Raw genomic sequence first — 57671 nt, 5'->3', positions numbered from 1 at the left:
AACACCCGTGACATGACCTTTGCTCTTGCACCGATCCTGGCCGAGAACTTCCGTGTAATCGTGTTCGACCGACCCGGTCTGGGCTATAGCGATAGCTTCAATCCGGACGGCGAAACCATTGAAGAACAAGCGTTAATCCTGCAAAAAGCCGCTGCCCAATTGGGTGCGGAAAAACCTATTGTTGCAGGGCAAAGCTATGGCGGATCGGTATCGCTGGCTTGGGCGGTCACCCGGCCCGACAACATTTCTGCCCTTGTTTTGATCGCACCGGCTGCAATCCCGTGGGAGACGCCGCTGGACGGTTTCAACAAGCTGGCGTCGACTGAGGCGGGCAATACGCTGGCCCTGCCCCTGATCACCGCGTTCGTTCCCGAATGGTATGTGGAACAGGCGCTGGACCGGGTCTTTGCCCCTCAGACAGCACCCGAAGGATATTCACAGCATTTCGGCCCCGGCCTGACGATGCGACGCGCCTCGATGCATGCGAATGCCAAGCAGCGGGCCAATCTGTTGGATGAAGTTCGCGCCCTGCAACCCCGCTATGGCGAAATTACCGTACCGACCGAAGTTGTTCACGGAACGGCTGACACCACTGTCAAATTTGCCTGGCATGCAGAACAACTGGTCGACCAAATCCCCGACGCGGAACTGATCGAGCTTCCGGGTATTGGTCACATGCCGCAGGTTGTGGCCGCCCCCGAGGTTGCCTCAGCAATCGACCGCGCCGCCGAGCGAGCGGGTTTGCGTTAAACCGCCAGCTAATCCATAGTAGGATATGGATTTTATGGCGAGGTAGCATATGGCCCGTTCGGACAAAGGTTCCATTGAAAAATACTTCCGTAGGGAAGCCCCGAAAGACGTGCAGTCAGCCATTGAAAACGCAAAGAAAGACGACATCCTGAACCCGACCTATCCTTACGAAGAACGCATGAAGCGTAAGGATTACGAGAAAGAGATGGATTTGCTGCAGATCGAGCTGGTCAAAATGCAATCCTGGATCAGGGAAACGGGCAACCGCATTGCGATCATTTTCGAAGGCCGCGATGCCGCCGGAAAAGGTGGTACGATCAAACGTTTTCGCGAGAACCTAAATCCACGCGGCGCCCGCAACGTGGCGCTCAGCAAACCCTCTGATACCGAACGCAGCCAATGGTACTTCCAACGTTACGTTCAACACCTGCCTGCGGCAGGCGAAATCGTGTTCTTTGACCGCAGCTGGTACAACCGCGGTGTGGTCGAAAACGTATTTGGCTTTTGCGAAACCGAAGAACGCGAACGTTTTTTCAGGCAAGTTCTGCCGCTTGAATCCGGACTTGTGAATGACGGGATCAAACTGTTCAAATTCTGGCTTAACGTTGGTCGTGCAGAACAGCTGAACCGCTTTCTGGCGCGTGAGACAGATCCGCTAAAGCAATGGAAACTCAGCCCAATCGACATTGCGGGACTTAGCAAATGGGACGAGTATACGCAGTCGATCTCGGAAACTCTGACCCGCAGTCACTCAGATCTTTGCCCTTGGACCATCGTTCGATCGGACGACAAAAAACGCGCTCGTATTGCAGCCATCCGAACTGTTTTGCACGCGTTGGACTATGATGAAAAAGACAAGAAGGCTATTGGCAAGATTGATCCATTGATTTGCGGCGGACCCGAGGTGTTGGACGCGTGATGACATTTTCGCGCTACAATGCTGCCAAGGGTTGGACGAACCGGCAGGCGTGGATTATGTCTTGGTTCCTCAGAACTTAAACAAAAAGGCTCGTGACACAGGCATGGCGAAACGCGGGTATCACCACGGCAATCTCAAGCAAGCCCTGATCGAGGCCGCCCTTTCGCTGATTGAAGAAAAGGGACCGACCGGCTTTACCCTGTCCGAGGCTGCAAAGACCGCAGGCGTGACACCTGCAGCGGTATACAGGCACTTTCAGGGGCGCGAAGATCTGATCGCCGAGGCCGCCCGTCAGGGCTTTGAAATGTTCGCCGACCTGATGCAGTACGCCTATGACACAGGCCAACCCTCGGCCTTGGCAGCGTTTGAGTCTACTGGTCGGGCCTATCTGGCTTTTGCCCGCAAGCACCCAGGGCACTACATCGCCATGTTCGAAAGTGGGATATCCGTAAACCGAACGCCTGAATTGGCGCTGGCCGCGAACCGGGCCAAGAGCGTGCTGGAAAAAGCAGCCGCAGATCTTTCGCAACACATCCCGCCAGAGAAACGGCCACCTGCGTCGATGTTCAGTGCCCATATCTGGGCCATGAGCCATGGCGTTGTTGAGCTTTATGCCCGAAACACAGGTGCCAGCTCTCCATTCCCGCCAGAGGATCTGTTGGAAAGTGGCATTGGAATATACTTGCGGGGTTTAGGTCTGGTTCCGCAGGACGATTGAGGTTCGAGCTAGAACCTGGGCCTTGGTGCCGGAACACTAAGGCCCGAGGTGACGTTAATCAGATCCATCTGCCCCATGCCCTTGATATCCACCGGCCCAATATCCGAGACCTGGAACTCGTCAATCAATGCGTATTTCATCTCTTCCGGGGCGACGATATTCATTGGGTTTGCAAAGACTTGCAGGCGTGAAGCAATGTTCACGGCCGGACCAAACACATCGTAGACGTATTTCTGAATACCCACGACCGAGCCGACTGCAGGCCCCATTCCCAGACCGATCCGGGCCTGCCACTTATGCGGATGGCTTTCGTTGCGCCGTTCGAGGTATCGCAAGAACCGGACCGCGCAATGGGCCACGGCTGTCGCATGATCCGGTGTTGCATCCGGCATACCCGAGACCGCCAGATAAGCGTCCCCTATAGTTTTGATCCGTTCGCACCCATATTGTTCGACGATCCGGTCGAAGGCCGTGAAAACGTCGTTCAACTCGCTGAGTGTCACGGTCGGGTCGGTCTTTGCCGCAAAATCCGTAAAGCCCACAAAATCCAGCATCACGACCGAGACCTGATCGTAGAGCTGCGGCGTAACGACACCAAAGGTCTTGAACTCTTCGTACGCGGCGCGTGGCATGAGGTTCAACAGCAGCCGTTCGACCCGCTCCTTCTCGCGTTCCAATTCGCGCGTATTACGTTCGACCATGGTCGAATAACTGTCGATCATACTCTCAAGCTCGCGAATGCGGGTGATGTTCTGAAATTCAACCACCAACACCTGTTCGGAAAGGCCGTTGGCCAAGGACACCGCGACCGCAAATATCAGCGTCCGGCGCTTGGGTTTGACCTGCAGCTCGGCCGAATAGCGGAGGCCGGATTGTTTAACGTCTTCAAGCTCTTTTGGATCAAGGTCGGGAAAATAATCCAACAGGGTCTGACCTTCGGCCGGTGCCCCAAACCACTCGGTAAATGGACCGTTATGAAACACGAAACCCAAATCCGAAGCCCGCACAACAGCGACGCCTACACCGATCGCGCGGAGCAGCTGTTCGTTTATGGCCAGAATACTCATGCGGCGTCGCGTGCCACGATGATGGCTCGTTTTGACTCGATGGCATCAAGGGCAATTTTTATATGCGCGTCTTCCATTCCATGCATCGACAGGGCTTCGCTGAAAAGCGCAGCCATCTCATCAAAATCGGCGTGAGAGATGTTCAGGTGACGATGAACCGCCTCGATCCTGTCGTCGCTAAAGGATGCAGGTCCACCAACCAGGGACGAAACGAACTTGGTCTGATGATCAATCAAACGGGGCATGTCTATGTCTTCGAAATGATCGCCGATCTGATCGGACTCCAACGCCATTTCGTAAAAGGTCATCACGATCCGCGAGATCGTTTTGAAACCACCGTATCTTTCGTAAATTGTCTGCCCCACGACACATAACCCAAACGTTATTCACCACTAACGTCACGAGATTATATCATATTGACAGTTTTGTTAACGCTTATGACGCGGATGCAACGCGGGATGTTCGTTTAGGTGGCGTTGGTGAGGCTTGAATTTACACGCTCAGATCGTCGGCGCAGGGGATGAACCCGACATATCCCCCCTGTTCCAGCAATCGCGTCTGCCCCCCCATGCGCCAATACAGCTTGCGCCGCGCCGCGACCAATTCCCGCCGAAGGCGGAACCAAAGCGGCCCCTTATCCAGCCCGCTGTTGGTTTTCTGGTCTTGGGATCGTTCACTGACCTTCACCTCTTCGACCGTGTGATCTTGCTGTTTCGACCAGATCATCTGCACCCCAACAGCCGGAAAGCACTGATACATCCGCCAATCCGACCGTGGGATGGAGACGAAATCATCCAGGTGATCCGAATACTTTTCGGACCAATTCAGCAGCTTCTGGCAGGCCCGCTGAGAAAGCACATAGGCGGCCGCACTCGGGGCCATTTCCAGCATGGGCCGGACGTCAACTCCCGCAATGCGCATCTCTGGCCCAAAACGAAGGGGCTTGGGGGAATAGTCCAGCTTGACCATGTCAAAGGCATCCGGGACCTCCAGCAAGGCGGCGATTATCGATCCTGCCTGAACAGACATTTCGACGTCATCTTCGAAAACGGCCACGGCATTAAGGTTTTGATCCACCGCAGCCTGCCAAACCGCGCGATGGCTTTCGAAACAGGCGATTTCGCTTTGCGTCAAACCCCAGCGACTGCCCGATCCGGGAACGTAGCCGTCGACATCCAGCACACCGGGTACCTGTGCATCTGTCGCACTGTAGCGCGTGGCACCTACCAAACCTGCATGATCGAACTGCGTTTCCATGAATGCGCGACGCCCTGGAACGCGATCCAGGTTGATAAAAAAGGCACCCGTCTCTGGTGGCAGTTCGTAACGTCCCACGGTGTTTCCTTTCAAGCAGTTACGCCAGATACACACTGGCAAGGCGGACAATCAAGTCCGCGCTTGAGCAATATGTATCCGGTTTCGCCTATCCTGATTTAGAAGTCCCGATTAAGCTGCGTTGGGAAAACAATAAACAGGATTCTTGCAATGACGTCTCATGGATATTCCGGCGGTCGCCTGAACCTGCCGTTTGTGGGCATATCGACCTTTGGCAAAGCTCCGTACGTCGAGGATTGGGATCAAATCGATGCTGACGTCGCCGTCATGGGTGCGCCTTTTGATTTCGGAACTCAGTGGCGATCCGGCGCTCGGTTTGGACCGCGTGCGGTGCGCGAAGCGTCAACTCTGTTCAGCTTCGGCCATGCCGGCGCATATGACCACGAGGATGACGCCACTTACTTGGATGGCTCGGTCCGGATGGTCGATATCGGCGACGCGGATATCATCCACACCAAGACCGAAGAAAGCCACGCCAACATCCAGTTCGGTGTTGAAAAGATGCTGAATGCAGGCGCCCTGCCCGTCACCATCGGCGGCGATCACTCGGTCAACATTCCTTGCATCAACGCTTTCGAAAACGATTGCGAGAAAAACGGGCCTATCCACGTCGTTCAGATTGATGCGCACCTGGACTTCGTGGACGAACGGCATGGTGTGACCGCCGGACACGGCAACCCCATGCGGCGCGCAATTGAAAAGCCATACGTTTCGGGCATGACGCAACTGGGCATCCGGAACGTGTCGTCAACCGCCAAAGAAGGGTATGAGGACGCCCGCGCCCGTGGGTCTGACATCCTGTCCGTGCGACAGGTGCGCAAGCTTGGTACTGATGGCGTTCTGGCGCGCATCCCCGAGGGCGCACGGTACTATGTGACGATTGATATTGACGCGTTCTGCCCTTCTATCGCCTCTGGCACCGGAACGCCCAGCCACGGCGGTTTCCAGTACTATGATGTCCTAGAGATCATTCAGGGGCTTGCGAAACGCGGAGATGTGGTTGGAATTGACCTTGTCGAAGTAGCTCCGAACTACGACCCGACCGAAAGCACGCAGATATTGGCGGCTCAGGTTCTGCTGAACTTCATCGGGTTCATCTTTCACGAACGTGGCAAGAAGGGCTGATCGCCCTTCCTGCCAAATCAATTATGCACTGATCGTGTTGTGTTCAGGGCCATAGGGGAAGCCGGTAATGTTTTCGGCACCGGTTTCCTCGACCACCAGAATGTCATGCTCACGGTATCCGCCAGCGCCTTTCTGACCTTCAGGAATCCACAGCATCGGTTCGATCGAGACGACCATGCCGGGTTCCAGAACCGTGTCGATATCCTCGCGCAATTCCAGACCTGCCTCGCGCCCATAGTAATGGCTAAGGATACCGAAAGAGTGCCCGTACCCGAAGGACCGGTACTGCAGCAGACCCTCATCGGCAAAGAAACGGTTGATCTCTTCGCAGATCCCCGAGCAGGTCGCGCCGGGTTTAATCAGGCTCAGACCCAGCTCATGCGCGGCAACGTTGGCTTTCCAGATGCGCAGGCTATCGGCGTCGGGTTCGCCCAGAAACAGAGTGCGCTCCAGCGCTGTGTAATAACCTGAAATCATCGGGAAAGTGTTCAGGGATAGTATATCGCCCTTTTCTAACGCGCGCTTGGTGACCGGGTTATGTGCGCCATCCGTGTTCAAGCCTGACTGAAACCAAACCCATGTGTCGCGGTATTCGGCATCCGGATAGGCGCGGGCAATCTCGGCCTCCATCGCGTCACGCCCGGCCATGGCGATCTCAATCTCGGTCGCGCCTTCACGGATCGCGGCGTGGATAGCTGCGCCACCAACATCCGCAGTACGCGCGCCGCCTTTGATCAATACGATCTCTTCGGCTGATTTCACCATCCGTGCAGCCATCGTATCAGGCGCGATATCGACCAGTTCCGGCCCACCCAACATGTCCAGCGCAGTGTCGCGCATTGCCAGGGTCATGTGGTCACCCTCGATACCGATCCGGCGCGCGGAGCCGATCAGGCTGGCTACAGCGCGCCAGTAGTTGTTCCGCTTCCAATCGGTGTAGATCACGTTCTCTTCGACCGATCGGCGCCAGGGCTGCCCGGCGTCGATATTGGCCGATACCGTGGTGCAGGCATCCTGCGTTACAACACAGCCGTAAGGGCGACCAAACGAGCAATACAGGAATCCCGAGTAGTAAGCGATGTTCTGCATCGACGTCAGCAGAACTGCGGGAATGTCCCGTGCCGCCATGGTCGCGCGCAGGCTGGCAAGGCGGCGGTCGTATTCAGCCCGGCTGAATGGCAACGGCGCTTTGTCACCGTTGTGGCAGGTGAAAAACTCGGGGCGGTTGTTCAGATCTTTCATCTTTGACTCTCCTCAACGCCGGACTGGCATCGCCCGGCCACAAGTCCCGGCGTTCAGGACGAGCGGCCTCGGGATCCGAGAGCCATGCACCCCGCGTTGCGTCACGACGCCATCGTGACCGGGGTACATGGTGAAATCGCTAAATCAGCTTTTGAGTCGCGTCAAGCCGGGGTGAGACCCCGCAGGCGTTCAGACCGCCGCCGCAGCAGTTCGACCGTGGTCAGCAGCGCGATCGAGATCACCACAAGGATGGTCGCGACTGCCAGAATGGTCGGGCTGATCTGCTCACGCAGGCCGGTGAACATCTGCCACGGCAGTGTCTTCTGGCTGGCCGAACCGACAAACAGGACCACCACAACTTCGTCAAACGATGTGATAAAGGCGAACAGGCCACCCGAGATCACGCCCGGCAGGATCAGCGGCATCTGGATCTTGAAGAACGTCCGCACCGGACCCGCACCCATATTCGCAGCAGCCCGCGTCAGTGACTGGTCAAATCCGACCAGCGTTGCAGTCACCGTGATGATAACGAAGGGAATCCCCAGAACTGCGTGCGCCAGCACGACTTTCACATAGCCAACGAAGTTCTTGTTCATGCCCAGCGTACCTTCCAAAAAACGGCCGATGTCGCTGTAAAAAAAGAACATACCCGTGGCCGAGATGATCAGCGGAACGATCATTGGCGAGATCAGAATGCCCATGATGGCCCGACGCCCCGGAACATGCGACTGGCTAAGACCTATCGCCGCCAGAGTGCCCAGCGATACCGAAATGACGGTCGCAATTGGTGCGATGATCAGCGAGTTCTTGAAGCTACGCTGCCATTCATTGTTGGTGAAGAAATCGCGGTAATGCTTCAGCGAATACCCTTCAGGGTCCAGACGCAGCATTTCGGGCGTAAAGGTGAAAAAGTCCTGCGCATTGAAAGACAGCGGCAGAACCACAAGGATCGGTGTGATCAGGAACACGAAGATTGCCCCGCAGATCACCCGGAAAGTAAAATGCCACAACACCTGACCAGACGTCATGTAAGGCAGCAATTTTTGCCGATAGCGCCCCTCGTAGAGCCAGAAGATGAAGAAGGCAAAGAACCACCCCGCCAGCAGCCCGACGATCAAGCCTGTAATGCCTGCGAAGAAAAACCCAATTGCAGCAAGACCAAGTATCGTAATCCAGCGCGCAACGCGTTCGTTGTCCAGCACGTTGATATACAGCCATGCCAGCCCTGCCATCAAAGCAGCGCCGATCAGGATGCCCAGCAGAACGTTGTCCTGCCCGGCACCGACGAACATGCCCAGAAATCCTCCGGCGATTGCGACAGCCGGCAGAACCACCGACAACGGTTTGCGGGATATTGGTGTAAGTGCAGCCATATTCTTTATCCCAGCTTGACGTTATCAATGCCGACGATCTTGTCGTAGCACCAGTATAGTAGAAGAACGACCGCCAGCAGGATCGTCCCCAGCGCCGCAGCCAGTCCCCAGTTCAGAGAGGATGAGATGTGGTACGCAATCCGGTTCGAAATGAAGACACCTTTGGTGCCGCCAACGATCTCGGGCGTGATGTAGTAGCCGATCGCCAGAATGAACACTAGGATCGAACCCGCGCCGATACCCGGTATCGATTGCGGGAAGTAAATCCGCCAGAAGGTCGTCCAGTTGGTGGCGCCCATGGATTTGGCCGCACGGGTATAGTACGGCGGAATCGTCTGCATGACCGAATACATCGGCAGGATCATGAACGGCAGCAGGATATGCGTCATCGCAATGATCGTGCCGAATTGATTGTTGATGATCACCAGCCTCGCATCATCGGCAACAAAGCCCAGCCAGACCAGCGTTTCGTTGATCACACCCTGCTGCTGCAACATCACTTTCCAGGCGGAGGTGCGCACAAGCAGCGAGGTCCAGAACGGAAGCAGCACCAAAATCATCAGCATGTTTGAAGCCCGCATCGGCAGATTGGCCAGCAGGTAAGAAACTGGATAGGCCAGCAGAATACAGGACCCGGTAATGATCAGCGACATGAACAATGTCCGGCCGAACAGCTTGATGAGGATGCGCTTATCTTCGGGTTGCGCTTGCGCCCCTTCGGGTGTGCGCTGCATATCAACAGCGTTTAAAAAGTAACCATTGGTGATCGGCACCGCGTGCGTCTTGATCACGCGCCACGTGTCCACGTCCCCCCAACCATCGTGAATTTCGATCAACTTTTCCTTGAACGGGGCGTCAGCTTCCGGATCCAACCGCTTGATCTGGCGTCCAGATTTTCGGAACATCGACGACATACCCGTCTGTTCGTAATTCAGACGTGTCCCGAGTTTGGTATGTTCTTTCGCCTCAATTGCGGCAACCATGTCCTTGGTGAAGGCAGCGTAAAGCGCCTCGTCCGGTAGTTCTCCGCCTTCAGCATCCCAATTTTGCAACTCGACCACAGTCAGTGGGAGTGTTTGGGACACGATACCGTTCTCGACCGAGCGGAACAGCATCGACACGATCGGTATCACAAAGGACAGCAGCACAAATAGCAGCAAGGGCGCGATCAGAGCCAAAGCCCGAAGTTTTCGGCGGCGCAGTGATCGCGCCAAGGATTTCTTCAGCGGCGTGCCATCGGCAGCTAGCATCGGACCGGATTGAGTTGCGTCAGTCATCTGCGTCCCTTGGTCTTAGGTAAGTCGGGGCCAATGGCGGCCCCGACCGTTGTTTTCAAAACCGGCTTATTTCGCCAGCCAAGCCTGGAATTTCGCGTCGATGTCGTCGCGGTAGTCAGCCCAGAACTCGTAGTTGTACAGGAACGTGTTCTTGGCGTTTTCCGGATCGGTTGGCATATGCGGCGCCATGTCGATACCCAGATCGGCGTGCTGACCAACCAGCGGTGCCGAAGATGCACGTGCCGGACCGTACGAGATCCACTTGGCCTGATCCGCCAGACGCTGGGTGTCAGTTGCGAACATGATGTAGTCCAGAGCGCGCTGTTGACGCTCTTCGCTCAGGCCAGCAGGAATGATCCAGCCGTCCAGGTCGAACACTTGTGCGTCCCACAGCATGGCAACAGGCTGCTTCTGCTCTTCGATCACGCTGAACAGACGACCGTTGTAGGTCGAGCCCATGACGACTTCGCCGTCCGCCAACAACTGCGGCGTGTCTGCACCTGCGGACCACCAGACAACGCTGTCCTTGATAGTGTCCAGCTTTGCCAGAGCCTGATCCTGCCCTTCCGGTGTGGCCAGAACGTCATAGACGTCATCCTTGGCAACACCGTCACACAGCAGCGCCCATTCCATGTTGTTGATCGGGCGCTTTTCAAGCGACCGCTTGCCCGGATAGCCTTCAAGATCGAAAATGGCACAAATCTCGGTCGGAGGATTGTCACCGACCAAATCGGTGCGATAGCCGAACGTGGTCGAGTATACGATTTGCGGGATAAAGCAGTCGCTTACCAGCAGTTCGCCGAAATCCTCGGACGCGGGTGTGCCGTCAGGTGCCGGTGCCAGTTGACTGTCAAAGTCGATTTCCAGCGCCAGGCCTTCGTCGCACAGACGAATGGCATCCGCTGCCACAACGTCCACAACATCCCAGGTGATGTTGCCCGCTTCGTTCATTGCCCGCAGCTTGGCAACCGCTTCGTTCGAGCTGTCGTCGTTCAGAATGGTTACGCCGGTCTTTTCCGAATAGGGCTCGTGATAGGCTTTCAGCTGCGACTTGGAATATGCGCCGCCCCAAGAGACGATCGTCATCTCTTCGGCTGACGCGGCGCCGGCAACAGCCACAATCGCACCCGCCATAAGAGTGGTTTTAGTAACTTTCATCGTTAACTCCCTGTTTTTTCCCGTTTATATTGATCATTGCGGTTGGGCCACGGGGTAACCCTCCCATGCCTTTCCCCGCACAATATGGTGCCATGAGCGGGGCTATTCCTGATCAGGCGTCCAATGCCCGGCAGTCGCGCGCAAGCCAGCCGATTTCGACTTCCTGGCCCGGTGACAGCTTGATAGCGTCCGGGGCGTTTCGCGTCTTGATTATGAAGTCGTCATTCCCGGCAACCGACAGACGGAAGCGGAAGACATCGCCCATGTAAATGAACTCTTTCACCGTTGCCTTCAGTGTATGCGCATCGGCGTGCAGGCGATCCTTGTTGAATTCCACCCGCTCAGGCCGGATTGACACTTTGGTCCGATCACCTGCCGCGTGGACATTGACCGGCTTGGCGTCAATTTCAGATCCGTCATCCAGCGCCACAACACATTCGTCGCCGTTGATTGATTTAACAACGCCTTCCAATGTATTGTTTTCACCAATGAACTGGGCAACGAAACTGTTTTCAGGCTCTTCATACAGCAGATCCGGCGGCGCAAGCTGTTGAATGCGCCCATCGTCGAATACCGCAACGCGATCTGACATTGTCAGCGCCTCGGTCTGGTCGTGGGTCACGTAGACCGTCGTAATCCCAAGTTCATGGGCCAGACGCGTGATTTCAAACTGCATATGCTCACGCAGCTGTTTGTCGAGCGCGCCCAGAGGTTCATCCATCAGCACCAGCTCGGGCTCGAACACCAGCGCACGTGCAAGGGCAATCCGCTGCTGCTGACCCCCAGACAATTGCGCCGGTCGACGGCTGCCAAAGGCCCCCATCTGCACCATATCAAGCGCCCGGCGGACCTTTTCTTCTCTTGCGTCCTTGCCAATTTTCCGCACTTCCAGAGGGAACGACAGATTTTCTGCCACCGTCATATGCGGAAAAAGAGCGTAATTTTGGAATACCATGCCGATACCGCGCTTGTGCGGTGGGATATTATTGATCGGTCGCCCGTCCAACATAATCTCGCCATGGGTGGCTGTTTCAAACCCTGCCAGCATCATCAGACAAGTTGTCTTGCCGGAACCCGAGGGCCCAAGCATTGTAAGAAACTCACCTTTCGGCATGGAAAGGTTAAGGTCTTTTACAACAAGGATCTCGCCATCATAAGATTTTTGGACATGCTGAAACTCGACGAACGCTGCGTCATTAGACATTTACCGATTAGTCTCCCCTGTGCAGTCCTTGCCTGCCCGGTTCATCCGGATCTCAAAGACCTGTCGAGGCCATTTAAGGACATGCGGGGTGCGACACGCAACCAAAATATGACACGTGGGTAACGATTAAAAAGGAGGCAGCAGAGTTTTCAGGCAGAATTCAACTTACGCATGTGCCACGCAAGGCTTTGGTTGCTGGAAAGCACCGGTTTTTTAAGGCGTTCCTGCACAATCGGAATAACATCAAAAGTTCTAAGATTCGTGCAGCTTAGAAAAACAGCTTCAACTGAATCATCCTGCCCAAGACTCACTGCAGCCTCAATCAGAGACTTCCGTGAAATCCGCGCTACTTTGGCCTCTTCGGCTTCGCCGAATGTGCCAAAAACATCCATCGAAATGCCATTTTGCGCAAATGCACTGCGTAAGGGATCGTTCACTTCTTCGATATATGGCGACAAAAGTGCAAACTTTGCTACGCCAAGTTCGTGGGCGCAGGCCGAGGCCGCGCGCAATGGGTTTGTAACAATCGCCGCCTCGCAAGTTTTTTGAACCATTTGTTCAACCTGATCCGAGCCGATAACCGAGCTGGCAGAGGTGCAGCCATAACCAACAACACGATATGGTCGGGTCTTGGGCAACAAATCGGCAGCGGCAGGCAAGGCGGTTTCCATTTCCGCCAGAGTATCAGTCGTCACCTCTTTGCCGCTGGGAATTCTGGAGACGTAAATCGGACAGCTTCGATCAGAAAAATACGCGTTGAACTCCGGCTCAAGGGTCTCGTCTGTCTGCAAGACGATCAGGCCCATTGGGGGCGCTGCGGGATCATCTGCATCAACTGTATAAGGTAAACGCGTCATATCTCGGGCAACTCCATACCAGCGCGAGGGCTAAGAAAGCGGGGCTCTTCTTCGGTTATGACGATGTTTTCTTCGTGGACAAGGATCTTTCCACCTACGGCAATGCCCGGTTCAAGCGTCAGGACCATACCTGGTTCCAAAACTGTGTGGTCGGTTGGAATGAGGGATGGCCATTCTGTCAAAGACATCCCCAATCCATGCCCCAAGCGCCCTGCTCCTGTATCGGCATCGTGGCGCGACAGCACAGAGTTCATCGCCTGAAACAAGTCGGCCGCCGTAGCGCCCGGGCGCGCAATCTCGAACGACGCATCCGATGCTTCAATCAATGCACTATAGGCTGACTTAACCTGCGCGTTTGCGGGCCCTATCGACCAGTTGCGGTCGTAATCACTAAAATACCCATCCCAAACCAGGCCGGTGTCCAGCATCAGGACATCGCCTTGTTGCAGTTGCGTATCAGATGCCGGGGATATTACGTCGGTATACCCACCCTGTTCCGCACCGCCCGCGAGGTATGGAACCCAATCGGCCCCCTCGTCCAGGCAAAGCATTTGAAACCCGCGGAACACAGCATCCAGCGCCACGCCTTCTTTGGCGATTTCGGGCACCCTCCGAAAGGCGCGCCCGGCGATGGTGCAAGCCGTTTCGATCTTTGCAATCTCCGCTGATGATTTCACCATCCGCAGCGCGCGTACGATCCCTTCATCGCCGCAAAGGTCTCGCTGACCGACTGCCTGTTGCAAACGTCGAAGGTCTGCCAACGGCATCCTGACATGCGTTTCATGCCCATCTGGTAGACCGATCCTTGCGTCGTCGGGCGTCACCTCACGAAGTGTCTCAGCCAAAAGGCTAATGCCATCGTCGGCGAGATCCGGCGCGGCCCAGGTTCGGATATCGTCGAGCCATGTCTCGGCCATTAGCGCGGCCCCGATCGAAGGGATCACAGAAATCGGCTTTCCGCTAGCAGGTACAATAAGAAACCAGGGCCGTGTCGGGCTTTCCCAAAACCGCGTCAGGTAGCCGGTAAAATATCGGACCTCAGGCTCCGTCGTTAGCAACAGGGCCGACAGACCAGAGGCTTGCATCTTGTTTTGCGCGCGTTCCGTTCGTGCTGCGAACTCAGACGTGTCAAACCCCCTCATTCCGTGACCTCAGAGAAAAAGCGGATAACCTGCGCGTCCGCGTCAATTCTCAAGCAAGTGCCATTGATCAGCTTTTGGCCGCCGCGATGGGGGGTAGGTGAGATTCTCAATTTGGTGTCTTTCCCGTGATGCCCATTGACGTGATCGCATTCGTCAAGTTCTGTCAACAAAACTCGCCCAAGGCAGGAGCCTAAAATGCCCCATTCAGATCCGGCCTTCAGCCGCGCCGAGTATGACCGCAGATTGGCAAAGACCCGCGCCGCCATGGCAGCCGCCGGGTTGGATGCTTTGTTTGTCGAAGATCCTTCAAACATGGCATGGCTGACGGGCTATGAGGGCTGGTCGTTCTATGTGCATCAAGGGGTACTTGTGCTTCAGGATGCCGACCCGATCTGGTGGGGCCGAAATCAGGATGCCAACGGCGCGCGTAAAACTGTTTGGATGTCCAATGACCGGATCCACGGCTATGCGGACGAATACGTACAATCCACCGTGCGTCACCCCATGCAGGATCTGGCAGCGCTGATTGCGGATACTGGTATCGCGAAGGGGCGGATCGGTGTCGAGTTGGACAATTATTATTATTCAGCCAAAGCGCACCTGACTTTGCTGGCGGAGTTGCCCGACGCAGAGCTGGTCGACGCAAACACATTGGTGAACTGGCAGCGTGCCGTGAAATCCGATGAGGAAATTGCGCTAATGCGAAAAGCTGCCCGGATATCCGAGCATGTGACCGACGGCGTATTGGAGCGCATCGAACCGGGTATGCGCAAGAACGACCTCGTCGCGCAAATCTACCATGACGCAGTCACCGGAGTTGGCGAGGATTGGGGCGATTACGCAGCCATTGTGCCGCTGCTCCCGTCCGGCCCGGATGCCGCTGCACCGCACCTGACTTGGGATGGTGAACCATTCAAATCCGGAGAGTGTACATTTTTCGAACTGTCAGGCTGCTATCGCCGTTACCACGCGCCCTTCTGCCGCTCGGTCTTTTTGGGTAAGCCACCCGACTATTTGCTTCGTGCTGAAGCCGCGCTGGTAGAAGGGCTTGAAGCGGGACTAGAGGCCGCGCGTGCCGGAAATCAGGCGCGTGACATTGCTTTGGCACTGGCCACCCCGCTGGAACGGGCCGGTATCGAACGCGGCGCGCGATGCGGTTATCCAATTGGTCTCAGCTACCCACCGGATTGGGGCGAACGCACGATTTCCCTGCGACCCGAGGACGAGACCGTACTGGAACCCGGCATGACCTTTCACTTCATGCCAGGCCTCTGGATGGATGATTGGGGGTTGGAGATCACTGAGCCGATCCTCATCACAGATTCCGGACCTGCCGAATGTTTCTGCGACCGCCCCAGAAAGCTGTTTGTGAAGCCATGACTTTACCCAGAACCATGGAAATACTAGCCGACCTGATCGCTTTTGAGACGGTGTCAGCGGACTCGAATCTGGAAATGATCAGCTATCTGACCGAACGGCTCGAGGCATTGGGTGCACGGTGTATCGAGACGCGGGACAAGACCGGTGCAAAGGCGAACGTGTTTGCCACCCTCGGCCCCGATCAACCCGGCGGCATCCTTTTGTCAGGCCATACGGACGTGGTGCCAGTGGCCGATCAGGATTGGACAACCGATCCGTTCCAGATGGCTGAAAATGACGGCAAGCTCTACGGTCGCGGCACATGCGACATGAAGGGCTTCATCGCAGCGGCGGTGGCTTTCGGCGAAACGCTGGATGTCGGGAAGCTGACCCAGCCGCTGCACTTTGCCTTTACTTACGATGAGGAAGTCGGCTGCCTTGGTGCGCAAGCGCTGGTCGATGACTTGTCCGAACGCGGCATCGTTCCGGACATCGCGATTATCGGCGAACCGACTGAGATGCGCGTGATTGAGGGGCACAAGGGCTGCTTTGAATATACAACTCGCTTTACCGGGTTAGAGGGACACAGCTCTGCCCCCGATGACGGGGTGAATGCTGCGGAGTATGCCGCGCGATACATCGCCAAACTGCTGGAGCTGCGCCATATCCTCAAGTCCCGCGCACCCGCCGACAGCCGGTTCGAGCCGCCTTGGACGACGGTCAATATCGGCCAAATTTCAGGCGGCGTAGCCCATAACGTCATAGCCAGCAAGGCCGAGGTCTTGTGGGAGATGCGGCCCGTGCAAGCAGGCGACGCCGACCTCGTCAAAAAAACCCTTTCGGACTACGTACAGCATTCACTGTTGCCGGAAATGCAAGCGGTCCACAGCGACTCGAGCATCACGCAAGAGGCTATCGCCGAAGTCGAAGGCCTTGAGCCCATGGAAGAAAACGCAGCCCGTGATCTGGTCGCCGAACTGACCGGGGCCAACGGTACAGGTGTTGTTGCCTTTGCGACCGAGGCCGGGTTGTTTCAGAAGCTTGGCGTTCACGCGATCGTTTGCGGACCGGGTTCGATCGCTCAAGCCCACAAGGCGGACGAGTTTCTTGAAATCGAACAGTTGGACCTGTGCTGCAGAATGTTAACCCGTTTGGGTCAGCGCCTGACTCGTTAACCGGTTCCGTGCGTGCGGTCATATTTTGATCGATCCGGTTGCACATGCGCCGCACGCGCTTTCTCGCCGGGGTCATAGACCTCCATCACCAACGGATGGCAGGCAGCGGCATCCGAAGAATGTTCCGACGAACAATCCCCGCCGGGGCACGCAGACAGGCCGACGATCAGGTCAATCTCGGCATAAAACTCAAGATAGTCGCCCGGGCGAACCGGGCTGGCTTTCATAAAATACTGGCCCGTGTCGCGGGAAAATCCGGTGCACATGAACACGTTCAGCACGTCATGCACCAGCATTTCGGCCTCATGCAGCGGCAGGTCGCAATGGCTGGCCAGCGAGCGGGTCAGGTTCGAGTGGCAGCAATAGTGATAGTCGTCCCCCGATAGCAAACGCCCGGTATACGGATCACACCGTGTGCCAATCACGTCATGGACCGATCCGCCATAGGTATCGAACCCATACCAGTCCAGAGTATCGGCAACGATCGTCGCCATCGGTCGCATGTTGGGAAAGCTCGACCACATCCGGTCTCCGGTCGACAGGTGCGTGCCGTGCAGCGCGCGGGTTTTGCCGGAATAGAACCGCTCGGTCAGGTCATGCTTGTTCCACATGTTCAGGTCGCCAACCTGAGGACCGTCGACCGAAACCACCCTCAAGAAAGCGCCAGCCGGAACATCAATGCATGCCGCGTCACGCGGGGCAGCAGTGGCCTCGGCCACCTTTACGGCACCTTCGCGCAGTTGGCCCAAACCAATCAGATCAGGCTGCTGCAACGAGTCCGGTGGGTAGCAGATTACTGGGGCAATGGCCTTGCGGTCGGCGGCATCGGCCGGTGGTGGGAAGTTCGGTTTTGTCAGTTTCATGCGCCCCTCACTTCCCTCCGGAAATCCCTGCCTTTCCGAATCCTTAGCGCATTATGAAAGGGTTCGCCATCGGCTCTTGCGCGGTGCTGATCCAGGTGGTCTTGGTTCTGGTGTAATCCAGGATCGCCTCAACGCCGGCCTCGCGGCCATATCCCGACTGATTGAACCCGCCAAACGGCGCGATAGGAGAGATCGCGCGATAGGTGTTCACCCAGCAGATACCGGCCCTGATCCGTTTCGAAACACGGTGTGCACGCGCAAGGTTCTGCGTGAACACGCCCGAGCCCAACCCGTAAGGGGTGCTGTTTGCCAGCGCGATAGCCTCTTCTTCGGTATCGAACGGCAGCAAGGACATGACAGGTCCGAACATTTCGATCTTCAAGGTTTCGGTCTCGGGTGACACGCATTCGACCAAAGTGGGATTCATGTAATTCCCGGGACGCTCCGCTGCTTCTCCACCGAAATGGATCGTCGCGCCCTGCCCCTGCGCTTTGTCCAAGGTCTCTTCGATTTTGCGCACCTGCGCTGCCGTGCAAAGCGGTCCAACATGCGTTTCGGGCTGCAAAGGATCACCCAACCGGATGGCGCTGGCCTTTTCGGCGATCCGTTCGACCAGAGGTTCCAGGATTGACCGATGCACCAGCCCACGCGTTCCTGCCACACAGCTTTGGCCTGATGCGCCGAAATTTCCCGCAATCAGGCCATTTGCTGCACCGTCCAAATCGGCGTCCTCAAACACGAGGATCGGCGACTTTCCACCCAGCTCCAATGACGTGACCGCAAAGTTCTCAGCCGAGTTTCGCACCACATGGCGGGCGGTTTCAGGCCCACCCGTAAAGGCAATTCGGTCGACATCCGGGTGCCGGGTCAGTGGGATCGCGCAGTTTTCGGCGTCACCGGTGATAACCGACACAACTCCGGACGGGAACCCAGCCTGTTCAATCAGCTTGGCGAACTCCAGCATAGGTGCGGGCGCGATTTCCGATGCTTTCAGCACGACGGAACACCCGGCAGCCAACGCCGGACCCAGCTTGGTCGCGGTCAGGAACATTTGCGCGTTCCACGGCACGATCGCGGCCACGACGCCGATCGCTTCGCGTGTGGTAAAGACGTGCATGTCGGGCTTGTCGATGGGCAGGACCGTGCCTTCGATCTTGTCTGCCAGCCCCGCAAAGTAACGGTAGTAATCCGCGACATATCCGGTTTGTGCCGAGGTTTCCGCCAACAGCTTTCCGCTGTCGGTCGTCTCCAACTCACCCAGACGCGCGGCATTCTCAGCCACCAGATCGGCCAGGCGATACAGCAGCTTACCCCGCTGGGTCTGTGTCATATCCCGCCATTCCGGGTCATCCAGAACCCGTTTGGCGGCGGCAATGGCGCGATCAACATCGGAGGAAGAAGCGCACGCGAATGTGGCCCACCCCTGACCTGTCGCCGGATTTTCCGATGTCATCACCTGCGAGGCTGATCCTTCGGTCCAAGTGCCGTCAATGAACAGCTGAAAATGCGGTAGGTTTCCCATGGTCGTCCTCACTGAAATGCCGGCATGACGTCGTCGATGAACCGCGCTAAAGAGGCGCGCTTGCGTTCATTGGTCATGCCGCTGTCGACCCAGAACGAAAACTCGTCATAACCCAGATCCTCATAGCGCTTGATCCTGTCGATCACCTGTTGGGCAGTCCCAACTGTCAGATCACGGCCCAATTTTTCTTTGGTATACATCGGGTTCGCGTCCATCTCGGCTTCGGTAATCGGCTTAATCAAGCCCTGTTCAACCGACCGTTTATTCAGGAACCAAGCACCAAAGTAATTGTAGTACCGGCGCAGATTTTGCACGCCCTGCGCAACATCGTCGTCATCTTTACCGACATAGGTGTGGTGCAACAGCATGATCTTGGGGCGCGGCCCCTCGTAGCTGTCACAGGCATCGTTGAACCGCCCCATCAGGGTCTCGATCTCTTCCATACCCTGCCACAGCGGGGTGACCTGAATATTGAATCCGTTGTGAACGCCGAATTCGTGGCTGTTAGGATCCCGCGCGGCGATCCAGATTGGCGGGCCGTCCTCCTGATATGGCTTCGGTGCCGAAGTTGCGGCCGGAAACGCATAGAACTCGCCTTCATGGGCACAATCGCCCTTCCAGATCTGAGGCAACAGCGGGGTGGACTCGCGCATGCGCTGCCCCGCCTCCCAAGCGTCCATTCCCGGCATCAGACGTTCGTATTCATAGGAATACGCACCGCGCGCGATCCCCAACTCGATACGCCCTTTCGTCATCTGATCCGCTGCGGCGGCCTCACCTGCCAGTTTGATCGGATGCCAGAACGGCGCAATTACCGTTCCGGTGCCCAACCGCACATTGCGCGTGTGATGCGCCAGATCGACCAGCGACAGAAACGGGTTGGGGGCAATGGTGAACTCCATCCCATGATGTTCACCTGTCCAAACTGCCCGCATGCCCCCGTCATCAGCCATCTTCACCAGGCTCACGAATTCATCATACAGAACATCGTGAGGCTGATCCGGGGTCAGACGTTCCACGTGGGCAAACAGTGAAAACTCCATCAAATGGCTCCTTTACCGAAACTGTGAATTTCGCCGCGCTCGGCGTCGCCGAGATACAGCCCGAAAACGCCTTCGTGGGCTTCAAGGGCGTAGCGGGTCATCATGTGGTGCAAACTATTGCTGGCGTAAGTCAGATCAGCCAGATCGCCGATATCTACCCATTCGGCATTTTCCACCGGGATGTTCTGAACGCAAGACGCCAGAAAGAACGTGTAGTGCAGGTTCGTTTCGGCATCGTTGAACGAAGAATAGACCTGTTCGATCTGCGCCTGAATGCCCCGATCAGAAAGGCCCTGTGCCAACCTGTTGCGTTGCCCCCCGGGTTCTGCACCGGCGATTTGAACCGGGCGAAATGCGCCTTCGTAGCGTTCCAGAAGAACTTTGCCATTTGCCGCAACAATCGCGCCGCAGATTGTCGGAACCTGCGCGTCCATCTGACGCTCGAGCCCAAGACTGAAGTACGACCCGTTCACATAACCCAGACCGTTTCCACCGATATGGGTGAAGTCTGTGACACGACCAATCAGAACCGTGTGGTCGCCTGCGGGCAGCGCCTGATGCGTTTCACAACTGAACTGCGCCAGCGCTCCGTCGATCAGCGGCAAGCCATTGGCTCCGTCGCGATGCGCCACCCGACCAAATCGGTCGCCCTTGAAACTTGCGAAGGTATTCGAGACGCCCTGCTGCCCATCTGCCAGAACATTCACCGCAAAATGCGAGCATCCGGCAAAGGTATCGTGGCTGGACAGAAACTTGCCGGGGCAGACCAACAGCAAAGGCGGATCAAGCGACACGGACGTGAAGGAATTTGCCGTGAACCCAACCGGGTTTCCAGAGGTGTCGCGGGTCGTCACAACCGTTACACCGGTCATGAAGTTGCCGAATGCATCACGCAGGGAGCGAGTGTCTATCTCGGTCATGGCAGGCACCTCCGAACGAACTCAAGCAATTTAGCGTTAACGTCAGCCGGGTGCGTCATGGGCATCATGTGGGCAGCATTTGGGACTATCTCTACCCGCCCATTTGTCACCTTCTGCGCCATGCCCTGTGACATGCCCGGTGTGGAATTCGGCTCATCCGCGCCTGTCATAAACAGTGCCGGGCATTTGATTTGCCTCAGTTGTGCGTCAGTCGGCCCATCGCTTTCGGCGAAGATGGTATAGGCCGCTTTGTATGCGCCCGGGTGGACATCTTTCAGCCAACGCGAACAGGCTTCGCCTTCTTCTGAAACCTGATCGCCGAACCAACGCTGCAAAGTCACGGTGGGATCGTTTATGGCCGCAGCATCCAGTGCCGCCGCGCGGGTCGTGACAGCCGCACGCGCTTCGGGGGTTCGGCGGTAAATTGCGTTCAACGCGGCAACGCCTCTCACCTGATCATGCCCCGATGCCGCAACGTCCAAAGCGATCAAAGCGCCCATGGAATGCCCAATCAGAACGGCAGGCTCGGTCAATCGGGCCGCGATCGGGTTGGAGTACCCATCCAGCCCTATAGCACCTTGAAACTGGGTTTTTCCGTGCCCGGGCATATCCGGACACAGAACACGATACCCGGCGGCAGACAGCGCATCGATTTGCGCGCCCCAGGCTTCGGCCCGCAGGCCAACGCCATGGAGCAGAACCACAAGCGGGCCTTCACCTTCGTCTATAGCGGCGAGCCCGCCGATGTCAGACCGAGGCCGGGTTGTCCACGTCATGGCCCAAATCCTTCAAGTCCTGATAACGGTCGCCGATGCGATGATGCGGACGGCCCGAGGTTGCTCCGCCCAAAACCACGACGATCTCATCCGCACGGGGCGCGTCGGGGATGGCGAATTGCAGCGTCAGATAGTGTGACCGGCGGCCTGCATCGTTCTTGTCCATCAGTGGCACCATGATCGGTGTGTTCGCAGGCCCCCGGGTGTTGGTGAATGAAAGATAGGACTTGGCACCAACTGCCTGCCGGAAGATATTTCCGAAATGCAGCGTGTGGATCAGGCCCGAGGCATGCTCGACCTCTCCGTCCAGCCCCACAACCGCGGCCTTGCCATAAGCCTCAATCGCCTCGCCGCTTCCGGCCAGCGCGATCATCTTGTCGGTCAATTCTTGGCCCAGAATTGGGCCATAGGCCAAAATTTCAGGCCGCAGATCTTCGACGAAACGCCCGACCCAAGGGTTCGTGACAACCGCTGCCACGGCGAACATGCGCCACGGCCGTTCGGCTTTGCGATATCCTTCGATCAGAACTTCTTCGTCGAAGGTCACTATTTTACGAATTTCCGGCTGCACGATATCCCCCAATCTTGAGTACGAGAAATATCTTTGATTGGCCGGCACTTTGACAAACGAAAGAAGTTGGGTCTTAGGTATTAACAAAGCTACTAGGTCGGTTGCACATGCCCAAAACACTGCCCCCCCTTACATGGTTCAGGTCTTTCGAGGCTGCGGCCCGACGGCTGAGCTCAACAGCTGCGGCGGATGAAATCGGATTGACTCAATCCGCCGTAAGCCAACAAATCAGGTCGCTGGAATCCCGGCTTGGTGTCGTTCTGTTTCATCGGCACCCGCGCGGCCTGTCCTTGACGGATGAGGGGCGAAAGCTGCTGCCGCAAGTCGAAGCCGCACTGCAATTGCTGCAATCCGCCGCCTCTCCGTATTTGGCAGAGGAACGGGCCAAGCACGTCACTGTTGCGGCGTCGATCAGTATCATCGAATGGTTGATTTCCCCAGCGTTACCTCGGTTCCGAGAGCAAAACCCAGATACGTCCATTCGCTTTGTCAGCACGATCTGGCCGGATGAATACTCGGCCCTGCGCGCCGATGTCGAAATCCGGTTCGGGTCGGAAAAACAGGTTGGACGGGATGCAATGCCTTTACGACCGAATGACCTGATCGCGGTAAAAGCACCTGGCTTGGTTGGCGCTTTTCTGGACTTGCCGTTGATCGAGGCCGTGGGAACGTCAGACAACTGGTCCACTTGGGCGGAGGTCACCGGTCATAAAATCCATACCCCGGCCTATTATGTCGACTCTTACGGGCTCGCATTGCAATTGGCGGCTTCCGGGAACGGCGTGGCCTTGGTGAATGCACTTATCGCCGATCACGCTTTGCAAACCGGTCAGGTCGCGCGTGTTTTCGATGAGACCGCTCCAGCGACCGAAGGGTACTTTCTGGCCGTGCAGCGCGCATCCCCCGAGGTTGACGCCTTTGTATCATGGTTTTCACAATTGGTTCCCAGCGCGGCGCAGGAAAGGGTCTGATTCAGACACACCAATGTCGCATCTGAGGATATCACTGAGCAGGAAAATAGTGAATTCTGGCAAAAAAGGTCCGATTCATGCGATATTCAGGCTTTCGAGTCATCAAAGAGGCGCTTACCGGCCACAAAGGGTGGAAACCGGTCTGGCGTGACCCCGAACCCAAAGCTCATTACGACATTATCGTCATAGGCGGTGGTGGTCATGGGCTGGCAACTGCCCATTATCTGTCCAAGGTCTACGGTCATCGCAATGTCGTGGTTGTCGAAAAGGGCTGGATCGGCGGAGGCAATGTCGGGCGGAACACGACGATCGTTCGCTCGAACTACATGCTGGACGGGAATGAGCCGTTTTATGAATTCTCGATGAAACTGTGGGAAGGGCTTGAACAAGACCTGAACTACAACGCCATGATGAGCCAGCGCGGAATACTCAACCTGTTCCACACGGATGGTCAGCGCGACGCTTATACGCGGCGCGGCAATGCGATGATCCTGCACGGTGCAGATGCCGAATTGCTGGATGCCGATCAGGTACGCAAAGAACACCCCTATCTGAATTTTGACGATGCGCGTTTCCCGATCAAAGGCGGTCTGGCCCAGCGGCGGGGCGGCACCGCGCGCCATGATGCGGTGGCCTGGGGCTTTGCCCGGTCCGCGGACAGCCACGGTGTCGACATCATCCAGAATTGCGAAGTCACTGGTCTGCGTATCGAGAACGGCAAATGCCTCGGTGTTGAGACCTCAAAGGGCTTTATCGGGGCTAACAAAGTCGGCTGCGCTGTTGCCGGAAACTCGGGCCGGGTGATGGGCATGGCGGGCATGCGCCTGCCGATCGAAAGCCACGTGCTGCAGGCCTTTGTGTCCGAAGGTCTGAAGCCCGTTCTGCCCAGCGTCATCACCTATGGGGCCGGACATTTCTATGTCAGCCAGTCCGACAAAGGCGGGTTGGTCTTTGGCGGCGACATCGATGGTTACAACACCTATGCGCAACGCGGGAACCTGCCGGTGGTCGAAGATGTCTGCGAAGGCGGCGTCTCATTGATGCCGATGATCGGGCGTGCCCGCCTGCTGCGCATGTGGGGTGGTGTTATGGACATGTCGATGGATGGCTCACCCATAATCGACCGCACGCCGGTCGAGGGTCTCTATTTCAACGGCGGATGGTGTTACGGCGGGTTCAAGGCGACCCCGGCGTCCGGTTACTGTTTTGCGCATCTGTTGGCGAAGGACGAACCGCACTCTACCGCCACAGCCTATCGTCTCGACCGGTTCCGCACGGGCCGGATGATCGACGAAAAAGGCGTGGGCAATCAGCCCAACCTGCATTGAGGGGAGCACGAGAATGATTATCAACCATCCCCTTCTGGGCCCGCGCGACGCATCTGAATTCACCTATCTGGGTGACGCGTCACTGATCAACCGTCCTGATTGGCAGGCCGATAACGCGGCGGACGCGTTCTATGAATACGGCTACTTGCGCGACAACCCCGCAGGCGAGCATCAAGAACTGTGGTATCACGAGGCTGGCGACCGATCCTGGCTGGTCGTGACCCGTGACACCACCACGCATGAGATTTCCAAGGTAGAACTGGCCCGCGACGTGGCCCGCGCGCGGGGGCGATCCAAATGACCCAGAACAACAGGCTGAGCGGCGGCCAGATCGACCGCAATACCACTGTGAATTTCCGGTTCGACAACCGCAACTATACCGCCCATCCCGGCGATACGCTGGCTTCGGCTTTGCTGGCCAATGACGTGCGGTTGATCGGACGCTCGTTCAAGTATCACCGCCCACGCGGCCTACTGACTGCCGGATCCGAGGAACCCAATGGCATTGTCGAGCTGCGCTCCGGCAACCGGCAGGAACCCAACACACGGGCCACAACGACCGAGATGTTTGACGGGCTTGAGGCGCAATCGCAGAACCGTTGGCCCAGCCTGAAATTCGATGCGCTTGGCGTAAACGACCTGTTCTCGAATTTCCTGTCCGCCGGGTTCTACTACAAGACCTTCATGTGGCCGGCCGCTTTTTGGGAAAAAATCTATGAGCCGATCATTCGCCGCGCCGCGGGCCTTGGCTCTTTGTCGATGGAGGCTGACCCCGACGAATATGACAAAGGGTTCCGCCACTGTGATCTGCTGATCATCGGCGCCGGTCCATCGGGCTTGATGGCAGCCCTGACCGCAGGGCGCGCGGGTGCCGACGTTATTCTGGCTGATGAGGATTTTCGGTTCGGCGGACGTCTGAACAGCGAGACATTCTCAGTCGGAGATCAAAGCGGCAGCGATTGGGCGGCGCAGGCCGTCGCGGAACTGTCATCAATGCCCAACGTCCGGCTGATGGCCAGAACCACTGTCATCGGCGCCTTCGACCACGGCATCTACGGCGCTGTAGAACGGACCGGAGATCATGTGGCCACCCTGCCCGCCGGTAAGCCGCGCCAAATCCTCTGGCGCATTTACACCAAGAAGGCGTTGCTGTGTGCGGGGTCGACTGAACGGCCCATCGCGTTCGAAAACAACGACCGCCCCGGCATAATGATGGCCAGCGCCTTGCGAACCTATGCCAATCGGTTCGCGGCCACAGCCTCTCAGCGCGTGGCGATCTTCACCAACAACGACGACGGTCATCGCACCGCCGCCGACCTGCATGCCAAGGGCGTTCACATTTGCGCCATTGTCGACGTACGTGAGGATGCTCCGGTCAACTACGATTACGAAGTCCTGAGCGGCGCTCAGGTTGTGAATACCAAGGGGCGTCTTGGTCTGACCTTTGTCGAAGTTGTCCTGTCCGACGGCTCGACCCGCACGCTGGAATGCGGCGCACTGGGCGTTTCGGGGGGTTGGAACCCGAATGTGCACCTGACCTGCCATCAGCGCGGGCGTCCGGTCTGGAACGACGATCTGGCCGCCTTTGTGCCCGGTTCAAATCTGCCCGTCGGATTGACTGTCGCGGGCGCAGCGAACGGAGTGATGTCCACCCACGGCGCATTGAAATCCGGTGCCGAAGCTGCTGCGGCAGCACTAGAGTTGAGCGATGCTCAGCCCGACCTGCCGGGGGCCGAGGATACTCCGATCGCGCAGAAACCGTTCTGGTGTGTCGAAGGCTGCAAACGCGCTTGGCTGGACCAGCAAAATGACGTGACCGTCAAGGACGTCAAACTCAGCTATCAGGAAGGGTTCCGGTCAGTTGAACACCTGAAACGCTATACCACGCTTGGCATGGCGACCGATCAGGGCAAGACATCGAACATCAGCGCTTTGGCGATCATGGCCGAGGTGGCCGGAAAGACGATCCCCGAAACAGGGACAACCATTTTCCGCCCGCCTTACACGCCTGTTCCGATCAGCACCTTCGCGGGTCGGATGAAGGGACAAGAGTTTCACCCCACCCGCCTGACACCTTCACACTACTGGGCCAAGGAACGGGGCGCTGTATTTGTCGAGGTCGGCAACTGGCTGCGCGCGCAGTGGTTTCCCCTGCCCGGTGAGGTTCATTGGCGTGAATCAGTGGACCGTGAAGTGCGCCAGACCCGCGCGTCCGTCGGGGTGTGCGACTGTACGACACTTGGAAAAATCGACGTGCAGGGCGCGGACGCGGCTGATTTCCTGAACCGCGTCTACGCGAACGGTTTCGCCAAGCTTCCCGTGGGAAAAACCCGCTATGGCCTGATGCTTCGCGAAGACGGCATGGTGATGGATGATGGCACAGCCGCGCGTCTGGCCGAGGATCATTTTGTCGTCACAACGACCACGGCCAACGCGGTAAATGTCTATCGTCACATGGAATTTGTGCGCCAATGCCTGTTCCCGGATATGGATGTGCAGCTGATCTCGACCACCGAATCCTGGGCGCAATATGCTGTCGCTGGTCCCAATTCGCGCAAGCTGCTGCAAAAGATTGTCGACCCTGAATTCGACATCTCGAACGACGCATTCCCGTTCATGGGCTGTGGCAACATTACGGTCTGCGGCGGGTTGCGGGCGCGGCTGTTCCGGATCTCATTTTCGGGAGAGTTGGCCTTCGAAATCGCGGTGCCTTCGCGCTATGGCGACGCCCTTATGCGACGTTTGATGGCCGACGGCGAAGAATTTGACGTAGTCCCCTACGGCACCGAAGCGCTGGGCGTCATGCGGATCGAAAAGGGCCACGCGGCCGGCAACGAGTTGAATGGCACTACAACGGCATTGAATCTTGGATTGGGTAAGATGGTGTCGAAAAAGAAAGACAGCATCGGATCGACCCTGTCCGAACGAGAGGCCTTGGTAGAACCGGATGTCCTGCGGCTGGTCGGGATCAAACCGGTATCGCCCGAAGAAAAAGTCACCGCTGGTGGCCATTTGATGAACACGACCGGCCCGGTGGATGCCGCGCACGATCAGGGCTATGTCACTTCGGCTGCGTATTCGCCCATTCTGAACAGCAATATCGGGCTGGGTCTTTTGAGGGACGGTGCCAACCGAATGGGCGAGAAAATGCGCCTTGTGTCCCCATTGACCGATCTGACCGTCGAAGTCGAAATTGTATCGGCCCATTTCGTTGACCCCGAAGGAGAGCGTCTGCGTGCATGATCTAGTTGCAATAACCGCATTGGGCGGGTCCGAGCCACAGGTCGACACTGTTGGCGGGATTACGTGTTCGGAAGTTCCGGGCGTCGCGCTGGCATCCGTCGCCGCGCGGATGGGACAGGAAACCAAAGCCAGCAAAGCCCTGGCGAAACTGATCGGTGCCCCTGCACCTGGTATCAGCCAACATGCCGGTAACACTGTCACTGCTTTTTGGGCCGGTCCGGATCAGTGGATGATCGAGGCGCCTTTTGACACGCACGAGGAGCTTGCTGATCAGGTGAAGTCCGCTTTGGGCGATACCGCGTCGGTGACAGAACAGACCGACGGTTGGACACGTTTCGACCTGAACGGCGATCAGATTCCGGCTGTGTTGGAACTGTTATCTATGCTGGACCTGCGCAATATCGATGCGGGCAGCGTCGCCCGTTGCTCAATTCACCACATTGGCTGCTTTGTTCTCTGTCGGTCAGATGAAGCGTTCAGCATTTATGGCCCCCGTTCATCCGCCGGATCGTTGCATCATGCCATCGTCACTGCAATGCGTTCGGCGCTGTAAAGCAGTGTCAGACTGACGGCAGCGGCGCATTACCTTCAACGCGGAAGCGATTGATCCTACGGCGATCTTCGCTGGGGCTTAGCCCAAAGGCCGACCGGTAATGCGTCACAAGCGGCGCCACTGAACCATACCCGATCGCAGCCGCGATGTCTGCGATTGGGTCTTTGGTATAGACCACCATCTGGCGCGCCGCCTTCATGCGCATTGCGCGATAATAGTGGCTGGGGCTTTGGCCTGTCGCCTGTTTAAAGGCACGTTCCACCTGGCGCGGCGTAACCCCCATCTGCTGTGCGGCCTCTGCGATGGAAATCGGTTCGCTCATGTGGCCCGAGAATAGGTCGACACAGCGCGACACCAGCGGCGGCAGGCTGTCGCCAGTTTCCGGCGCGGTCGTGGTAGGAACCTGCTGCCGCACACCTGCCCCGCGCATCATCGGATGTTGAAACCAACAGGCAACCTCATGCGCGACTTCGCCACCCAGCCGATCCTCGATCAGATGCAGGGCCAGATCGAACCCGGCAGCGGCACCGGCTGCGGTGTAGCGTGTCGCCGTTTTCACGATCACCTCGCTACGCGAGTCGACTTCGGGAAACTCAGCCAGAAATGCGGCCTCATAGCACCAATGGACGGAAACAGGTTGCCCCCCCATCACCCCGGACCGGACCAATGGGAAAACCCCACCGCTAATCCCGCCCAAAACGGTGCCATGCCGTCCGAGACTGCGCAGAGCACCGTTGCCAACGGTTGTGTTGTCAAAGCCGGACGTTGGGCTGCTGAGAAGGAACAAAATGTCGATATCCTTGCAGTCGGTCAAAGACCTCTCGGCCTCGAACCGGACACCTGCGCTGGATTGTACTTTCTGTTGACGCTCGGACAGCAGCGACCAGCAGAACGCCTCTTGCCCGGCGATTTCATTGGCCGCCCGCAACGGCTCGATCACCGAGGTCAGGCAAGCCATGGGAAAGCCGTCGAACAGCAAAAAGCCGATTTTGATTCTGTCTTCGTTTCGCATAAGGCTGTTCTAACAAGATTTCCGCAACTGCCCTATGCGAAGTTCATGCCCACCGGATCAAGCCGATGATCGCCGAGGCCGCATAAAACCCCTGCAACAACAGGAACGTCCAGCGGCGATCAATCACGGCCCAGGCCGCAAACAGGCCCGAGGACAGTAACAACAGGGCAAACCCGAACAGCTCGGCCCCTGTATTAGACGCGATCAACAAGGCATAGGCCATGGCCAGAACCGATCCGCCGATTTCGAATACGGTCGTCAGACCGCGCTGGTCACGGGTATTGATTTGATCTGTCATGGCTCAGCCCTTTCGCTTCAGGAGATTGATCAGCGGCGCGGGTGTCTGTTTGGGCTGATCATTTATCGGGGATTGACCGGAGTTTTTCGGCAACTTGTGAACGACGGGAACCTGATCAGTGACCGGCCCACTAAGCGCCGGATTCCAAGGCCGTTCAGACTGACCAAGACCCGCCAGATCGAACAAGTGTACCCTGTTGCCCGCCGCTGCCATTTCAGGCAGCACGTCGCGCCGGATGTAAGATAATGTGCTGTGGATCAAAACCACCGGATCGCCCACCCCATGGATTCCGGGGGCCATCCGCGGGGTTTTGATCACTGTGTGGTCCGGGACGAGATGCGGCATGCGAATGCTCCTGTGCTTTGGATTTCCTGACCAGTAGTTCAATACTGGTATGTGACACAAATGAATGATATTCATACTTCAATCCAAATTTGTCATGGCTTCACAAATGACCGACCGATTGGAAATTGACGCCCTGCGCGCCCTTCTAGCCATCGCATCCCATGGCGGCGTGACGCGCGCGGCCGAGCATCTGGCGCTGTCGCAATCGGCAGTCAGCCACAAAATCAGACGGTTAGAGCAAGCACTGGACTGCGATCTGCTGGCGCGCCGACCCGGTGGCCCTCTGTTCACGGATACTGGTCTGCGCCTGTGCGATTATGCCCGCCGAATTTGTTCCCTGCACGATGAGGCGCTTGCCAGCTTGGGCAAGAAACCTTTGGCCGGCGCACTCCGGCTGGGTATGACCGAGGACACGGCCACCAGCGACATCGCTCGCATATTGGGTCGTTTCACACGGCTTTATCCGGACGTTCAGGTCCAAACACGCACCAGTCAAAGTATGAACGTGCAAGAGTGGTTGAAGGCCGGAGAGTTGGATGTCGCCGTCATGCAAATCTTTCGGCACGATGCGCGGCCAGATGACCTGATCCTGTTCGAGGACACTCTGCACTGGGTAAAATCACCGGATTTCCAACTGGATACGACAGCACCTGTTCCCTTTCTGTCCTTCGACAGCCAGTGCTTCTATCGAAAATGGGGCTTCGGAGATGGGCAGCTGCAAGGGCACCGCTTCAACAACGTATTAGAGTGCCCAAGCGCCACTGGCATTCAGTCGGCCGTGCGGTCCGGTTTGGGCGTCGCCCTGTTGAATGGAATGCATGTCACACCGGACATAGAGGTGATCAAAGGCGTGTTCCCCGATCCCCCGGCGATCATTTTTGTCGCGCGGATGCATGTTAAGCGCCGAAACCCTGCCGCGATGGCGCTGGTACAAGAGATCAGCCGCGAGGTTGAAAGCTCCAACCCTTTGAAAGTGGTCAGCTGAGTGTTTGTACCGGAAGAGCTAAAACAACGACCTTCCACGATGGCCGGGTTTTCCGTCGACTTCTGCGGATGGGAGAAGTGGTTTGTCAAAAGAACCTAAGACCAAGAGGTGGGACGATCAACTCCTCAGATCAGGTCTGATCAATTGCGCGGTCCCGTTTCTGCAACGCGCGGATACGCATCCGCTGTGCCGCATGAACATGGGCGCGCATCGCCAGCTCGGCTGCGTCGCCGTCACGAGCCTGCAAGGCTTCCATCACACGGCGATGCTCACCTGCGGCATCGTCCGCGCGCTGACCATCCAGCATTTGGGACGGGCCCAATATCAACAACGCCTTTTGCAGCGATAGCATCGACTTTGTGAGAAATCGGTTTTTGGCGGCATCCAATAGCGTGGCGTGGAAAATACGGTGCAACTGGGCGGCCACCGGACCGGTGCCAGCCTCGGCAAGGCGATTGTTCAGGACATTCAGTTCGTCCAGTTCCACATCCGAAGCCGCGCGTGCCGCCAAACGTGCCGCCGTGCCCTCAAGTACGGCGCGCATTTCATACAGTTCCATGACTTCCGAATAACTCAGACTTCGAACCGTTGCGCCCAGCCTAGGGACATGCGTCACCAACCCATCCGCTTCGAGTTGCCGTATCGCTTCGCGCACAGGTGTTCGGCTGACACCCAGTCTTTCGGACAGCTCGATCTCTCTGAGCCGGTCACCTGGCAACAAAACGCCCTCGCGAATTTCATCCAGCAAACGCTGATAAGCGGAATTCCCCTGCGGGCCGGTCTGATTAGGATCTTCTTGAGTTTTCATCATTCTCAATCTTGCATATTGGATCTCTTTGTATACATTTGGATACACGCCCTAATCAACGAAATCGGACTCTATCCTTGACCGCTTCAAGCCTTCATTTGTCCCCGCTGTTGCAACGGTCAGTCACGCTGATATTGGCAATGTTGGGAACTGCAGTTTTTTGGGCGTTAAACCTGCCGCTGCCCTTTCTGTTCGGGCCGATGTCAGCGTGTTTGATTGCAGCTTTGGCACACGCACCCATGCGGGACTTCGGGCAAGTCTCGGTCGCGTCCAGAACTATACTTGGCGTCGCGGTCGGGGCGTCGATCACACCCAGCCTGTTCGCGGAACTACCAAAGATGGCGGCGTCCCTTTTGCTGATACCAGTATTTATCCTGCTGATTGCAATGGTTGGCGTGCCGTTCTTTCGTAAATTCTGGGGCTTTGACGACAAAACTGCGTTTTTTGCGGCCATGCCGGGCGGGTTTCAGGACATGGTTATCTTTGGAGCCGAGGCCGGTGCCAATCCGCGAACCCTATCGCTGATCCACGGGACGCGCGTATTGATTATCGTCACCCTTGCCCCTTTGTTCCTGACTTTGTTTTACGGTGCCGAACTGACCAACCCGTTGGGCGAACCTGCCTCGGCCCTACCCTTGCATGAACTGATACTCATGGCGGTCGCAGCTTTTGTCGGCTGGAAAGGTGGAGAGAAGATCGGGCTTTTCGGTGCCTCGATTCTTGGACCATTAATCCTGACAGCGGCCTTATCGCTTGGGGATTTCATCCATACCCGCCCCCCGCGCGAGGCGATCCTGTTCGCCCAGTTCTTCATCGGCTGTGGGATCGGCGTCAAGTTCGTCGGCGTCACGTGGTCGGAACTCACACGCGTCGTGGCGGCTGGGTTCACCTATGTGATCTTGCTGGCCGTTCTGGCCGCTGCTTTCACGGCAGTGGTCACCACGCTGGGGCTGGGCCATCCGGTCGAAGCCTTTCTAGCTTTTGCACCGGGCGGTCAGGCAGAGATGACAGTACTGGCCATCGTATCAGGGGCGGATCTGGGCTATGTGGTCACACACCACCTGGCGCGCATTGTCGTCGTGATCATCGGCGCGCCAATCGTGGCCAACCTACTTCTGCGCTGTTCGAAATCCAGGGATTGACGGATTCACGTACAAACGCGGCTGGATAAATGTTGATAGGGGATTGTGGCGGAGAGACAGGGATTCGAACCCTGGAGACGGTCTCCCGCCTACACACTTTCCAGGCGTGCGCCTTCGACCACTCGGCCACCTCTCCGTGCCGGCGTTATTTGAACTATCGCCGAGGGATTTGCAAGGCCCCATTGAGGTGAAATTTCACCTGAAATCGAAAGCCTTGCAAAGGCGTTTAAATCTCGTCGCCGTCACCATCAGCCAAATCGCCCTCGGTCATCTCGACGGGATTTGTGGATGGCTCTGCGGACGGTATTTCGTCGGTGTTCTTGCTGGGTTGAGCTTCGCTGCCCTGCAACACCTCGGGGTTACGCAACCAGAGATCGCGCTGTGCAAACGGGATTTCGATCCCCTCTTCGACAAAGCGCTGGTTGATCTCGTGGTTCATGTCGGATTTGACTGACAGCACCCAGTTCACATCGCGCAGGATGGCCCGGATTTCAAAGTCCAGCGAATCTGCGCCAAACCCCTGGAACACCACACTGGGCGCTGGATTCGCCAGAACCATCGGGTGTGAATTCGCGATTTCGCCCAGAATCTTCTCCACCATTCGGGTATCAGTACCATAGGCGACGCCGACCGGTACAATCACCCGCCCGATCGTATTGCCGCGTGTATAGTTCGTGACAACGCCGCTGATCAGGTCCGAGTTCGGAACGATCACATCCGTGCGGTCAAACGTCTCGATCCGCGTGGACCGGACGGAAATATCACGGACGTACCCCATCATCCCATTCACGTCGATCCAATCCCCTTTCGAGATTGGGCGTTCGACCAAAAGGATAATGCCCGACACAAAATTCGACACGATGGTCTGCAGACCAAAGCCGATCCCGACTGACAACGCACCGGCAACAATAGCCAGCGATGACAGGTTGAAACCGGCAATCGTTATCGCAACCAGCGCGGCCAGGAAAATACCGACATACCCGGTGCCCGAAACAATCGCGTTTTGTCCGCCGGGATCAATACTGGTCTTTGGCAGCAGCGAATTGCGCAGCCCGCTTTGCAGCATCCGGGTAAGGCCATAACCGACGGCAAAAATGACAAGGAAGGTAAAGAAGTTGCTGGGCGCGATCGTTACGCCGCCGATATCGAACCCCTGCAGCAGGCGCGACCAGACCTCTAGCAGGTCGGTTTTACGCGCGCCCCAATAAAGCGCGAGGACTGGCATAGCCAGAATGGCCATTGCAAAGCCGATGAGAACCGAAAACAGCGAATCCTTGGCCTTTTCGCCATGCCCGCCGAGCCATCCGTAAACAGACGTCAGGAAGCGCTGGACGATGACCAGCGCGGCAATCAGAACCAACGAACGCACAGCCGGGAAAACGATTGCCTCAGCCGCATTCGTATACCCCAGCATTGCCAATATCGGGCTGGCGATCCCTAGGAAGAACAAAGCGCGTCTAATGAACTCGACCAGTTGGCTGAACCCGGCAGCGCGGGCCGTTGCGGATGGCTCAACTGCATCGACCGGGACATCAACACTGCGGACGCGACGGACGCGCAGTAGAATCAAAGCTGTTGCGACGATGACCGGAAAGACGACGACAGCGCGCGTCGCATCCGAAATATTTTCGATCTGATCGAACAGGTTCACCAGTTCATGCAGGATCATGAGCCCCGCAAGAAGGTCGAGGTAGACGCGTAACTCAGTGACTTTCTGGCGGGACAGTTTTCTGAACCCCTGCGCCGCTTGCAGCACATAAACCTGTCGACCAATCCAGTCATAAAACAGGATGATCGCCGCCCAATACGGCACGTTCTCCATCAACAACGTTCCGCGCAGCCCCAGAACGCCTGTCATCACGACCGCCTGAACCAGAAGCCAGACACCGAACCAAGGGAGGATAATGCGCAGCAACGAGGTCAGGAACGTCCATACGCCACTTCCCTGCCCCCCCAGGGCTCGCAAACGCGCACCAGCGGCTTCCGACCACCGCTTGCCGTAAAACAACAGCACGCCGGCGACGAAAACCAACGCCAGAATACCCAGGCCACGGGAACGCAAACGTTCATGAACGACGTCAGTTCTCAGGTTCCGCCGCGCTTCGTTGAACAACGCTTGCGCAGCTTCGTTCACATCAACCCAAGCAGGCCGCCAATGGGTGGGGTTCAGGGGCGACGGTCCGCGCTCTAAAAGTTCTTTCGCCTGACGGTCCCGCAATAGTTTGTCTATCTCGGATATAAGGCCATTGGCCCGGCTGAATGCCTCTTCCGAGATGATCTGCGGGACGCGCAAACTGTTCAGCTGCTCGTCTAGGTGCTTTCGTAGTGTGGCAATGTCTTCCGGTTCGGTCGCGTCGCCTTCGGGCGCTGCACCAAGAGCCTTGATCTGATTTTCAAGCGTCTGGATACGTTCGGTGTTTGCACCGCGTGCCCGGTTGAAATCGTCCCGGTATTCGTTGATCTCGGCGCGCAGGTTTTCGAGCGACGCGTTCGACGCGCGATCGGCCTCGATCACCGTCTCGGCACGGTCCGCCGTTTTGACCCAGCCCTGATAATATTCGCTTTGACGATCTGTAAGCTGCGCGGCAGCGGGGCCGCACAGCATCGCAATACATACTGCGACAAGGGTCAGAAACAGGCGAACCTGCCGCAGCATCACACGTCCTCAAAAACGCCGGGGATGCTGCGCGGAGCTTCGGTCATCCAGTCCGGGACAGGCAATTCCTTTTCACGCAGGAAGTCCGGGTTGAACAGCTTGGACTGATAGCGGGTGCCATAGTCACACAGGATGGTCACGACGGTGTGGCCCGGACCCAGATCTTTGGCCAGACGTACCGCACCAGCCATGTTAATGGCGGTTGAACCGCCCATGACCAGGCCTTCATCGCGCAGCAGATCAAAGATGTAAGGCAGCGCCTCGTTGTCCGTCATCTGATAAGCAAAGTCAGGTTTGAACCCCTCAAGGTTCTTGGTGATACGCACCTGACCGATGCCTTCGGCGATCGAGCCGCCCTCCATCGCGATTTCGCCGGTGGTGTAGAACGAATACAGCCCCGCCCCCATCGGATCGACCAGACCGATCTTGACACCTTTGGGCTGAAGCGCGTCCGCTACGCCCGCCAATGTACCGCCCGAGCCCACGGCACAGACGAACCCGTCAACTTTGCCATCGGTCTGTTCCCAGATTTCGGGACCGGTCGTTTCCACATGCGCCTGACGGTTCGCCACATTGTCGAACTGGTTGGCCCAGATCGCACCGTTGGGCTCGGTCTGCGCCAGTTCTTCGGCCAGACGGCGCGAGTAATGCACAAAATTGTTGGGGTTGCGATACGGTGCGGCCGGAACCTGAACCAACTGAGCACCTGCCAGTCGCAGCATGTCCTTTTTCTCTTCGGACTGCGTTTCAGGGATGACGATAACGGTCTTGAATCCCATCGACGCGCCAACAAGCGCCAGACCGATCCCGGTGTTACCTGCCGTGCCTTCGACAATGGTGCCGCCCGGTTTCAGGTCACCGCGCGCGACGGCATCGCGGATGATGTAGAGCGCCGCACGATCCTTGACCGACTGGCCGGGGTTCATGAATTCGGCCTTGCCGAGAATCTCGCACCCGGTCTCTTCGCTGATGCGACGCAGGCGGATCAGCGGGGTTTTTCCGACTGCGTCGGCAAGGTCTCGTGCAATGCGCATGGCGCCCTCATTTCATTTCGGATCAACGCAGATTTACCTGTGGTGCGCGATGACCACAAGCGGCGAAAATCATCCGCGCAGGCGCTCACGGTGACGTGCAAGCCAATGGGCCACCGCCAAAAGCGGCAAATCCTTGAACCCATGGCTGTCGACCCTGTCCATGAAATCGCTGAAAGGCAGAATCTGGGTTCGGATATCCTCGCCTTCCGTGGCCAACCCGCCATCTTCGATGGTCTTGGTCAGATCAGCCAACCCTACATAAAGGTATAGATATTCGGTCGATGACCCGCTGGAGGAATACGCGCCGCCCGCATATTCCAACCTGTTCAACGCAATCTGGGCTTCTTCTTCGGCCTCGCGCAGGGCCGCCTGTTCCGGCGTTTCGCCTGGGTCGATCATTCCAGCAACTGGCTCCCACATCCAGGGTTCAGGATCCTCAGCCAGAAAGATCGGTGCCCTGAATTGTTCGACCAACAGCACCGTGTCCCGCACGGGATCATATGGCAGGACGATCACGGCGCTGCCCTGCATCAGGCTGCTGCGGTTCAGCACTTTGCCCATCGAGCCATCGTACTGGCGATGCTGTAACGCGACTTCTTCCATCCCGAAATAATTGACATATGCCGGTTTACGGTCGTGCACGATGACGTCATTGGCGGTGTCTTGTGCATCGCCTGTCGTACGTTGACGCGCAGCCAGCTTCGCCCATGCACGCGTCCGGATCGACGGAAAGCTGCGCGCAATCTGTCCCGCATCGACCTTGCCGTAATACGCCATAACCTCTTGCGCGGCGAGCATTGTCATCGCGCCCCACTCTTCCAACCAACCCTGCAGGGACCAAAGGCTGCCGCGGTTCCAAAGCCCCGGCTCCGGATAGAAAACAAGGGCTTGCGCGTTTGATCCGTCGGCCAGATCAACTGTCTGCGCGCGCAGGTCGTAATCAAAGCCACCTTCGTAGAAGACCAAACGGTTCTGATCTTCCTCACTCAATCCCCGGAGCAATAACCCTTTGGCCAGACTGCCTTCCTCAGGAACAATCATGGGAAAGGCCTGATCCTGCACGCTATGGACTGCATGATCTTTCAGAGTGGCTTGGGCAAAATCAAGTTTGGACGCTGGACGTTCCAAGACAAGCTCCAGCAATGGCAAGTGCCGCAGCGTGCCATAAAAGAACAGATCTGACACTGTTGGGTTCTTTCGTACTTTAAGTTGTTAGCTCACCGCCACCGGCGGGCTGCTTCCTCGGTGACCAGCCCAGTGACCAAAGCCCCAATGACCAAAGTCCACAAGATTTCGGGCACCACAAGTTGCTGACCATATTCAACGCCAATTTTAAAGATAGAGATCAGCGCCTCGAACGGGCCGTCATACCGATGGCGCATTGCAAGACGGAGCATTTCGTTGACACCCTGAACAAACAGGCCCCAGAACACCAGCGCCGCCATTCCGGTCAAGCCGTTGTTGATTGCGGCAGTCCAGCCCCGGCCGGCACGCTTGCCCATGATCCACCAACCGCAAATCACGCCCAAAGCCATGTTTACGTAGGTAAACATACCGTAGTTCTTACCTTCATCACCGTTTTCGATGACCATACTCGAAACCAAGAACGCCACGATCAAAAGGCATAAGCCGGCAACAAGCTTTGAGGCAGTGGGCATTTCTGAAGTCCGTTCCTTAACTCGGTTTCGCTATAGTGATCTGTGTCACATCGCAATTGCCGGTGTCAAAGGCTGCTCCGCAGGCGGTCAAATAATAATTCCACATGCGTCGAAAACGCTCATCAAAGCCCATTTCCGAGATTTCGTCCCACTTGTCGTTGAACGTGTCATACCAGCGGCGCAGGGTCAGATCATAGCTTTTGCCAAATTCTTTCGAATTGACGACCTTCAAACCCGCCTGAGCAACTTGTTCCTTCAATACGGACGGCGCCGGAAGCATGCCGCCCGGGAAAATATATTTCTGAATGAAATCAATACCGTTACGATATACATCCCATCTATGATCTGCGACGGTGATAATTTGCAACGTCGCTTGCGCCCCGGGTTTTAACCGCTCACGCACAGTGTCGAAATACACTGGCCAGTACTTTTGACCTACTGCTTCGAACATCTCGATCGATGCGATTCCGTCATACTGGCCACGTTCATCCCGGTAATCCTGCAATTTGAATTCTACCAAATCTGAAAGACCAGCATTTTCAATACGCTGCCTCGCAAACTTCAACTGCTCTTGACTGATCGTCAGACCTGTGACCCGCAGGCCACGCTCTTTCGCAGCGTATTCAGCAAAGCCGCCCCAGCCACAGCCAATCTCAAGAATATGATCTCCGGGTTTTGCACCCATTTCATCGACCATGCTGGCGTATTTTGCGGTTTGCGCCTTTTCCAGACTTTCCTGCCCTGTTTCGAACAGTGCGCTGGAATAGGTCATCGTGTCATCAAGCCACAAACCATAGAAATCATTGCCCAGATCATAATGGTACGAGATGTTCTTTTTGGCCTGTGCCCGGTTATTGCGGTGCAACCAGAACCGCAGCCGCTCATACATCTGCACAAGGACTTTTCCGGTGAAATCGTCGTAGACCGTTTCATTACCCATATGCACGAGGTCCATAAAGGATCGCAGGTCCGGCGTACTCCAGTCACCTTCCAGATATGCGTCCGAAAAACCAAGTTCACCTTCGCGGACCAGGCGCGCGAAAACGTCTGGATTGTGGATATCCACACGGGCAACCGGCCCGGGTTTGGTGCCCTCGGTTCGGAAGACACGACCATCCGGTAGTCCGATGTCCAATCGGCCGGACTGCATCCGGCTAACCATTTTGAATACTTGCGCAAAGTATCTGGGCAGGTCTTTCTGCCCCTCGGTGGTCATCAAAGTCATCCGCTCTCCCCTGTGCGGCCGCGCAAACAGGCTAGGCCGAGTTTGTGTTTGTGGCAAGTTTTCAATTCGTTACTGGTTTTTTCGGCCCTCATAGGCCGCCAATGCACGCGCCCGACCGGCTGCCAAAGTGACAACGGGTTGCGGGTATGGGTCCTGTGGACTGAGGTTCCATGATTTCGGAACCGCATCAAAATACGCCAGTGCTGTTGCCGGTGGATTGCTCTGCCCCTCGGCAATCCATTGCCGAACGAAGTCCGATTGCGGATCGAACTTTTCCTGCTGTGTTTGCGGATTGAAGATGCGAAAGAATGGCGAGGCATCGGGCCCCGACCCTGCAACCCATTGCCAGCCCATCGCGTTTGCCGCCGGGTCCCAGTCGACCAGACAATCCGCGAACCAATCCATGCCAATTCTCCAATGGGTCATCAGATGCTTGGTCAGGTAACTCGCAACAATCATCCGGGCTCGATTGTGCATTCGCCCGGTCACATACATCTGCCGTAACCCGGCATCGACTGCCGGGACGCCAGTTTTCGCCTGCTTCCAAGCGAGAACTTCGGGCTGGTCCGCATCAGTGTTCCAAGGAAATCTATCCCACTCCGGCTTCCAATTTCCGCTGACCAAGGATGGAGTATGATACATCAGGTGATAAGCAAATTCGCGCCAGACCAATTGGCGCAAATAAGGTTCGCCCCCCTGAACTCCCGTCATCCCGGCCCGCTGAATTGCGTGCCAGACACTGCGTGGGCCAATTTCACCTAACGAAAGATACTCGGACAGGTTAGATGTCCCGTCCAAGTCCATACGATCCCGGTGATCTGAGTAGTCGGCGATGCGGTCCAGAAATTGATGCAACGCCTCAAAAGCTGCGGTTTCACCCGGTCGGACATGGGGTGTGACCACGGATGCTCCGCGGCGCATCTGCGTGCCCAGATGCCAATCTTGAAGATTTTCGGAAACAGGCCACGTCGCAGGCGATCTGAGATGGGCCACAGCATCGCTGGGCATCGGAACGTCGCGGCTGCGCACTGAACGCCACATCGGCGTGAACACGCGGAACGGCTGCCCTGTTTTCGTCGCCACGGTCCAAGGCTCGAACAAAAGATGGCCGGCGAAGGATTTAACGGTGACATTCTGGTCGGTCAGCGCTGTCTTGATTTTCGTATCTCTGGCAATGGCGTCAGGGTCATATGCGCGGGTCCAGTAAACGCCGCTTGCACCAGTTTCGACGACAAGCTGCCGCAGAACGGTCAGCGCATCCCCTTGACGCAAGATCAGGCGGCTGCCAGTCAGCTCTAGCGTCCGTGCAAAAGCCTTAAGGCCCAATTCCAGCCGCCATTTCGGTGCTGCGCCCAAAGCCTGGACCCAGTGGTCCAAAATAAAAACTGGTATGATTGTTCGCCCGCTCTCAACCGCGGCGCTCAGTGCAGGATGGTCCGACAGGCGCAAATCCCGTCGGAACCACATGATGATCGGTGACCGCTGCTGTTCCATGTCCGCCCTGCTCTTTTCTTCTTTCTTCGGTTACGAAGCAGAAGCGGAATTGGATCACAAAACGTCGTCTAGTGCATTCAAAAGCTGATCAATTTCCTGTTGAGACGTATAGTGCGTGAAACTGACCCGCAGCACGCCTTGATCCAGATCGACCCCCAACGCGGTTAACGGACGCACGGCATAGAAATCTCCGCCACCAGCCATGACGCCATATCCAGCCAGATCGGCGGCAACGGCTTCTGCATTGCGGTTCAGCGCCAAGGCCACGGTTGGGGCGCGGCGGCTAGCATCGGATGTTCCGATCAGGCGAACGGCGTTGCGGTCTTTGACCGCGTCCAAAACCGGTTGCAGCAATGCGACCTCGTGCGAGCGCATCAGATCATGAGCGAATGAACCACGCTCGGCCGCTTCGCCGGTTGGCCCGCTGTGATGGTTGCATAGCAGATCAATATAGTCCGCCATCCCCGCGCTGGCCGCGATCTGGGCATGGTCCGGCCCCGCCGGAGTAAACCGTTGGTACAGCACGTCGCCGTTGAAGTAGTGCCCCTGGTTCGGCAACATTTCCCCTAGCGTACGCCGGATGACCATACACCCCTGATGCGGTCCGTATGTTTTGTAGGCCGAAAACAGATAGATATCCGGCCCCAGATCACCCACATTCGGAAACCCGTGTGGCGCGTAGGACACCCCGTCCACGCACACAAATGCCCCCGCGGCATGAGCAATCGCGGTGATCTCAGTCACCGGGTTGATCTCTCCGATCACGTTCGAGCAATGGGGAAAGCACACCAGACGCACGTTTTCGTCCAGCAGGTTTTCCAGGTCCATCGGGTTCAGCGAGCCGGATTCGGGATCAATCTGCCATTCGCGGATTTCGATCCCCTCGTCCGCTAGCCGCCGCCACGGACCTGAATTTGCCTCGTGATCCTGATTGGTGACAACAATGGCCTCGCCCGGTTGCATCCATTGGCGAAAAGCCTGCGCCAGGACATAGGTGTTCTGCGTGGTCGAAGGGCCAAAGCTCAGCTCATCCGTCTCAACGCCCAATATGGCGGCCATGCGTGCCCGGGCTTCGTCCATTTCCTCACCGGCAAGACGGCTGGCCTCATAGGGTGCATAGGGTTGCACTTTGCGCTGGGTATAATACCGCGTCAGGCGGTCGAGAACCGGCTTGCAAGTGTATGATCCACCAGCGTTTTCGAAGAATGCCTGCCCTTGCAGGCTGGGCTCGGAAAAGGCCGGAAACTGTGACCGGACAAAATTGATATCCAGAGTGCTCATGGCACGTCTCTCCTTGATCATGCGCGTTCATTCAAGAGGTGTCCGAGCATGATTTCGAAACCCTCAGAAATCATGGCAGGTCTTCCAGCCCAGTCCGCGCGATAGGCGCAGACAGCCCCCGCTACCGGTCCGGCGCGGGAACGCGGTCAAATTGCAAGGACTGAGATAGTTCGTCAAGCGTTCAGGTTTGCTAAACGCGCACAAAAAAGCCGGGCATCCAAACCCGGCTTTTAAGCAAACTGTAAAGCGGTTTAGCCCTGAACTTTGGTGTAGGTCCCCTCACCGGCCAAAATGCCCCGGAACCCGCCCGGTTCGTCCAGCCCGAAGACAATCAACGGCAGATTGTTGTCGCGCGCAAGTGCAATGGCCGACGCGTCCATGACCCGCAGGCGTTTGGCCAGAACATCATCATAGCTGACGGTGTCGTACCGCACGGCATCCGCGTGTTCCTTGGGGTCCTTATCATAAACACCATCGACGCCGTTCTTACCCATGAAGATCGCCTGACATGCCATTTCATTGGCGCGCAGGGTCGCGGCAGTGTCGGTGGTAAAATACGGGTTTCCGGTTCCGGCGGCAAAGATGCAGACCCGCTTTTTCTCAAGGTGGCGCACGGCACGGCGGCGAATGTAGGGCTCGCACACCTCGTCCATGCGGATGGCTGAGATTACCCGGGTGAAAACGCCGATTTCTTCCAACGCGGACTGCATCCCCAGCGCGTTCATGACCGTTGCCAGCATGCCCATGTAATCAGCCGTAGTCCGTTCCATCCCCTGTGCCGATCCGCTGAGACCGCGGAAGATATTGCCGCCGCCAATCACCATGCAGATCTCGACACCCAAATCGTGCACCGATTTGATCTCTTGCGCGATGCGCTGAACTGTGGGCGGATGCAGGCCGAACCCCTGATCGCCCATCAGCGCCTCGCCCGAGATTTTCAGCATTACGCGATCATACCTTGCCTTTGTGATTTCGGCGGTGTCGGTGGTCGGGGAAATGGTCATGTTGCGCTCCGGGCTGGCACGGGTTTATTTTCAGGCGCAAAATGAAGCAAAACCGCCGCAGGTTCAATGCGATTGGTAAGGAATAAGGCAGTCCGAGATGACCGAACCCGCAAGATCGCAGATATTGGACCGCCTGCCCCCCATTCCTGATGGGAAACCTGTGCTGATTGCAGGCCCTACCGCGTCCGGAAAGTCCGCCCTTGCCCTGTTGATCGCCGAGCAGTTCGGTGGCGTCATCGTGAATGCCGATGCCAGCCAGGTCTACGATTGCTGGCGCGTGATTTCCGCCCGCCCGTCTGCTGAAGAAGAAGCCCGCGCGCCGCATCTTCTGTACGGACATATCTCATATAATCAGGACTACTCCACCGGCCATTGGCTGCGCGAGGTGAAACCGCTGCTGACCGACGGGGCACGCCCCATCATTGTTGGGGGCACCGGCCTGTATTTTTCTGCGCTGACCGAAGGTATGGCCGATATTCCACCTACACCGTCCGAAATCCGGGCCGAGGCAGACAGCCTGACCTTGCAGACTCTGATCGCGGGTGTGGATGCGCAGACTCTGGCCCGGATCGACACACAAAACCGCGCCCGTGTTCAGCGGGCTTGGGAAGTGCAGAAAGCCACTGGTCGAAACCTCAGTGACTGGCAAGACGCAACACCGCCCCCGGTTTTGGACGTGAAGCACACAGTGCCCATCGTTTTTGACGTAGATAAACAATGGCTTTTGGATCGCATCACGCGCCGCTTTGACCTGATGTTGGACACTGGTGCATTGACCGAGGTTGAAAGGATGCGGGACCGCTATGATCCGTCGCTTCCGGCATTCAAAGCCATCGGAGTACCCGAGTTGATGGCCTATTTCGACGGCACCATGACGTTGGATGAAGCCCGCGAACGCGCCACGATTTCGACCCGCCAATTCGCCAAACGACAGCGCACCTGGTTTCGCGCCCGCATGAAAAGTTGGAATCAGGTTGACTTATCAAAGTGATACCTGATGCGGTTGAAGTCGCACTGATCGCGAACACAGGTTCAAGGAATTCGCGGCGAATCCACTGCCGCGAAACTGAACCTGCCAAGGGATTCCCCTGGGGCTGAAAATGCTGATAGCGATAAACTCAGCCCGTCAATGTCGTTTTTGTACCTCGAATGACGATTTCGAACATTGACCTCACCCAAATTCTGGTGCCGAATGTCGGTCATGGGGATGTCCGAAATCCGAGATCAGAAGATCAATGAACCTGCCGGCCGGAGCATTCCGGCCTGAGCGGTTCGACACTTCATCCAAAAAATACTGTCTCACAGGGAGTAACGTTAATGAATAATCACACAATGACCGGAGCACCGATGCACTGGGCGGCAGAAATGCACGCACAGGAATATCGGGACGGCAAACTGAACCGGCGCGAGTTTTTGACCCGCACCACCGGTCTTGGGGTCACCGCGGCCGCAGCCTATGGCATGATCGGACTGGCCGCCCCGGCACGTGCGGCCGGTGAAGACGCAAAGAAAGAAGGCGGCACCCTGCGCGTTCAGCAGGAAGTGCGCGCCCTGAAGGACCCGCGCACCTATGACTGGTCGCAGATCGCAAACGTCACCCGCGGCACGCTCGAGTATCTGGTTGAGTACAACTCGGACGGTACGTTCCGCGGCATGTTGCTGGAGGGCTGGGAAGTCAACGACGACGCAACAGTTTACACACTGAAAGTCCGCCCGGGCGTCAAATGGAACAACGGTGACGACTTCACCGCAGATGATGTGGCCCGCAATATCGGCCGCTGGTGCGACAAGAGCTCGGAAACCAACTCGATGGCCGGTCGCTTTGCGACACTAATCGATCCAGAGTCCGGTCAGGCCATTGAAGGCGCAATCGAAGTTGTCGATGCCAACACCGTCAAACTGAACCTGCCGGCCTCTGATATCTCGTTGATCGCAGGCATGGCGGACTATCCGGCAGCTATCGTACACAGCTCGTTCAGCGAAACCGATCTGCTCAACAATGTGGGCACCGGCGCCTATCTGGTGCAGGAATTGGAAGTCGGCGTGAAAGCCACCCTCGTTCGCAACGAGAACCACACCTGGTGGGGCGAAGAGATCTTTGGTCGCCCGGCGCTGGACAGCATCGTCTACATTGACTACGGCACCGACCCGTCCGCATGGCTGGCCGCTCTGGAATCCGACGAAGTCGACATGTTGTATGAATCGGTTGGTGAATTCATCGACGTGATGGACAGCCTCGGCTATGTGAAGTCCGAAGTTGTGACCATGAACACAATCGTCATCCGCCCGAACCAACTGGCCGAGATCGACGGCAAGAAACCTTACGAAGACAAGCGTGTGCGCCAGGCTCTGCAAATGGCGGTTGATAACTCGATCTGTCTGGAACTGGGCTATGGCGGCCGCGGTTCGCCTGCGGAAAACCACCATGTTGGTCCGATCCACCCGGACTACTACGAACTGCCACCGCAGAAAGTGGACCCGGAAGGCGCACGTGCGCTGATGGAAGAAGCCGGAATGATCGATTTCGAGCACGAGCTGATCTCGATCGATGACGACTGGCGCCGGAACACCACCGACGCGGTTGCAGCGCAGCTGCGTGACGCGGGTATCAAGGTCAAGCGGACCGTTCTGCCGGGTAACACCTTCTGGAACGACTGGGCGAAATACCCCTACAGCTCGACCAACTGGAACCACCGTCCACTGGGCGTGCAAATCTGGGCTCTGGCCTATCGTACCGGTGAAGCCTGGAACGAATTCGGCTGGGCAAATGCCGAGTTTGACGCGCTTCTGACCGAAGCACTGGCCATCGCGGATGCCGACAAGCGCCGTGAAGTGGTCGCCAAGGGCGAGGCGATGATCCAGGAAGAAGGCGTGACCATTCAGCCATACTGGCGTTCGCTGTACCGCCACATGAAAGACGGGCTTGTTGGCACCGACATGCATGTGTCATTCGAGCACCACCACTATAAATGGGGCTGGGCGGCCTAATACCTGCCAGACGTTAATGGGGGCGCCTGAACAGGGCGCCCTTTCCAGCCGCAGACAGGCCGACGCGGGGTCGGATGTCCGAGGCCAGACAATGGTCCAATGATCTGCGGAACACCCGAACAACAGGGGCCATCATGGGACTATTCATCCTCCGACGGTTCGGCGTCATGCTTCTTACTGCATTGTGCCTGACTTTCGTGGTCTTTTTTCTGACCAACCTCTACCCGAACCTGGAAAAGCTTGCGAAAACGCAGGGCAACCAGCGGATGTCCGACGAACAGGTTGAGACCTGGCTGGACAATCGCGGCTATCTGCAACCCACTCTCGTCAAGTACGGTCAATGGCTGGGCGTTCTCCCTGGCTTTTCCAAGACACTTGACGACGGTACGTTCCTTGGGACTTGTACCCGCCCGGGATCGACCGAGGAAACGACTCCCAGATATTGCGGCGTATTGCAGGGTGACTGGGGTTACTCAACCGTTTTCAAGGATGATGTCGGCAAAATCGTTGGTATACGTCTCGGCAATACCGGCTATCTTATGTTCTGGGTTCTGGTTTTGATGGTGCCATCTGCGCTGCTGGTGGGTGTGTTGGCCGGGATGCGCGAAGGATCAGCATTGGACCGGTCCCTGTCCACATTCTCGATCATTACCACGGCGACGCCGGAATATGTGTCGGGCGTGATCTTCATCGCGATCTTCACGTCGTCGACCGTCGGCCTGAAATGGTTCAAGGGCACGGCGACGTCAGCGATGGACAACCCAACCTTCGAGAACTTCTTCCTGCCGGTACTGACCATCTCACTGTACGGGATGGGCTATATCGCCCGGATGACCCGCGCGTCGATGACCGAGGTCATGACGGCGCAGTACATCCGAACCGCGCGGCTTAAAGGTGTTTCCTTTGGCAACATCGTTATGAAGCACGCGCTGCGAAACGCGCTGATCGCGCCCTTTACCGTCATCATGCTGCAGTTCCCATGGCTGCTGAATGGCGTGGTGATTGTTGAAACCCTGTTCAACTACAAAGGTTTCGGTTGGGCACTGGTACAGGCTGCAGGCAACAACGACATTCAGCTCTTGCTGGCGATTTCGGTCGTGTCGGTCTTTGTCGTGCTGGTGACGCAGCTGATCTCCGATATCGGCTATGTCTACCTCAACCCGCGCATCCGTATTTCTTAAGGGAGATAGATCATGGAACCTCTAAGCTGGACCGGCTCTATCGCCATTCTGAACCCTATCCTGATGATCGCGCTTGCCGCGTTGATCGTATCAATTGTCGTTTGGATTATCGGCAGCATTGTACTGCCCGAATCCCCGATGAGCGTGAATATCGATGGCACCATAAGCGGCGGCAACGGGCTACGTGGGCTAACACAAAAGGCCCTGAGATACAGCTTTTCTGCCTGTGTCGCGCTTGCCTTGGCCTACATCGTCCTTGGCATCCTGATGGGGACCAGTGCCGGGATAATCGGAGCGATCTCGCAGCAGTTTCTTCCTGTGTGGTTGTCGCTGATCATCCTGTTTGCAATGTCGATTGCCTTCAAACGTCGCCTCGGCCTTTACGGCAAACTGTTCGACAGCCCCATCGGCATGATCGGTTTTGGCCTTGTGATGTTCTGGGTCTTCACCGGCATCTTCGGCGCGCTTGATCTTATCATCACACATGACCCTTTGGTTCAAGTATCGGGCATGAAGAACAAAGTACCGGGAACACCGCTGCCAAGCCCCGAAGAAGGTGAGTATGCCTGGTACCTTCTGGGCGGCGACAACCTTGCCCGCGACGTCTTTAGCCGAATGGTCAAAGGTGCGTGGATCGTAGTTCAGATCGCTCCGCTTGCGACCATGTTTGCTTTCATGGTCGGGATCACTCTGGGCCTGCCGGCCGGGTACTATGGCGGACGTCTGGATACTTTCCTGTCGTTCCTGGCCAATCTGATCCTGGCTTTCCCGGTCATCCTGCTGTTCTACTTGCTGGTCACGCCGGAAATCGTGGCGACAGGTGTGCCGAACTATATGGCGGCCGTTTTGTTCGTGTTCCCGATACTGTTTATCGGCGTTCTGCTAAACTCGCGGTATTATACCCGCCCGAATTTCCGCACTCCGCTATTGATCGGGGTTCTCGGTATCGCGCTGTGGTTGTATCTGTCGCTGATTTCGACCGGTGGTTACGTCATCAACACGGATGACTACAGCATTTGGGGTCTGCCGACCTATCTGGACCTGTTCGATATCCCAGGCGGGATTCTTGTGGTGTTCGTCTCGGTTGTCTTCGTGAACTCGCCTACGGTGTTCCGCATCGTGCGCGGCCTCGCGCTGGACATCAAAACGCGGGATTACGTGGCGGCGGCACAGACCCGTGGCGAAGGCCCGTGGTACATCATGCTGTGGGAAATCCTGCCCAATGCACGAGGTCCGCTGATCGTCGATTTCTGTCTGCGTATCGGCTATACCACGATCCTGTTGGGAACCTTGGGTTTCTTCGGATTGGGATTGCCGCCGGAAAGCCCGGACTGGGGTTCCACGATCAACGAAGGGCGCAAGCTGTTGTCGATCTACCTGCACCCTGCCCTTCCACCTGCCTTTGCCTTGCTGTCGCTGGTTCTTGGTCTGAACCTGCTGGCAGATGGCCTGCGCGAAGAAAGCCTGAAGGACTGATGTGAGAGCGACCGGGGGCTTTGCCCCCGGACCCCAGGATATTTTTAGCCAGATGAAGGGGATCCCCGGACTCTCGCGAGGAGATACAAGATGAACAAATTGGCGGAATATGACGGCCCAATTCTTGAGATCGACAAACTTTCGATTTCTTTCTTCACCCGCCTTCGGGAAATTCCCGCCGTGATGGATTTTTCGGTCAGCGTGCAGCCCGGCGAGGCTGTTGGACTGGTCGGAGAATCCGGTTGCGGAAAGTCCACTGTGGCACTTGGGGTCATGCAGGACCTCGGCAAGAACGGGCGGGTTGTCGGCGGTTCGATCAAGTTCAAAGGGCGCGATCTGGCCGAGATGAGCGCGGATGAATTGCGCGATATCCGCGGCAATGAGATCGCGATGATCTATCAGGAACCGATGGCCTCGCTGAACCCGGCGATGAAGATCGGCAAGCAATTGATGGAAGTCCCGATGATCCACGAGGGAGTCGGCAAGGAAGAGGCCTATGCCCGTGCATTGGAAGTGGTAACGGACGTACGCCTGCCCGACCCCGAGCGGATGCTGAACTCGTTCCCCCATCAGCTTTCAGGTGGGCAGCAGCAGCGTATCGTGATCGCGATGGCGCTGATGTCGAAACCGGCGCTGCTGATTCTGGATGAGCCGACCACCGCACTGGATGTGACGGTTGAGGCCGCCGTAGTCGAACTGGTCAGGGATTTGGGCAAGAAATACGGCACCTCGATGCTGTTCATCTCGCACAACCTTGGTCTGGTTCTGGAAACCTGTGACCGGCTTTGCGTGATGTATTCGGGTGAGGCAGTCGAGCGCGGCTCGATTCACGATGTGTTCGACGAGATGCAGCACCCCTATACGCAGGCGCTGTTCCGCTCGATCCCGCTGCCGGGGGCAGACAAGAACGCCCGCCCACTGGTGGCCATTCCCGGGAACTTTCCCCTGCCCCACGAACGCCCGTCAGGCTGTAACTTTGGCCCACGCTGCGACTATTTCGAAGAAGGCCGTTGCGACGCGCAGAACATTCTGATGGAGCCTGTACCCGGCAATGACCGCCACCACACGCGCTGTTTGAAGTACAAAGAGATTGACTGGAATGCCCCAATCACTTTGGCGGACAAGAAGGAAAAAGGTGAAATCGGCCGTGTTGTCCTGAAAATGGACAACCTCAAAAAATACTATGAAGTAGCCGCCAATGCGTTGTTCGGGGGCGGTGAGAAAAAGGTGGTCAAAGCCAACGAAACACTGAGCTTTGAGGCTCATGAATCCGAGACGCTAGCGATTGTGGGCGAATCTGGGTGTGGTAAATCCACCTTCGCAAAGGTTTTGATGGGGCTTGAAACGGCCACAGATGGGCAAATCCTGCTGGACAACCGCAACATCGAAGATGTGCCGATCGAAGAGCGGGATGCCAAGACCGTGGGCGAAGTTCAAATGGTGTTCCAGAACCCGTTTGACACTCTGAACCCCTCGATGACCGTTGGGCGGCAGATCATCCGCGCGTTGGAAATCTTTGGCGTCGGCAATTCCGAGGCCGAGCGAAAACAGCGCATGCTGGAATTGTTGGACTTGGTGAAGCTACCACGCGCCTTTGCCGAGCGGATGCCGCGTCAGTTGTCCGGTGGACAGAAACAGCGCGTCGGTATCGCGCGCGCCTTTGCCGGCGATGCGCGGATCGTCGTCGCGGACGAACCTGTGTCTGCTTTGGATGTGTCTGTTCAGGCGGCGGTGACCGACCTGCTCATGGAGATTCAGCGCGAACACAAGACCACCTTGCTGTTCATCAGCCATGATCTGTCGATTGTGCGCTATCTCAGCGACCGGGTGATGGTGATGTATCTGGGCCATGTGGTCGAGTTGGGGACCACCGATCAGGTGTTCTCGCCGCCCTATCACCCCTATACCGAGGCTCTGCTGAGTGCTGTTCCCATCGCGGATACGTCGGTTGAAAAAGCGCATATCGTTCTGGATGGTGATATCCCCTCGGCCATGAACCCGCCCCCGGGGTGCCCTTTCCAGACGCGCTGTCGCTGGAAATCCGAAGTGCCTGGAGGGCTGTGCGAGAAAGATGTGCCGCCGGTGAAAACCCTGGCGGACGGACATCAGGTCAAATGCCATCTGTCCGAAGACGTTCTGGCCCGCATGGAGCCGGTCATCAAAATCGCGGCCGAGTAACAACCCAAACGAAAAGAACCGGCCACAGCGCCGGTTCTTTTCTGACATGGGTGGGCTGGTGATCAGCCGCCCCAGATCACTTTCACATAGTTCTGGGTTTCTTTGTAGGGCGGCACGCCACCGTGTTTTTCCACGGCTTTCGGACCGGCGTTATAAGCCGCCAGCGCCAGACGCCAGGATTTGAACTTGCGGTACTGCCACGATAAATAACGGGCGCCGCCTTCCAGGTTTTGCTTCGGATCATGCGGGTTCACACCCAAAAGACGCGCGGTTCCAGGCATCAGCTGCGCCAAACCCAGTGCCCCTTTGTGAGACACCGCGTGCGGGTTCCATCCGCTTTCCTGTTGCACCAGTCGCAAGAACAACTCTTCCGGGACACTGTGTTTCCGGGCTGCTTGCCGCGCCAGCGTCAGGTATTGGCCTCGATATTTACCATTATATCGCTTGATGACTTGAGTCGGCTGCGCGGTCTTTGGCTTCAGCCGTTCAGAATCGCGATATTGAGTGGCTGCGCGCGAGTCCAGAATCTTGGATTGTTTGAGGAAAATATCTTTACGGTTTTTGGTGGACAGGGTGTCAGCTGCAGCCGGACCCGAAACCAGCGCAAGGCACAGAACAGAAAAACAACCAACTTGAAAACGCATTTATGCCAATCCCGCTCGCTCTCGAACCCGAATGATTATAGGTATTTCAGGCAAGAATAAAAGCTTGGTAAACAGAACCTGGGTAGTTTCTTGCCAACCGTTGCACACATCAACTGTGTTTTAACCATGACGCAGGCCGTATAGGGTCGCGTAGAAACTTCGCGTCAGATTCGGGCGCGCTCGACACAGACAAGAACGGGGAAATATATGGCAGGTTCAGTCAACAAGGTCATTCTGGTCGGAAATCTTGGCCGCGATCCTGAAGTTAGGAATTTCCAAAACGGGGGCAAAGTATGCAACCTGCGCATCGCAACATCCGAAACCTGGAAAGACCGCAATACTGGCGAGCGTCGTGAGCGCACCGAGTGGCACTCGGTCGCGATCTTCAACGAAGGGCTTGTCCGCGTGGCGGAGCAATATCTGCGCAAAGGCTCGAAGGTCTATCTCGAAGGGCAATTGCAGACCCGCAAATGGCAGGACCAATCTGGGCAGGACCGTTACTCGACTGAGGTTGTTCTTCAGGGGTTCGGCTCGACCCTTGTTATGCTTGATGCACGCGGTGAAGGCGGAGGCGGTTACGGCGGCGGACAGTCAGGCAGCTATGGCGGCGGTCAGGCGGGCGGCGGCTATGGCGATCCTTATGGCGGACAGTCCAGCGCTCCTGCCCCTGCATCCGGCGGAATCGACGACGACGAGATTCCGTTCTAAGGCAAACGGAGACGAAACATGACATGGTCCTTCTCTCTCGGCCGAATACTGGGGTCGGAACTGAGGGTCCATGTCACCTTTTTTCTGCTACTGGGCTGGGTCGCCTTTGCGGCCTATTCCCAAGGCGGGGTGCCCGCCGCGATCGACAACCTGATCTTTGTTCTGGCTCTGTTTGCCTGCGTTGTCGCGCATGAGTTTGGCCACGCGCTGATGGCGCGGCGCTACGGCATCAAAACCCCTGACATTACCTTGCTGCCTATCGGCGGGCTCGCCCGGCTCGAACGGATGCCCGAGAAGCCCATGGAAGAAGTCTGGGTCGCTCTGGCCGGGCCGGCGGTAAATATTGTGATCTGGATCGTTTTGATGGCCATGGGGGCCGGAATGACGCTGGATTCCCTGGCCCGGATCGATTCGACCAGTGCCGGGCTGTTGAACCGGCTGGCCTATGTGAACTTGCTGCTGGCCGTATTTAACATGATCCCGGCCTTCCCCATGGATGGCGGCCGGGTATTCCGCGCGCTTTTGTGTCTGAAGATGGACCGGGTAAAAGCCACACGTATCGCCGCCCTTGCGGGTCAGGTCGTGGCGGTGGCGTTTGGTTTTCTTGGGTTGAGCACTGGTAACCCCCTGCTGGTTTTGATCGCCGTCTTCGTGTTCGTCGCGGCCAATGCCGAAAGCCACGATGTGGCCATGCGCTCGGTCGCGCGGCGGGTGCTGGCCCGCGACGCTATGATTACCGAGTTTCACTCCCTATCGCCCAACGACACGCTTGCAACCGCCGCACAGGCCGTCATTCACACCACGCAACACGAATTCCCCGTGTTGGGTCCGAATGGAGACTTGCTTGGTTTTATAGCGCGCGGCACGCTGTTTACTGCCATGGCGCAAGAGGCACCTCGGTCCGATCTGGCAACTTCGATCATGGAAACCGAGATCCCGCGTGTTGAATTGACCACCGGCTTGGAAACCGTGCTGGAAAAGCTACACAAGGGTGCTCCCGCCGTCGCAGTTTGCACGCAGGCCGGCGCAATGGTTGGCTACATCACCCGCGAAAACATCGGTGAATTGATGGTGATCCGCGGACGCTGATCAGACCGTTGCCAAGGCGTCTTCCAGCACGGACAATACAGCGTCTCTTGGGACGTCCGAAGTTACGAACGCCTGCCCGATCCCACGCGCCAGAATAAACCGCAGCTGGCCGTCGATAACCTTTTTGTCCTGCGCCATCAGATCAACCAGTGCCTCGGCACCCGGCAGATCTCCGGGAATGTCGGCCAGATCGGTTTTCATTCCCATTGCACGTAAGTGCGCCCGAACACGGCTTGGCTCCTCCTGTGAGCACAGCCCAAGACGAGAGGACAACTCAAACGCCAGTGCACAGCCGATGGCAACGCCTTCACCGTGCAGCAATCGATCAGAATAGCCGGTGGCCGCTTCAAGCGCGTGACAGAACGTGTGCCCAAGGTTCAGCAGCGCACGGTCGCCCTGTTCAGTCTCATCGCGGGCTACGATATCGGCCTTCATCTGAACCGAGCGTGTCACCGCCCGCACGCGCGCGGCCATATCGCCAACCGAAACGTCGGGACCGTTAGATTCGAGCCATTCAAAGAACGCAGCATCGCCCAGCAGGCCGTATTTGACCACCTCGCCATAGCCCGACAGGAAATCCCGCTGAGTCATCGTGCCCAGAACCGAAGTGTCCGCCAGAACCAGTGACGGCTGATGGAATGCCCCAATCAGGTTCTTGCCCTGTGGTGCGTTGATCCCGGTTTTTCCGCCAACAGAACTGTCCACCTGCGCCAGCAAGGAGGTCGGTATCTGGACGAAACGGACACCGCGCCGCAAAACGGCCGCGGCAAATCCCGCAAGATCACCAATGACGCCGCCACCCAAAGCGATGACCACATCGCGGCGTTCGACTTTTTCCGACAACAGCCACTCAACTGCGCGTTCGAAATGCGGCCAGCTTTTGGTGGCTTCGCCCGCGGGCAAGGCCAGCGAGGTCATCTCAATACCAGCTGTTGCCAGACCATCCCGCAACGCATCAAGGTGCAACCCGGCCACGTTCTCATCTGTCAGAACGGCGACCTTGGGCCGGTGCAGCAAGGGCGCAATCATAGTGCCGGATTGTGCCAGCAGGTCGGGCCCGATTTCCACGTCATACGAGCGTTCACCTAGCTCTACATGTACGGTTTGGTGCATTTACTTCCGTTCCAATACGTCGGGGCGCGTCAACATCGACTCCACCACCCGATCCACCATATTTTCGATCGAGGTTTCGCCATCGGACTCAACCGTCAGACCTGCTTGCGCATAAACCGGGACGCGGGCCTCATACAAGGCGCGCAAGGTCGCATAAGGGTCGGCCGTGCGCAGCAAGGGCCGCGTGTCCTTGTGTTTGACCCTGTTCCACAACACCTTCAAATCAGCACGCAGCCAGACTGAGACCCCGCGTTCGGTGATCATCTGACGATTCAGCTCAGACAGAAACGCGCCGCCGCCGGTGGACAGGATGCCTTTTTCCTCGTCCAGCAGACGCCCAATGACCTGACTTTCCTTGGCGCGAAAAAACGGCTCACCGTCACGCTCGAAAATCTCGGGGATGGTCATATTGGCGGCCGATTCGATCTCGGCGTCGCTGTCGAGGAAGGGAACGCCCAACCTTGCGGCTAAAGCACGGCCCACAGCCGTCTTTCCGGCCCCCATCATGCCAACAAGAACGACGGTTTTGTGCAGTTCAAAGACCGCATCAGTCCCTTCTGTGTGGGTGTTATGCTTAATTTCGCTCATTTCAACGTGAATGACGTGATCTTACGAAAAATGCCAGCTATAACTATGGCAAAAGACAAAATTGGGGCAGCGTTGAGCAATGGGCCGTCTGATCAAGTTCTTGATATATATTGTTTGCCTGAGTTTTGTCGGGCTGGTGGGATATGCTTATCTGGGTCCGATATTTGGGGTGGATTTCTCGGCCCCGCAAGACGAGATCCGAGAGCCGGTAATCCTGAATGTTGAATAAAGCCGCACTGGCTGCATTGTTGCTGGCTGGATCAGCGCAGGCGCAACAGGCTCCTCTTTCCGTCATCGATTGGCTGACGGACCCTCCGGAAAACCTGCCAGGGACTGTCCTGTTGGAACCACCGGTCACGGAGACGGGCATTCAGCCGGATATCCAAGTCTCTCCGCTTGAGGCACTGTCACAGCCGTTGGGGCTTGTGTCGTCGTCGGTGACTGGCCTGCCGGTGCACCTTTGGCAGAATAGTGATGCCGACCGGCTGGCCGAGCTGATCACCGATGTGCCGGTTCGCTATAACCCCGCCATGCAGCGGTTGTTGTTTACGCTGATCCTGTCCGAGGCCCGCGCACCTGCCAGTTCCGGCGCCGAGGAAACGCTACTATTGGCCCGCATCGACCGATTGATGCAACTTGGCGCAGCCGACCCGGCGCAATCGCTGGTCCAATTGGCCGGTCCGACCGACACACGCGACAGGTTCCAGCGCTGGTTTGACGCCACTTTACTTACTGGAGACGAGGATCGCAGCTGTACGTCCCTGATCGCGAAGCCACACCTGTCTCAGGACTACGCCGCGCAAATATTCTGCAAGGCGCGGCGTGGAGACTGGCCATCAGCCGCCCTCACACTGGAAGCGGCGCACGCATTGCAGATATTGCCACCAGATGAGCTGGATGTGCTGGATCGCTTTCTCAGCCCCGAGTTGTTTGAAGAAGCCGAATACCTTCCGCAACCAGATGATCCCAGCCCACTGACCTTTCGCCTGTTTGAGGCGATCGGAGAACGCCTGCCATCGGCCCCTCTGCCCCGTGCCTTTGCAAATGCCGATCTGCGGGACGTAGCCGGGTGGAAAGCGCAGATCGAAGCGGCTGAGCGGCTGACCCGCATCGGCGCGCTGACCCCCAACCAATTGCTGGGGCTGTATACCGAGCGCTCTCCAGCCGCGTCCGGCGCAGTTTGGGACAGGGTCGCGGCCGTGCAACGGTTCGAGTCTGCACTGGATTCGCGCAATCCCGACAAAATCGCCCGGGCTTTAAATACTGTGTGGACGCAAATGCGCCTGATCGGATTAGAGGTACCCTTTGCAGAATTGTTCGCAGAACGCCTGTCGCAGATAGAGCTGACGGATCCGTCGGCGGAACAGCTGCGCTGGCGTATCCTGCTGTTGTCCGAACTGTATGAAACAGCGGCCCTTTCTGTGCCCGGTCAATCCGACGAAAATCACTTTCTGGCGGCGTTAGCGCAAGGCGATCCGGGGCGCGCGCGCTCTCCTTCACCTCTGGCGGATGCGGTTGCGCAAGGGTTTGCATGGGCTGCTCCGGTCCCGCCGAATATCGAAACGATGCTAAACAATGATCAATTGGGTGAGGCGGTTTTGGAGGCCATGGGCCGGTTCGCGCATGGGTCGCGCGGCAACCTAGTCGATTTGACAGCAGCCATTGCGACGCTCCGCCGTGTGGGTCTTGAGGACACCGCCCGCCGCGCCGCGCTGAACTTGCTGATCCTGCAGGGCAGTTGATCGTGGTAGCCCCAGCGACGCAGGACTTGTGGATTTCCACCTTTTTACAAGCTCAGGCCGCTGAATTGGGCGCAGCGACCAATACGCTGCTAGCCTATGGCCGCGATCTGAAAGAATTCTCGGCCTGGTTGGAACGTCGAAAAACGGGTTTTCCTGACACACAGAGAGAACAGATTGAGCAATACCTGATTGATTGCGACGCACAGGGCCTGTCCCGTTCCACGCGCGCACGTCGGTTGTCCGCGATCAAGCAACTGTTCCGGTTCGCCTTCGAAGAAGGTTGGCTTGAAGCTAACCCCGCCATTCAGATCAAAGGCCCCGGTCGACAAAAACGCCTGCCCAAAACGCTGGATGTCGCTGAAGTCGATCGTTTGCTTGAGGCCGCGCGCCGCACCGGTCGCAACGATGCAGACCGGGTGCGCAACACCTGCCTGATGGAGGTTCTTTACGCCACGGGAATGCGGGTGACCGAATTGGTTTCGCTGCCAGTCTCCTCGGCCCGAGGTGACCCCCGGATGCTGCTTGTGCTGG

54 protein-coding genes and 1 tRNA gene (2 of these 55 running past the window's edge) are annotated in these 57671 nt (G+C 57.2%); 23 read left to right on the top strand and 32 right to left on the bottom strand.

The window, feature by feature from the left end; translation table 11 throughout:
* The 3 genes from AC2FI8_RS01380 to AC2FI8_RS01370 form a co-directional block, all read left to right on the top strand.
* Positions 1-750: the 3' portion of an alpha/beta fold hydrolase gene (locus tag AC2FI8_RS01380; protein WP_496776637.1), read on the top strand. Its footprint begins 204 nt before the window's first position; the window shows 750 of its 954 coding nt (coding positions 205-954); its start codon lies beyond the left edge, outside the window; the stop codon is at positions 748-750.
* A gap of 49 nt (positions 751-799) precedes the next feature.
* A complete protein-coding gene (gene ppk2 / locus AC2FI8_RS01375) occupies positions 800-1669 on the top strand; it encodes a polyphosphate kinase 2 (protein WP_496776633.1) in 870 nt (289 codons plus the stop codon).
* A gap of 103 nt (positions 1670-1772) precedes the next feature.
* Positions 1773-2387, top strand: coding sequence for a TetR/AcrR family transcriptional regulator (locus AC2FI8_RS01370; protein WP_496776630.1), 615 nt, complete (start codon positions 1773-1775; stop codon positions 2385-2387).
* An 8-nt stretch (positions 2388-2395) separates the two neighbouring features.
* Here AC2FI8_RS01370 and AC2FI8_RS01365 read toward each other — a convergent pair whose 3' ends face one another.
* From AC2FI8_RS01365 to AC2FI8_RS01355, 3 genes are all read right to left on the bottom strand, one after another.
* Positions 2396-3454, bottom strand: coding sequence for an adenylate/guanylate cyclase domain-containing protein (locus AC2FI8_RS01365; RefSeq protein WP_496776624.1), 1059 nt, complete (start codon positions 3452-3454; stop codon positions 2396-2398).
* Entirely contained in the window at positions 3451-3819 is a 369-nt protein-coding gene (locus AC2FI8_RS01360) for a group I truncated hemoglobin (RefSeq protein ID WP_496720189.1), read from the bottom strand. The genes AC2FI8_RS01365 and AC2FI8_RS01360 overlap by 4 nt, the downstream gene beginning before the upstream one ends.
* A 127-nt stretch (positions 3820-3946) precedes the next feature.
* Positions 3947-4789: a glycosyltransferase family 25 protein gene (locus AC2FI8_RS01355; protein ID WP_496776620.1), complete on the bottom strand. Its 843-nt coding sequence runs from the start codon at positions 4787-4789 to the stop codon at positions 3947-3949.
* Positions 4790-4939: 150 nt separating this feature from the next.
* Between AC2FI8_RS01355 and speB the strand changes: the two genes are divergently transcribed.
* Positions 4940-5914, top strand: coding sequence for an agmatinase (speB, locus tag AC2FI8_RS01350; protein WP_282168425.1), 975 nt, complete (start codon positions 4940-4942; stop codon positions 5912-5914).
* 21 nt (positions 5915-5935) lie between these two features.
* Here the strand turns inward: speB and AC2FI8_RS01345 are convergent, their stop codons facing one another.
* The 7 genes from AC2FI8_RS01345 to AC2FI8_RS01315 form a co-directional block, all read right to left on the bottom strand.
* Positions 5936-7156 (bottom strand): aminopeptidase P family protein, encoded by a 1221-nt coding sequence (locus tag AC2FI8_RS01345; protein ID WP_496776617.1) that lies wholly within the window; start codon positions 7154-7156, stop codon positions 5936-5938.
* Positions 7157-7317: 161 nt separating this feature from the next.
* Entirely contained in the window at positions 7318-8529 is a 1212-nt protein-coding gene (locus AC2FI8_RS01340; RefSeq protein WP_496738622.1) for an ABC transporter permease, read from the bottom strand.
* A gap of 5 nt (positions 8530-8534) precedes the next feature.
* Positions 8535-9806: an ABC transporter permease gene (locus tag AC2FI8_RS01335; RefSeq protein ID WP_496776615.1), complete on the bottom strand. Its 1272-nt coding sequence runs from the start codon at positions 9804-9806 to the stop codon at positions 8535-8537.
* Positions 9807-9872: 66 nt separating this feature from the next.
* A complete protein-coding gene (locus tag AC2FI8_RS01330) occupies positions 9873-10964 on the bottom strand; it encodes an extracellular solute-binding protein (RefSeq protein ID WP_496776613.1) in 1092 nt (363 codons plus the stop codon).
* A 112-nt stretch (positions 10965-11076) separates the two neighbouring features.
* Complete coding sequence (locus tag AC2FI8_RS01325; RefSeq protein WP_496738623.1) at positions 11077-12168, bottom strand: ABC transporter ATP-binding protein; 1092 nt, start codon at positions 12166-12168, stop codon at positions 11077-11079.
* 149 nt (positions 12169-12317) lie between these two features.
* Complete coding sequence (locus AC2FI8_RS01320; RefSeq protein ID WP_496776610.1) at positions 12318-12839, bottom strand: maleate cis-trans isomerase family protein; 522 nt, start codon at positions 12837-12839, stop codon at positions 12318-12320.
* Positions 12840-13021: 182 nt separating this feature from the next.
* Positions 13022-14167 (bottom strand): M24 family metallopeptidase, encoded by a 1146-nt coding sequence (locus tag AC2FI8_RS01315; protein WP_496776609.1) that lies wholly within the window; start codon positions 14165-14167, stop codon positions 13022-13024.
* A 195-nt stretch (positions 14168-14362) separates the two neighbouring features.
* Between AC2FI8_RS01315 and AC2FI8_RS01310 the strand changes: the two genes are divergently transcribed.
* Positions 14363-15547, top strand: coding sequence for a M24 family metallopeptidase (locus AC2FI8_RS01310; RefSeq protein WP_496776608.1), 1185 nt, complete (start codon positions 14363-14365; stop codon positions 15545-15547).
* The gene (gene argE, locus AC2FI8_RS01305; protein ID WP_496776606.1) at positions 15544-16701 is read left to right on the top strand and encodes an acetylornithine deacetylase; all 1158 of its coding nucleotides are present in this window, start codon (positions 15544-15546) and stop codon (positions 16699-16701) included. Before AC2FI8_RS01310 ends, argE begins: the two co-directional genes overlap by 4 nt.
* Here the strand turns inward: argE and AC2FI8_RS01300 are convergent.
* Genes AC2FI8_RS01300 through AC2FI8_RS01275 form a run of 6 tightly spaced genes read right to left on the bottom strand, consistent with a single transcriptional unit; the run spans position 16698 to position 22396 of the window.
* Complete coding sequence (locus tag AC2FI8_RS01300) at positions 16698-17564, bottom strand: urea carboxylase-associated family protein (protein WP_496765278.1); 867 nt, start codon at positions 17562-17564, stop codon at positions 16698-16700. The genes argE and AC2FI8_RS01300 overlap by 4 nt on opposite strands.
* Positions 17565-17607: 43 nt before the next feature.
* Entirely contained in the window at positions 17608-19086 is a 1479-nt protein-coding gene (locus tag AC2FI8_RS01295; RefSeq protein WP_496776604.1) for an aldehyde dehydrogenase, read from the bottom strand.
* An 8-nt stretch (positions 19087-19094) separates the two neighbouring features.
* Positions 19095-20129, bottom strand: coding sequence for an LLM class flavin-dependent oxidoreductase (locus AC2FI8_RS01290; RefSeq protein ID WP_496776600.1), 1035 nt, complete (start codon positions 20127-20129; stop codon positions 19095-19097).
* On the bottom strand, positions 20129-21049 hold the full coding sequence (locus AC2FI8_RS01285) for a flavin reductase family protein (protein WP_496776596.1): 921 nt from the start codon (positions 21047-21049) through the stop codon (positions 20129-20131). Before AC2FI8_RS01285 ends, AC2FI8_RS01290 begins: the two co-directional genes overlap by 1 nt.
* On the bottom strand, positions 21046-21825 hold the full coding sequence (locus AC2FI8_RS01280; protein ID WP_496765286.1) for an alpha/beta fold hydrolase: 780 nt from the start codon (positions 21823-21825) through the stop codon (positions 21046-21048). The genes AC2FI8_RS01285 and AC2FI8_RS01280 overlap by 4 nt, the downstream gene beginning before the upstream one ends.
* Positions 21797-22396: an amino acid synthesis family protein gene (locus tag AC2FI8_RS01275; protein WP_496765288.1), complete on the bottom strand. Its 600-nt coding sequence runs from the start codon at positions 22394-22396 to the stop codon at positions 21797-21799. Before AC2FI8_RS01275 ends, AC2FI8_RS01280 begins: the two co-directional genes overlap by 29 nt.
* Before the next feature lie 107 nt (positions 22397-22503).
* On the opposite strand from AC2FI8_RS01275, the gene AC2FI8_RS01270 reads away from it, so the two are divergent.
* The 5 genes from AC2FI8_RS01270 (at position 22504) to AC2FI8_RS01250 (ending at position 28491) form a co-directional block, all read left to right on the top strand.
* Entirely contained in the window at positions 22504-23367 is an 864-nt protein-coding gene (locus AC2FI8_RS01270) for a LysR family transcriptional regulator (protein WP_496776593.1), read from the top strand.
* Between the two features lie 77 nt (positions 23368-23444).
* Complete coding sequence (locus AC2FI8_RS01265; RefSeq protein WP_496776591.1) at positions 23445-24695, top strand: sarcosine oxidase subunit beta family protein; 1251 nt, start codon at positions 23445-23447, stop codon at positions 24693-24695.
* Between the two features lie 13 nt (positions 24696-24708).
* Positions 24709-24996 carry a sarcosine oxidase subunit delta gene (locus AC2FI8_RS01260; RefSeq protein WP_496776588.1) on the top strand — a complete coding sequence of 96 codons (288 nt, stop codon included), beginning with the start codon at positions 24709-24711 and terminating at the stop codon, positions 24994-24996.
* Complete coding sequence (locus tag AC2FI8_RS01255) at positions 24993-27938, top strand: sarcosine oxidase subunit alpha family protein (protein WP_496776585.1); 2946 nt, start codon at positions 24993-24995, stop codon at positions 27936-27938. Before AC2FI8_RS01260 ends, AC2FI8_RS01255 begins: the two co-directional genes overlap by 4 nt.
* On the top strand, positions 27931-28491 hold the full coding sequence (locus tag AC2FI8_RS01250) for a sarcosine oxidase subunit gamma (protein WP_496776583.1): 561 nt from the start codon (positions 27931-27933) through the stop codon (positions 28489-28491). Before AC2FI8_RS01255 ends, AC2FI8_RS01250 begins: the two co-directional genes overlap by 8 nt.
* 7 nt (positions 28492-28498) lie before the next feature.
* Here the strand turns inward: AC2FI8_RS01250 and AC2FI8_RS01245 are convergent, their stop codons facing one another.
* Genes AC2FI8_RS01245 through AC2FI8_RS01235 form a run of 3 tightly spaced genes read right to left on the bottom strand, consistent with a single transcriptional unit; the run spans position 28499 to position 30146 of the window.
* Positions 28499-29503 (bottom strand): GlxA family transcriptional regulator, encoded by a 1005-nt coding sequence (locus AC2FI8_RS01245; protein ID WP_496765296.1) that lies wholly within the window; start codon positions 29501-29503, stop codon positions 28499-28501.
* A 43-nt stretch (positions 29504-29546) separates the two neighbouring features.
* Positions 29547-29801 (bottom strand): hypothetical protein, encoded by a 255-nt coding sequence (locus AC2FI8_RS01240; protein WP_496776581.1) that lies wholly within the window; start codon positions 29799-29801, stop codon positions 29547-29549.
* Between the two features lie 3 nt (positions 29802-29804).
* Positions 29805-30146 (bottom strand): hypothetical protein, encoded by a 342-nt coding sequence (locus tag AC2FI8_RS01235; RefSeq protein ID WP_496765300.1) that lies wholly within the window; start codon positions 30144-30146, stop codon positions 29805-29807.
* Between the two features lie 106 nt (positions 30147-30252).
* On the opposite strand from AC2FI8_RS01235, the gene AC2FI8_RS01230 reads away from it, so the two are divergent.
* Positions 30253-31131 carry a LysR family transcriptional regulator gene (locus AC2FI8_RS01230; RefSeq protein WP_496776579.1) on the top strand — a complete coding sequence of 293 codons (879 nt, stop codon included), beginning with the start codon at positions 30253-30255 and terminating at the stop codon, positions 31129-31131.
* Positions 31132-31261: 130 nt separating this feature from the next.
* On the opposite strand, the gene AC2FI8_RS01225 is transcribed toward AC2FI8_RS01230, so the two are convergent.
* Positions 31262-31939 (bottom strand): GntR family transcriptional regulator, encoded by a 678-nt coding sequence (locus tag AC2FI8_RS01225; protein ID WP_496776578.1) that lies wholly within the window; start codon positions 31937-31939, stop codon positions 31262-31264.
* A gap of 140 nt (positions 31940-32079) precedes the next feature.
* Here AC2FI8_RS01225 and AC2FI8_RS01220 point away from each other — a divergent pair, with 140 nt between their 5' ends.
* Positions 32080-33081: an AbrB family transcriptional regulator gene (locus AC2FI8_RS01220; RefSeq protein ID WP_496776576.1), complete on the top strand. Its 1002-nt coding sequence runs from the start codon at positions 32080-32082 to the stop codon at positions 33079-33081.
* Between the two features lie 46 nt (positions 33082-33127).
* Here AC2FI8_RS01220 and AC2FI8_RS01215 read toward each other — a convergent pair.
* The 9 genes from AC2FI8_RS01215 to pyrH all read right to left on the bottom strand — a co-directional run bounded on the left by AC2FI8_RS01215 (position 33128) and on the right by pyrH (position 43433).
* Positions 33128-33217: transfer RNA gene (locus tag AC2FI8_RS01215), tRNA-Ser, on the bottom strand.
* Between the two features lie 90 nt (positions 33218-33307).
* Positions 33308-35737, bottom strand: coding sequence for a DUF3772 domain-containing protein (locus AC2FI8_RS01210; RefSeq protein ID WP_496776575.1), 2430 nt, complete (start codon positions 35735-35737; stop codon positions 33308-33310).
* Positions 35737-36771 (bottom strand): cysteine synthase A, encoded by a 1035-nt coding sequence (locus tag AC2FI8_RS01205; protein ID WP_496776573.1) that lies wholly within the window; start codon positions 36769-36771, stop codon positions 35737-35739. The genes AC2FI8_RS01210 and AC2FI8_RS01205 overlap by 1 nt, the downstream gene beginning before the upstream one ends.
* 69 nt (positions 36772-36840) lie before the next feature.
* Positions 36841-37956: an NUDIX domain-containing protein gene (locus AC2FI8_RS01200; RefSeq protein WP_496776570.1), complete on the bottom strand. Its 1116-nt coding sequence runs from the start codon at positions 37954-37956 to the stop codon at positions 36841-36843.
* A 32-nt stretch (positions 37957-37988) separates the two neighbouring features.
* Positions 37989-38429: a TrgA family protein gene (locus AC2FI8_RS01195; RefSeq protein WP_496722483.1), complete on the bottom strand. Its 441-nt coding sequence runs from the start codon at positions 38427-38429 to the stop codon at positions 37989-37991.
* A 16-nt stretch (positions 38430-38445) separates the two neighbouring features.
* Positions 38446-39654 carry a class I SAM-dependent methyltransferase gene (locus AC2FI8_RS01190; protein WP_496776566.1) on the bottom strand — a complete coding sequence of 403 codons (1209 nt, stop codon included), beginning with the start codon at positions 39652-39654 and terminating at the stop codon, positions 38446-38448.
* 69 nt (positions 39655-39723) lie between these two features.
* Complete coding sequence (locus tag AC2FI8_RS01185) at positions 39724-41148, bottom strand: cryptochrome/photolyase family protein (protein ID WP_496776562.1); 1425 nt, start codon at positions 41146-41148, stop codon at positions 39724-39726.
* Positions 41149-41202: 54 nt separating this feature from the next.
* The gene (locus tag AC2FI8_RS01180; RefSeq protein ID WP_496776559.1) at positions 41203-42429 is read right to left on the bottom strand and encodes an aminotransferase class V-fold PLP-dependent enzyme; all 1227 of its coding nucleotides are present in this window, start codon (positions 42427-42429) and stop codon (positions 41203-41205) included.
* Between the two features lie 251 nt (positions 42430-42680).
* Positions 42681-43433: a UMP kinase gene (pyrH, locus tag AC2FI8_RS01175; RefSeq protein WP_109312162.1), complete on the bottom strand. Its 753-nt coding sequence runs from the start codon at positions 43431-43433 to the stop codon at positions 42681-42683.
* Positions 43434-43530: 97 nt separating this feature from the next.
* On the opposite strand from pyrH, the gene miaA reads away from it, so the two are divergent.
* The 5 genes from miaA to AC2FI8_RS01150 all read left to right on the top strand — a co-directional run bounded on the left by miaA (position 43531) and on the right by AC2FI8_RS01150 (position 51256).
* A complete protein-coding gene (miaA, locus tag AC2FI8_RS01170; RefSeq protein ID WP_496776556.1) occupies positions 43531-44424 on the top strand; it encodes a tRNA (adenosine(37)-N6)-dimethylallyltransferase MiaA in 894 nt (297 codons plus the stop codon).
* A 326-nt stretch (positions 44425-44750) separates the two neighbouring features.
* Positions 44751-46421, top strand: a complete 1671-nt coding sequence (locus AC2FI8_RS01165) for an ABC transporter substrate-binding protein (RefSeq protein ID WP_496766562.1) — start codon at positions 44751-44753, stop codon at positions 46419-46421.
* Between the two features lie 134 nt (positions 46422-46555).
* Entirely contained in the window at positions 46556-47602 is a 1047-nt protein-coding gene (locus tag AC2FI8_RS01160; protein WP_496704324.1) for an ABC transporter permease, read from the top strand.
* 12 nt (positions 47603-47614) lie between these two features.
* Complete coding sequence (locus tag AC2FI8_RS01155; RefSeq protein ID WP_496722469.1) at positions 47615-49078, top strand: ABC transporter permease; 1464 nt, start codon at positions 47615-47617, stop codon at positions 49076-49078.
* A gap of 90 nt (positions 49079-49168) precedes the next feature.
* Positions 49169-51256, top strand: a complete 2088-nt coding sequence (locus AC2FI8_RS01150) for a dipeptide ABC transporter ATP-binding protein (protein ID WP_496766567.1) — start codon at positions 49169-49171, stop codon at positions 51254-51256.
* A 62-nt stretch (positions 51257-51318) separates the two neighbouring features.
* Here AC2FI8_RS01150 and AC2FI8_RS01145 read toward each other — a convergent pair whose 3' ends face one another.
* Positions 51319-51900 (bottom strand): lytic transglycosylase domain-containing protein, encoded by a 582-nt coding sequence (locus tag AC2FI8_RS01145; protein ID WP_496766570.1) that lies wholly within the window; start codon positions 51898-51900, stop codon positions 51319-51321.
* Between the two features lie 207 nt (positions 51901-52107).
* Between AC2FI8_RS01145 and ssb the strand changes: the two genes are divergently transcribed.
* On the top strand, positions 52108-52608 hold the full coding sequence (gene ssb, locus AC2FI8_RS01140; RefSeq protein ID WP_496766572.1) for a single-stranded DNA-binding protein: 501 nt from the start codon (positions 52108-52110) through the stop codon (positions 52606-52608).
* Between the two features lie 18 nt (positions 52609-52626).
* On the top strand, positions 52627-53697 hold the full coding sequence (locus AC2FI8_RS01135) for a site-2 protease family protein (RefSeq protein ID WP_496776554.1): 1071 nt from the start codon (positions 52627-52629) through the stop codon (positions 53695-53697).
* Here the strand turns inward: AC2FI8_RS01135 and aroB are convergent, their stop codons facing one another.
* Together aroB and AC2FI8_RS01125 are read right to left on the bottom strand one after the other, a co-directional pair.
* Positions 53698-54810, bottom strand: coding sequence for a 3-dehydroquinate synthase (gene aroB / locus AC2FI8_RS01130; RefSeq protein ID WP_496776552.1), 1113 nt, complete (start codon positions 54808-54810; stop codon positions 53698-53700). It lies immediately after the preceding gene.
* Complete coding sequence (locus tag AC2FI8_RS01125; protein WP_496738657.1) at positions 54811-55398, bottom strand: shikimate kinase; 588 nt, start codon at positions 55396-55398, stop codon at positions 54811-54813.
* Positions 55399-55477: 79 nt separating this feature from the next.
* On the opposite strand from AC2FI8_RS01125, the gene AC2FI8_RS01120 reads away from it, so the two are divergent.
* The 3 genes in view from AC2FI8_RS01120 to AC2FI8_RS01110 are tightly spaced (at most 2 nt apart) and all read left to right on the top strand, a layout consistent with a single transcriptional unit that may run on beyond the window.
* On the top strand, positions 55478-55627 hold the full coding sequence (locus AC2FI8_RS01120) for a hypothetical protein (protein WP_496766581.1): 150 nt from the start codon (positions 55478-55480) through the stop codon (positions 55625-55627).
* Positions 55617-57140, top strand: coding sequence for a hypothetical protein (locus tag AC2FI8_RS01115; RefSeq protein WP_496766583.1), 1524 nt, complete (start codon positions 55617-55619; stop codon positions 57138-57140). The genes AC2FI8_RS01120 and AC2FI8_RS01115 overlap by 11 nt, the downstream gene beginning before the upstream one ends.
* A 2-nt stretch (positions 57141-57142) precedes the next feature.
* Positions 57143-57671, top strand: the 5' portion of a protein-coding gene (locus AC2FI8_RS01110; RefSeq protein ID WP_496766586.1) for a site-specific tyrosine recombinase XerD. It continues 425 nt past the right edge of the window; only the first 529 of its 954 coding nucleotides appear in the window; it begins with the start codon at positions 57143-57145; the stop codon falls past the right edge of the window.

Source organism: Ruegeria sp. CDSB029 (genome assembly GCF_059611125.1).
Note: the sequence above shows the minus strand (reverse complement) of the source record. Positions and strands in the feature narration are given on the sequence as shown.

Excerpts from the sequence above, each read along its gene's own strand:
- AC2FI8_RS01370 (WP_496776630.1), top strand. The coding sequence starts at position 1,773 with ATGGCGAAACGCGGGTATCACCACGGCAATCTCAAGCAAGCCCTGATC.
- ppk2 (WP_496776633.1), top strand. The coding sequence starts at position 800 with ATGGCCCGTTCGGACAAAGGTTCCATTGAAAAATACTTCCGTAGGGAA.
- AC2FI8_RS01125 (WP_496738657.1), bottom strand. The coding sequence starts at position 55,398 with ATGAGCGAAATTAAGCATAACACCCACACAGAAGGGACTGATGCGGTC.
- AC2FI8_RS01225 (WP_496776578.1), bottom strand. The coding sequence starts at position 31,939 with ATGAAAACTCAAGAAGATCCTAATCAGACCGGCCCGCAGGGGAATTCC.
- AC2FI8_RS01220 (WP_496776576.1), top strand. The coding sequence starts at position 32,080 with ATGTTGGGAACTGCAGTTTTTTGGGCGTTAAACCTGCCGCTGCCCTTT.
- AC2FI8_RS01190 (WP_496776566.1), bottom strand. The coding sequence starts at position 39,654 with ATGACTTTGATGACCACCGAGGGGCAGAAAGACCTGCCCAGATACTTT.
- AC2FI8_RS01230 (WP_496776579.1), top strand. The coding sequence starts at position 30,253 with ATGACCGACCGATTGGAAATTGACGCCCTGCGCGCCCTTCTAGCCATC.
- AC2FI8_RS01335 (WP_496776615.1), bottom strand. The coding sequence starts at position 9,806 with ATGACTGACGCAACTCAATCCGGTCCGATGCTAGCTGCCGATGGCACG.
- AC2FI8_RS01255 (WP_496776585.1), top strand. The coding sequence starts at position 24,993 with ATGACCCAGAACAACAGGCTGAGCGGCGGCCAGATCGACCGCAATACC.
- AC2FI8_RS01240 (WP_496776581.1), bottom strand. The coding sequence starts at position 29,801 with ATGACAGATCAAATCAATACCCGTGACCAGCGCGGTCTGACGACCGTA.
- AC2FI8_RS01185 (WP_496776562.1), bottom strand. The coding sequence starts at position 41,148 with ATGGAACAGCAGCGGTCACCGATCATCATGTGGTTCCGACGGGATTTG.
- AC2FI8_RS01330 (WP_496776613.1), bottom strand. The coding sequence starts at position 10,964 with ATGAAAGTTACTAAAACCACTCTTATGGCGGGTGCGATTGTGGCTGTT.
- AC2FI8_RS01260 (WP_496776588.1), top strand. The coding sequence starts at position 24,709 with ATGATTATCAACCATCCCCTTCTGGGCCCGCGCGACGCATCTGAATTC.
- AC2FI8_RS01180 (WP_496776559.1), bottom strand. The coding sequence starts at position 42,429 with ATGAGCACTCTGGATATCAATTTTGTCCGGTCACAGTTTCCGGCCTTT.
- AC2FI8_RS01150 (WP_496766567.1), top strand. The coding sequence starts at position 49,169 with ATGAACAAATTGGCGGAATATGACGGCCCAATTCTTGAGATCGACAAA.
- AC2FI8_RS01160 (WP_496704324.1), top strand. The coding sequence starts at position 46,556 with ATGGGACTATTCATCCTCCGACGGTTCGGCGTCATGCTTCTTACTGCA.
- argE (WP_496776606.1), top strand. The coding sequence starts at position 15,544 with ATGACTTTACCCAGAACCATGGAAATACTAGCCGACCTGATCGCTTTT.
- AC2FI8_RS01235 (WP_496765300.1), bottom strand. The coding sequence starts at position 30,146 with ATGCCGCATCTCGTCCCGGACCACACAGTGATCAAAACCCCGCGGATG.
- miaA (WP_496776556.1), top strand. The coding sequence starts at position 43,531 with ATGACCGAACCCGCAAGATCGCAGATATTGGACCGCCTGCCCCCCATT.
- AC2FI8_RS01245 (WP_496765296.1), bottom strand. The coding sequence starts at position 29,503 with ATGCGAAACGAAGACAGAATCAAAATCGGCTTTTTGCTGTTCGACGGC.
- pyrH (WP_109312162.1), bottom strand. The coding sequence starts at position 43,433 with ATGACCATTTCCCCGACCACCGACACCGCCGAAATCACAAAGGCAAGG.
- AC2FI8_RS01280 (WP_496765286.1), bottom strand. The coding sequence starts at position 21,825 with ATGACGTGGACAACCCGGCCTCGGTCTGACATCGGCGGGCTCGCCGCT.
- AC2FI8_RS01120 (WP_496766581.1), top strand. The coding sequence starts at position 55,478 with ATGGGCCGTCTGATCAAGTTCTTGATATATATTGTTTGCCTGAGTTTT.
- AC2FI8_RS01195 (WP_496722483.1), bottom strand. The coding sequence starts at position 38,429 with ATGCCCACTGCCTCAAAGCTTGTTGCCGGCTTATGCCTTTTGATCGTG.
- AC2FI8_RS01345 (WP_496776617.1), bottom strand. The coding sequence starts at position 7,156 with ATGAAAGATCTGAACAACCGCCCCGAGTTTTTCACCTGCCACAACGGT.
- AC2FI8_RS01285 (WP_496776596.1), bottom strand. The coding sequence starts at position 21,049 with ATGACCGAGATAGACACTCGCTCCCTGCGTGATGCATTCGGCAACTTC.
- AC2FI8_RS01290 (WP_496776600.1), bottom strand. The coding sequence starts at position 20,129 with ATGGAGTTTTCACTGTTTGCCCACGTGGAACGTCTGACCCCGGATCAG.
- AC2FI8_RS01115 (WP_496766583.1), top strand. The coding sequence starts at position 55,617 with ATGTTGAATAAAGCCGCACTGGCTGCATTGTTGCTGGCTGGATCAGCG.
- AC2FI8_RS01155 (WP_496722469.1), top strand. The coding sequence starts at position 47,615 with ATGGAACCTCTAAGCTGGACCGGCTCTATCGCCATTCTGAACCCTATC.
- AC2FI8_RS01365 (WP_496776624.1), bottom strand. The coding sequence starts at position 3,454 with ATGAGTATTCTGGCCATAAACGAACAGCTGCTCCGCGCGATCGGTGTA.
- AC2FI8_RS01135 (WP_496776554.1), top strand. The coding sequence starts at position 52,627 with ATGACATGGTCCTTCTCTCTCGGCCGAATACTGGGGTCGGAACTGAGG.
- AC2FI8_RS01325 (WP_496738623.1), bottom strand. The coding sequence starts at position 12,168 with ATGTCTAATGACGCAGCGTTCGTCGAGTTTCAGCATGTCCAAAAATCT.
- AC2FI8_RS01320 (WP_496776610.1), bottom strand. The coding sequence starts at position 12,839 with ATGGAAACCGCCTTGCCTGCCGCTGCCGATTTGTTGCCCAAGACCCGA.
- AC2FI8_RS01205 (WP_496776573.1), bottom strand. The coding sequence starts at position 36,771 with ATGCGCATTGCACGAGACCTTGCCGACGCAGTCGGAAAAACCCCGCTG.
- AC2FI8_RS01270 (WP_496776593.1), top strand. The coding sequence starts at position 22,504 with ATGCCCAAAACACTGCCCCCCCTTACATGGTTCAGGTCTTTCGAGGCT.
- AC2FI8_RS01315 (WP_496776609.1), bottom strand. The coding sequence starts at position 14,167 with ATGAGGGGGTTTGACACGTCTGAGTTCGCAGCACGAACGGAACGCGCG.
- speB (WP_282168425.1), top strand. The coding sequence starts at position 4,940 with ATGACGTCTCATGGATATTCCGGCGGTCGCCTGAACCTGCCGTTTGTG.
- AC2FI8_RS01310 (WP_496776608.1), top strand. The coding sequence starts at position 14,363 with ATGCCCCATTCAGATCCGGCCTTCAGCCGCGCCGAGTATGACCGCAGA.
- AC2FI8_RS01145 (WP_496766570.1), bottom strand. The coding sequence starts at position 51,900 with ATGCGTTTTCAAGTTGGTTGTTTTTCTGTTCTGTGCCTTGCGCTGGTT.
- AC2FI8_RS01295 (WP_496776604.1), bottom strand. The coding sequence starts at position 19,086 with ATGGGAAACCTACCGCATTTTCAGCTGTTCATTGACGGCACTTGGACC.
- ssb (WP_496766572.1), top strand. The coding sequence starts at position 52,108 with ATGGCAGGTTCAGTCAACAAGGTCATTCTGGTCGGAAATCTTGGCCGC.
- AC2FI8_RS01210 (WP_496776575.1), bottom strand. The coding sequence starts at position 35,737 with ATGCTGCGGCAGGTTCGCCTGTTTCTGACCCTTGTCGCAGTATGTATT.
- AC2FI8_RS01165 (WP_496766562.1), top strand. The coding sequence starts at position 44,751 with ATGAATAATCACACAATGACCGGAGCACCGATGCACTGGGCGGCAGAA.
- AC2FI8_RS01300 (WP_496765278.1), bottom strand. The coding sequence starts at position 17,564 with ATGAAACTGACAAAACCGAACTTCCCACCACCGGCCGATGCCGCCGAC.
- AC2FI8_RS01340 (WP_496738622.1), bottom strand. The coding sequence starts at position 8,529 with ATGGCTGCACTTACACCAATATCCCGCAAACCGTTGTCGGTGGTTCTG.
- AC2FI8_RS01265 (WP_496776591.1), top strand. The coding sequence starts at position 23,445 with ATGCGATATTCAGGCTTTCGAGTCATCAAAGAGGCGCTTACCGGCCAC.
- aroB (WP_496776552.1), bottom strand. The coding sequence starts at position 54,810 with ATGCACCAAACCGTACATGTAGAGCTAGGTGAACGCTCGTATGACGTG.